Source organism: Brevibacillus sp. IT-7CA2 (genome assembly GCF_949767855.1).
Classification (GTDB): Bacteria; Bacillota; Bacilli; order Brevibacillales; family Brevibacillaceae; genus Brevibacillus.
In genome coordinates, this window is record NZ_CATKQT010000009.1 from 1 (window position 1) to 56,447 (window position 56,447).

57 protein-coding genes and 7 tRNA genes (1 of these 64 running past the window's edge) are annotated in these 56,447 nt (G+C 47.4%); 40 read left to right on the forward strand and 24 right to left on the reverse strand.

Annotation, left to right across the window (positions count from 1 at the left end; genetic code table 11):
- The first annotated feature begins 69 nt into the window (after nt 1-69).
- The 8 genes from ACM6JA_RS05580 to ACM6JA_RS05615 all read left to right on the forward strand — a co-directional run bounded on the left by ACM6JA_RS05580 (nt 70) and on the right by ACM6JA_RS05615 (nt 3,741).
- Nucleotides 70-157 (forward strand) — tRNA-Ser (locus ACM6JA_RS05580).
- 13 nt (nt 158-170) lie between these two features.
- A tRNA-Met gene (locus ACM6JA_RS05585) sits at nt 171-247 on the forward strand.
- A 17-nt stretch (nt 248-264) separates the two neighbouring features.
- Nucleotides 265-340: transfer RNA gene (locus ACM6JA_RS05590), tRNA-His, on the forward strand.
- 9 nt (nt 341-349) lie between these two features.
- Nucleotides 350-423: transfer RNA gene (locus tag ACM6JA_RS05595), tRNA-Cys, on the forward strand.
- A gap of 5 nt (nt 424-428) precedes the next feature.
- Nucleotides 429-505 (forward strand) — tRNA-Arg (locus tag ACM6JA_RS05600).
- A gap of 472 nt (nt 506-977) precedes the next feature.
- Nucleotides 978-1,062: transfer RNA gene (locus tag ACM6JA_RS05605), tRNA-Leu, on the forward strand.
- 298 nt (nt 1,063-1,360) lie between these two features.
- A complete protein-coding gene (locus ACM6JA_RS05610) occupies nt 1,361-2,599 on the forward strand; it encodes a glycosyltransferase family 2 protein (RefSeq protein WP_007724131.1) in 1,239 nt (412 codons plus the stop codon).
- Between the two features lie 173 nt (nt 2,600-2,772).
- Nucleotides 2,773-3,741, forward strand: coding sequence for a TIGR01212 family radical SAM protein (locus ACM6JA_RS05615; RefSeq protein ID WP_414851518.1), 969 nt, complete (start codon nt 2,773-2,775; stop codon nt 3,739-3,741).
- A gap of 40 nt (nt 3,742-3,781) precedes the next feature.
- Here the strand turns inward: ACM6JA_RS05615 and ACM6JA_RS05620 are convergent, their stop codons facing one another.
- Both ACM6JA_RS05620 and yjcZ read right to left on the reverse strand, forming a co-directional pair.
- Complete coding sequence (locus ACM6JA_RS05620; RefSeq protein WP_414851519.1) at nt 3,782-4,510, reverse strand: glycerophosphodiester phosphodiesterase; 729 nt, start codon at nt 4,508-4,510, stop codon at nt 3,782-3,784.
- A 95-nt stretch (nt 4,511-4,605) separates the two neighbouring features.
- Nucleotides 4,606-4,920: a sporulation protein YjcZ gene (yjcZ, locus tag ACM6JA_RS05625; protein ID WP_414851520.1), complete on the reverse strand. Its 315-nt coding sequence runs from the start codon at nt 4,918-4,920 to the stop codon at nt 4,606-4,608.
- Between yjcZ and ablB the strand changes: the two genes are divergently transcribed.
- The gene (ablB, locus tag ACM6JA_RS05630; protein ID WP_414851521.1) at nt 4,868-5,722 is read left to right on the forward strand and encodes a putative beta-lysine N-acetyltransferase; all 855 of its coding nucleotides are present in this window, start codon (nt 4,868-4,870) and stop codon (nt 5,720-5,722) included. The genes yjcZ and ablB overlap by 53 nt on opposite strands.
- A gap of 4 nt (nt 5,723-5,726) precedes the next feature.
- Here the strand turns inward: ablB and ACM6JA_RS05635 are convergent, their stop codons facing one another.
- Entirely contained in the window at nt 5,727-7,271 is a 1,545-nt protein-coding gene (locus ACM6JA_RS05635; RefSeq protein WP_414851522.1) for a PucR family transcriptional regulator, read from the reverse strand.
- A 156-nt stretch (nt 7,272-7,427) separates the two neighbouring features.
- Between ACM6JA_RS05635 and ACM6JA_RS05640 the strand changes: the two genes are divergently transcribed.
- The 7 genes from ACM6JA_RS05640 (at nt 7,428) to ACM6JA_RS05670 (ending at nt 14,857) form a co-directional block, all read left to right on the forward strand.
- Entirely contained in the window at nt 7,428-8,780 is a 1,353-nt protein-coding gene (locus ACM6JA_RS05640; RefSeq protein ID WP_414851523.1) for an aspartate aminotransferase family protein, read from the forward strand.
- Between the two features lie 16 nt (nt 8,781-8,796).
- On the forward strand, nt 8,797-9,489 hold the full coding sequence (locus tag ACM6JA_RS05645) for a 3-oxoacid CoA-transferase subunit A (RefSeq protein ID WP_414851524.1): 693 nt from the start codon (nt 8,797-8,799) through the stop codon (nt 9,487-9,489).
- Complete coding sequence (locus ACM6JA_RS05650; RefSeq protein ID WP_414851525.1) at nt 9,471-10,148, forward strand: 3-oxoacid CoA-transferase subunit B; 678 nt, start codon at nt 9,471-9,473, stop codon at nt 10,146-10,148. Before ACM6JA_RS05645 ends, ACM6JA_RS05650 begins: the two co-directional genes overlap by 19 nt.
- Nucleotides 10,149-10,181: 33 nt before the next feature.
- Nucleotides 10,182-11,462 carry a peptidase gene (locus ACM6JA_RS05655; protein ID WP_414851526.1) on the forward strand — a complete coding sequence of 427 codons (1,281 nt, stop codon included), beginning with the start codon at nt 10,182-10,184 and terminating at the stop codon, nt 11,460-11,462.
- Nucleotides 11,463-11,561: 99 nt separating this feature from the next.
- Nucleotides 11,562-12,980, forward strand: a complete 1,419-nt coding sequence (locus ACM6JA_RS05660) for an aldehyde dehydrogenase family protein (RefSeq protein ID WP_414851527.1) — start codon at nt 11,562-11,564, stop codon at nt 12,978-12,980.
- A gap of 66 nt (nt 12,981-13,046) precedes the next feature.
- Nucleotides 13,047-13,135: transfer RNA gene (locus ACM6JA_RS05665), tRNA-Ser, on the forward strand.
- A 156-nt stretch (nt 13,136-13,291) separates the two neighbouring features.
- Nucleotides 13,292-14,857, forward strand: a complete 1,566-nt coding sequence (locus ACM6JA_RS05670) for an acyl-CoA synthetase (RefSeq protein ID WP_414851528.1) — start codon at nt 13,292-13,294, stop codon at nt 14,855-14,857.
- 66 nt (nt 14,858-14,923) lie between these two features.
- Here the strand turns inward: ACM6JA_RS05670 and ACM6JA_RS05675 are convergent, their stop codons facing one another.
- Nucleotides 14,924-16,963, reverse strand: a complete 2,040-nt coding sequence (locus ACM6JA_RS05675) for an exo-beta-N-acetylmuramidase NamZ domain-containing protein (RefSeq protein ID WP_414851529.1) — start codon at nt 16,961-16,963, stop codon at nt 14,924-14,926.
- 223 nt (nt 16,964-17,186) lie between these two features.
- Between ACM6JA_RS05675 and ACM6JA_RS05680 the strand changes: the two genes are divergently transcribed.
- From ACM6JA_RS05680 to ACM6JA_RS05710, 7 genes are all read left to right on the forward strand, one after another.
- Entirely contained in the window at nt 17,187-18,005 is an 819-nt protein-coding gene (locus ACM6JA_RS05680; protein WP_414851530.1) for a copper amine oxidase N-terminal domain-containing protein, read from the forward strand.
- Nucleotides 18,006-18,080: 75 nt separating this feature from the next.
- Nucleotides 18,081-18,695 carry a sporulation protein gene (locus ACM6JA_RS05685; RefSeq protein ID WP_414851596.1) on the forward strand — a complete coding sequence of 205 codons (615 nt, stop codon included), beginning with the start codon at nt 18,081-18,083 and terminating at the stop codon, nt 18,693-18,695.
- A 122-nt stretch (nt 18,696-18,817) separates the two neighbouring features.
- Nucleotides 18,818-22,024, forward strand: a complete 3,207-nt coding sequence (locus ACM6JA_RS05690; protein ID WP_414851531.1) for a BTAD domain-containing putative transcriptional regulator — start codon at nt 18,818-18,820, stop codon at nt 22,022-22,024.
- A gap of 129 nt (nt 22,025-22,153) precedes the next feature.
- Nucleotides 22,154-22,732 (forward strand): TetR/AcrR family transcriptional regulator, encoded by a 579-nt coding sequence (locus ACM6JA_RS05695; protein WP_173620890.1) that lies wholly within the window; start codon nt 22,154-22,156, stop codon nt 22,730-22,732.
- A 35-nt stretch (nt 22,733-22,767) separates the two neighbouring features.
- A complete protein-coding gene (locus ACM6JA_RS05700; RefSeq protein ID WP_414851532.1) occupies nt 22,768-23,958 on the forward strand; it encodes an HlyD family secretion protein in 1,191 nt (396 codons plus the stop codon).
- The gene (locus tag ACM6JA_RS05705; RefSeq protein ID WP_414851533.1) at nt 23,948-25,126 is read left to right on the forward strand and encodes an ABC transporter permease; all 1,179 of its coding nucleotides are present in this window, start codon (nt 23,948-23,950) and stop codon (nt 25,124-25,126) included. Before ACM6JA_RS05700 ends, ACM6JA_RS05705 begins: the two co-directional genes overlap by 11 nt.
- 185 nt (nt 25,127-25,311) lie before the next feature.
- A complete protein-coding gene (locus tag ACM6JA_RS05710) occupies nt 25,312-25,824 on the forward strand; it encodes a YpuI family protein (protein ID WP_414851534.1) in 513 nt (170 codons plus the stop codon).
- 123 nt (nt 25,825-25,947) lie between these two features.
- Here ACM6JA_RS05710 and ACM6JA_RS05715 read toward each other — a convergent pair whose 3' ends face one another.
- The 5 genes from ACM6JA_RS05715 to ACM6JA_RS05735 all read right to left on the reverse strand — a co-directional run bounded on the left by ACM6JA_RS05715 (nt 25,948) and on the right by ACM6JA_RS05735 (nt 31,490).
- Nucleotides 25,948-27,348, reverse strand: coding sequence for a S8 family peptidase (locus tag ACM6JA_RS05715; protein WP_414851535.1), 1,401 nt, complete (start codon nt 27,346-27,348; stop codon nt 25,948-25,950).
- A gap of 85 nt (nt 27,349-27,433) precedes the next feature.
- Nucleotides 27,434-28,204: a Cof-type HAD-IIB family hydrolase gene (locus tag ACM6JA_RS05720; RefSeq protein ID WP_414851536.1), complete on the reverse strand. Its 771-nt coding sequence runs from the start codon at nt 28,202-28,204 to the stop codon at nt 27,434-27,436.
- Nucleotides 28,205-28,312: 108 nt separating this feature from the next.
- Nucleotides 28,313-29,428 (reverse strand): ABC transporter ATP-binding protein, encoded by a 1,116-nt coding sequence (locus ACM6JA_RS05725; RefSeq protein WP_414851537.1) that lies wholly within the window; start codon nt 29,426-29,428, stop codon nt 28,313-28,315.
- 112 nt (nt 29,429-29,540) lie between these two features.
- Entirely contained in the window at nt 29,541-30,548 is a 1,008-nt protein-coding gene (locus ACM6JA_RS05730; protein WP_414851538.1) for a PucR family transcriptional regulator, read from the reverse strand.
- Between the two features lie 42 nt (nt 30,549-30,590).
- Nucleotides 30,591-31,490 (reverse strand): metallophosphoesterase, encoded by a 900-nt coding sequence (locus tag ACM6JA_RS05735; RefSeq protein WP_414851597.1) that lies wholly within the window; start codon nt 31,488-31,490, stop codon nt 30,591-30,593.
- A 163-nt stretch (nt 31,491-31,653) separates the two neighbouring features.
- On the opposite strand from ACM6JA_RS05735, the gene acsA reads away from it, so the two are divergent.
- Nucleotides 31,654-33,369 (forward strand): acetate--CoA ligase, encoded by a 1,716-nt coding sequence (gene acsA / locus ACM6JA_RS05740; RefSeq protein ID WP_007724191.1) that lies wholly within the window; start codon nt 31,654-31,656, stop codon nt 33,367-33,369.
- Between the two features lie 47 nt (nt 33,370-33,416).
- On the opposite strand, the gene ACM6JA_RS05745 is transcribed toward acsA, so the two are convergent.
- The 3 genes from ACM6JA_RS05745 to ACM6JA_RS05755 form a co-directional block, all read right to left on the reverse strand.
- Nucleotides 33,417-34,418, reverse strand: coding sequence for a cation diffusion facilitator family transporter (locus ACM6JA_RS05745; protein WP_414851539.1), 1,002 nt, complete (start codon nt 34,416-34,418; stop codon nt 33,417-33,419).
- A 29-nt stretch (nt 34,419-34,447) separates the two neighbouring features.
- Nucleotides 34,448-35,488 (reverse strand): flavin-containing monooxygenase, encoded by a 1,041-nt coding sequence (locus ACM6JA_RS05750; RefSeq protein ID WP_414851540.1) that lies wholly within the window; start codon nt 35,486-35,488, stop codon nt 34,448-34,450.
- A 141-nt stretch (nt 35,489-35,629) separates the two neighbouring features.
- The gene (locus ACM6JA_RS05755; RefSeq protein WP_047069462.1) at nt 35,630-36,019 is read right to left on the reverse strand and encodes an ArsR/SmtB family transcription factor; all 390 of its coding nucleotides are present in this window, start codon (nt 36,017-36,019) and stop codon (nt 35,630-35,632) included.
- A gap of 175 nt (nt 36,020-36,194) precedes the next feature.
- Between ACM6JA_RS05755 and ACM6JA_RS05760 the strand changes: the two genes are divergently transcribed.
- The 3 genes from ACM6JA_RS05760 to ACM6JA_RS05770 are packed head-to-tail and all read left to right on the forward strand — an operon-like array spanning nt 36,195 to nt 38,674.
- A complete protein-coding gene (locus ACM6JA_RS05760; protein ID WP_414851541.1) occupies nt 36,195-37,199 on the forward strand; it encodes a permease in 1,005 nt (334 codons plus the stop codon).
- Between the two features lie 10 nt (nt 37,200-37,209).
- Nucleotides 37,210-38,202 (forward strand): TIGR03943 family putative permease subunit, encoded by a 993-nt coding sequence (locus ACM6JA_RS05765; RefSeq protein ID WP_414851542.1) that lies wholly within the window; start codon nt 37,210-37,212, stop codon nt 38,200-38,202.
- 16 nt (nt 38,203-38,218) lie between these two features.
- A complete protein-coding gene (locus ACM6JA_RS05770; RefSeq protein ID WP_414851543.1) occupies nt 38,219-38,674 on the forward strand; it encodes a GNAT family N-acetyltransferase in 456 nt (151 codons plus the stop codon).
- A 114-nt stretch (nt 38,675-38,788) separates the two neighbouring features.
- Here the strand turns inward: ACM6JA_RS05770 and ACM6JA_RS05775 are convergent, their stop codons facing one another.
- From ACM6JA_RS05775 to ACM6JA_RS05785, 3 genes are all read right to left on the reverse strand, one after another.
- Nucleotides 38,789-39,193, reverse strand: coding sequence for an SET domain-containing protein (locus ACM6JA_RS05775; RefSeq protein WP_414851544.1), 405 nt, complete (start codon nt 39,191-39,193; stop codon nt 38,789-38,791).
- 81 nt (nt 39,194-39,274) lie between these two features.
- The gene (locus ACM6JA_RS05780; RefSeq protein ID WP_414851545.1) at nt 39,275-39,922 is read right to left on the reverse strand and encodes a response regulator; all 648 of its coding nucleotides are present in this window, start codon (nt 39,920-39,922) and stop codon (nt 39,275-39,277) included.
- On the reverse strand, nt 39,919-40,725 hold the full coding sequence (locus ACM6JA_RS05785) for a sensor histidine kinase (RefSeq protein ID WP_414851546.1): 807 nt from the start codon (nt 40,723-40,725) through the stop codon (nt 39,919-39,921). Before ACM6JA_RS05785 ends, ACM6JA_RS05780 begins: the two co-directional genes overlap by 4 nt.
- Before the next feature lie 108 nt (nt 40,726-40,833).
- On the opposite strand from ACM6JA_RS05785, the gene thiD reads away from it, so the two are divergent.
- Complete coding sequence (thiD, locus tag ACM6JA_RS05790; RefSeq protein WP_414851547.1) at nt 40,834-41,628, forward strand: bifunctional hydroxymethylpyrimidine kinase/phosphomethylpyrimidine kinase; 795 nt, start codon at nt 40,834-40,836, stop codon at nt 41,626-41,628.
- Between the two features lie 62 nt (nt 41,629-41,690).
- On the opposite strand, the gene ACM6JA_RS05795 is transcribed toward thiD, so the two are convergent.
- Nucleotides 41,691-43,025 (reverse strand): DUF4179 domain-containing protein, encoded by a 1,335-nt coding sequence (locus ACM6JA_RS05795; RefSeq protein WP_414851548.1) that lies wholly within the window; start codon nt 43,023-43,025, stop codon nt 41,691-41,693.
- A gap of 5 nt (nt 43,026-43,030) precedes the next feature.
- A complete protein-coding gene (locus tag ACM6JA_RS05800) occupies nt 43,031-43,576 on the reverse strand; it encodes a sigma-70 family RNA polymerase sigma factor (protein ID WP_414851549.1) in 546 nt (181 codons plus the stop codon).
- 109 nt (nt 43,577-43,685) lie between these two features.
- Between ACM6JA_RS05800 and ACM6JA_RS05805 the strand changes: the two genes are divergently transcribed.
- The 4 genes from ACM6JA_RS05805 (at nt 43,686) to ACM6JA_RS05820 (ending at nt 46,589) form a co-directional block, all read left to right on the forward strand.
- The gene (locus ACM6JA_RS05805; RefSeq protein WP_039960949.1) at nt 43,686-43,913 is read left to right on the forward strand and encodes a hypothetical protein; all 228 of its coding nucleotides are present in this window, start codon (nt 43,686-43,688) and stop codon (nt 43,911-43,913) included.
- 71 nt (nt 43,914-43,984) lie between these two features.
- On the forward strand, nt 43,985-45,058 hold the full coding sequence (gene splB, locus ACM6JA_RS05810) for a spore photoproduct lyase (RefSeq protein ID WP_414851550.1): 1,074 nt from the start codon (nt 43,985-43,987) through the stop codon (nt 45,056-45,058).
- 154 nt (nt 45,059-45,212) lie between these two features.
- Nucleotides 45,213-45,854 carry a deoxynucleoside kinase gene (locus ACM6JA_RS05815; RefSeq protein ID WP_414851551.1) on the forward strand — a complete coding sequence of 214 codons (642 nt, stop codon included), beginning with the start codon at nt 45,213-45,215 and terminating at the stop codon, nt 45,852-45,854.
- Nucleotides 45,855-45,896: 42 nt separating this feature from the next.
- A complete protein-coding gene (locus ACM6JA_RS05820) occupies nt 45,897-46,589 on the forward strand; it encodes a deoxynucleoside kinase (protein WP_007724243.1) in 693 nt (230 codons plus the stop codon).
- Nucleotides 46,590-46,659: 70 nt separating this feature from the next.
- On the opposite strand, the gene ACM6JA_RS05825 is transcribed toward ACM6JA_RS05820, so the two are convergent.
- Entirely contained in the window at nt 46,660-47,250 is a 591-nt protein-coding gene (locus ACM6JA_RS05825; protein WP_414851552.1) for a TetR/AcrR family transcriptional regulator, read from the reverse strand.
- A 33-nt stretch (nt 47,251-47,283) separates the two neighbouring features.
- On the reverse strand, nt 47,284-47,709 hold the full coding sequence (locus ACM6JA_RS05830) for a VOC family protein (protein WP_414851553.1): 426 nt from the start codon (nt 47,707-47,709) through the stop codon (nt 47,284-47,286).
- A 176-nt stretch (nt 47,710-47,885) separates the two neighbouring features.
- Here ACM6JA_RS05830 and ACM6JA_RS05835 point away from each other — a divergent pair, with 176 nt between their 5' ends.
- The 7 genes from ACM6JA_RS05835 to ACM6JA_RS05865 all read left to right on the forward strand — a co-directional run bounded on the left by ACM6JA_RS05835 (nt 47,886) and on the right by ACM6JA_RS05865 (nt 52,050).
- Nucleotides 47,886-48,623: a class I SAM-dependent methyltransferase gene (locus tag ACM6JA_RS05835; RefSeq protein ID WP_414851554.1), complete on the forward strand. Its 738-nt coding sequence runs from the start codon at nt 47,886-47,888 to the stop codon at nt 48,621-48,623.
- A 75-nt stretch (nt 48,624-48,698) separates the two neighbouring features.
- Nucleotides 48,699-48,983 (forward strand): 4a-hydroxytetrahydrobiopterin dehydratase, encoded by a 285-nt coding sequence (locus ACM6JA_RS05840; protein ID WP_007724250.1) that lies wholly within the window; start codon nt 48,699-48,701, stop codon nt 48,981-48,983.
- A 111-nt stretch (nt 48,984-49,094) separates the two neighbouring features.
- Nucleotides 49,095-49,415, forward strand: coding sequence for a hypothetical protein (locus ACM6JA_RS05845; RefSeq protein WP_414851555.1), 321 nt, complete (start codon nt 49,095-49,097; stop codon nt 49,413-49,415).
- Nucleotides 49,412-50,176, forward strand: a complete 765-nt coding sequence (locus ACM6JA_RS05850) for a DUF3109 family protein (RefSeq protein ID WP_414851556.1) — start codon at nt 49,412-49,414, stop codon at nt 50,174-50,176. The genes ACM6JA_RS05845 and ACM6JA_RS05850 overlap by 4 nt, the downstream gene beginning before the upstream one ends.
- A 56-nt stretch (nt 50,177-50,232) precedes the next feature.
- Complete coding sequence (locus tag ACM6JA_RS05855; protein WP_414851557.1) at nt 50,233-50,742, forward strand: acyl-CoA thioesterase; 510 nt, start codon at nt 50,233-50,235, stop codon at nt 50,740-50,742.
- A 76-nt stretch (nt 50,743-50,818) separates the two neighbouring features.
- On the forward strand, nt 50,819-51,739 hold the full coding sequence (locus ACM6JA_RS05860; RefSeq protein ID WP_414851558.1) for an aldo/keto reductase: 921 nt from the start codon (nt 50,819-50,821) through the stop codon (nt 51,737-51,739).
- A 14-nt stretch (nt 51,740-51,753) separates the two neighbouring features.
- Entirely contained in the window at nt 51,754-52,050 is a 297-nt protein-coding gene (locus ACM6JA_RS05865) for an RNA polymerase alpha subunit C-terminal domain-containing protein (RefSeq protein ID WP_414851559.1), read from the forward strand.
- A gap of 60 nt (nt 52,051-52,110) precedes the next feature.
- On the opposite strand, the gene ACM6JA_RS05870 is transcribed toward ACM6JA_RS05865, so the two are convergent.
- The 4 genes from ACM6JA_RS05870 to ACM6JA_RS05885 all read right to left on the reverse strand — a co-directional run bounded on the left by ACM6JA_RS05870 (nt 52,111) and on the right by ACM6JA_RS05885 (nt 55,197).
- Nucleotides 52,111-52,551, reverse strand: coding sequence for a thiol-disulfide oxidoreductase DCC family protein (locus tag ACM6JA_RS05870; protein ID WP_414851560.1), 441 nt, complete (start codon nt 52,549-52,551; stop codon nt 52,111-52,113).
- A 79-nt stretch (nt 52,552-52,630) separates the two neighbouring features.
- Nucleotides 52,631-54,145: a histidine ammonia-lyase gene (gene hutH, locus ACM6JA_RS05875; RefSeq protein ID WP_414851561.1), complete on the reverse strand. Its 1,515-nt coding sequence runs from the start codon at nt 54,143-54,145 to the stop codon at nt 52,631-52,633.
- A 329-nt stretch (nt 54,146-54,474) separates the two neighbouring features.
- Complete coding sequence (locus ACM6JA_RS05880; protein WP_414851562.1) at nt 54,475-54,648, reverse strand: hypothetical protein; 174 nt, start codon at nt 54,646-54,648, stop codon at nt 54,475-54,477.
- Nucleotides 54,649-54,672: 24 nt separating this feature from the next.
- On the reverse strand, nt 54,673-55,197 hold the full coding sequence (locus ACM6JA_RS05885) for a hypothetical protein (protein ID WP_414851563.1): 525 nt from the start codon (nt 55,195-55,197) through the stop codon (nt 54,673-54,675).
- Nucleotides 55,198-55,280: 83 nt separating this feature from the next.
- Here ACM6JA_RS05885 and ACM6JA_RS05890 point away from each other — a divergent pair, with 83 nt between their 5' ends.
- Nucleotides 55,281-55,598, forward strand: a complete 318-nt coding sequence (locus tag ACM6JA_RS05890; protein WP_414851564.1) for a hypothetical protein — start codon at nt 55,281-55,283, stop codon at nt 55,596-55,598.
- Here the strand turns inward: ACM6JA_RS05890 and uvsE are convergent.
- Nucleotides 55,557-56,447, reverse strand: partial view of a UV DNA damage repair endonuclease UvsE gene (uvsE, locus tag ACM6JA_RS05895; protein WP_414851565.1) — the 3' portion only. The gene runs 36 nt beyond the window's last position; 891 of the gene's 927 nt are visible here — the last part of the coding sequence; its start codon lies off the right edge, out of view; the stop codon is at nt 55,557-55,559. The two genes, ACM6JA_RS05890 and uvsE, sit on opposite strands and share 42 nt — an antisense overlap.

Consider the following 56,447-nt stretch of genomic DNA (forward strand, 5'->3'; position numbering starts at 1 on the left):
TCGGTCGAGGACTTATCCACAAATCCTTAGCAATCATGCATATCTAGTTTTGAAGGTGCATATAATCACGGAGAGTTACCCAAGAGGCCGAAGGGGACGGTTTGCTAAACCGTTAGTATGCGCAAGCGTAGCGAGGGTTCGAATCCCTCACTCTCCGCCTTTTTTATTTTGGCGGCGTAGCTCAGCTGGTTAGAGCGTTCGGTTCATACCCGAAAGGTCGGGGGTTCGATTCCCTCCACCGCTACCAAACTACAAAAAAATATGGCGGTCGTGGCGAAGGGGTTAACGCACCGGATTGTGGCTCCGGCACTCGTGGGTTCAAGTCCCATCGATCGCCCCATAACAACATGGGAGTATAGCCAAGTGGTAAGGCACGGGTCTGCAAAACCCTTATCCCCGGTTCAAATCCGGGTACTCCCTCCATTTTAGTCCCAGTAGCTCAGCAGGATAGAGCAACGGCCTTCTAAGCCGTCGGTCGGGAGTTCGAATCTCTCCTGGGACGCCACGCCTTTTCAAAAGATAGCCTCCCTAAGACGTTGTGGCGTCCGCAGGAGGTTTTTTTCGTAGAAGATAACGCGTCTTTCAGGATGCAAACAGAAGCAAGTGATAAGTCATATGGCCTATTTCAAAAAAATAGTAAAAAAACTTTCATCCACAACTGGAAATATTTTGTCTGATTTGTCATAAATTATGTAAAAAAATCACAGAATATGGCTCCCTTTCTATTCGGAAAATGTGACGAAACGATGATATTTTTGTAGAGAGGCGTTTGCATTCTTTCGAAGTTTTTGCGACATGTAACTTTCTTTTTCGACAAACGTATCTAATAGAAGACTGGACAAAAAAACGATAGTTTGACAGGAAAAATATGGGCTCGATTCAGTCGAAAACGATATTGACTTGCGAAAATTGATTGTGTATACTCAAAAACGTACGTCGTGTCAACAGAAAAACACGAGTAAAATCAGCGTTTATAGGCGGTCGTGGTGGAATTGGCAGACACACCATCTTGAGGGGGTGGCGGGGCGACCCGTGCGAGTTCGAGTCTCGCCGACCGCACCAATCCCGGAAACAATCAGGAAGAAATGGAAACGAGTGTTTGTATTTTTCTAAATAAATGGAGCCTTTTTCGACAAGGGCTTTTTTTTCTGCCAACTGCGAAGCACTGTCGAATAGAAAGAGAAAAAGGTGGGAAAGGTGATAGCAGTGCCTTATTTTTTCCCACTTTTGGGTCATTGCTTATGAATCGCATTTGATGTAAACTGCCAATTGAGAGAAAAACAATAGAGAAATGTTGGAAAAACAACACTACCTAAATTCAGATCAGACCCAATCTGGTTTAGGTCGAGGAGAAGAACCCATGAGTGTAATTAGAGAGATCATTGAGGGATTATTCATCGGATTTACTTCTGCGGTGGGTGTAATCGGCACATACCAAACACTGGTTTCTTGTGCAGGCCTGTTCCGCAAAAAAGAGCAAGTAACAACTGAGCCGCAAAAGACGTTTGCTGTGCTCGTGGCAGCTCACAATGAGAGCGCCGTAATTGCTCCGCTTATTGAAAACCTGAAGAAACTCGACTATCCACGTGAAATGTACGACATCTTCGTCATTTGCGACAACTGTACAGATAACACGGCAGAAATTAGTCGGGCGCATGGTGCAATCGCATGTGAGCGTTTTGACACATCCAAGCGTGGGAAAGGCTACGGCATCGAATGGATGCTGGAGAACCTCTGGGCAAGACCTAAGCAGTATGACGCTGTCGTCATGTTTGATGCTGACAACTTGGTTGAGAAAAACTTCCTGAAAGTAATGAATGACCGTCTCAGCAAAGGGGCGCGTGTGATTCAAGGTTACCTCGACTCCAAGAACCCGTTTGATTCCTGGATTACGTTGTCCTATGCGGTTACCTACTGGTTTACAAACCGTATGTGGCAGCTGGCTCGTCACAATTTGGGACTGCCGAATACTTTGGGCGGAACTGGCTTGTGCATTGAGAGCAACCTGCTCAAAGAAATGGGCTGGGGAGCAACCAGTCTCACGGAAGACCTGGAATTTGCAACACGTTGTATTGAACGCGGTATTTACCCGACTTGGGCACATGACACCAAGGTCTGGGATGAAAAACCGATTGATTTAAAATCGTCGATGCGCCAGCGTTTGCGTTGGATGCAAGGGCATTACGATGTGGCAGGACGCTACATTCGAGCTGTATTGTTTAATGGATTGAAGTCAAGAAAGCTGGGAATGCTTGATGCAGCCTTCTACCTCTTCCAACCGATGTATGTGCTGATGGTGACGATGATGTCGGTATTGTTCTTGGCAAGATTTTTTGATATCGGTACGCTGACAACAGTATCCACGATCTTGCCTACATGGCTGGTATACGGTTCTACTGCCGTGTTCTACCTGTTGCCGATCTTGGCCCTCTATTTGGATAAAGTTCCGTGGAAGGGGTATTTCGGGCTCCTCTTGCTACCATTCTTTTTCCTGACTTGGCTTCCGATTATGTTTTACGCGTTCTTTACGAAGAAAAACCAAGAGTGGAGTCATACCTCTCACACACGCGCGATTCGTATCGAGGAGATCCAGCAATAGTGACGTAAAGCAAAAACCACAGGGGGAATTTTCACCTGTGGTTTTCCTATTATCTTAAAGTAGCGAGACCGTTGCCGAATTTGGTATAATGACGTGATCAAGCAAGTAGCGTTCGCCAACGGGATTAAGGCACCAGCGCCAGACGTAGCGGTGCCCATAGGAGGAAAACAGCAATGAAGCTCGCGACAGATATTCACAGCAACGACGTCCCATTGTTGTGGGGCGATAAGCGATACCATACATGGAATTATCATTTAAGAGGGACTTTTCACGAAAAGATTTTCAAGGTTCCATTGGATGGCGGTTTTAGTTGTCCGAATCGGGATGGGAAAGTAGCGACAGGCGGCTGCACGTTCTGCAGCGCGAGAGGATCTGGAGATTTTGCTGGTGACCGCAGAATGGACCTGGAAAGACAGTTTCATGATGTGAAAAACCGCATGCACGAGAAATGGCCGCAAGCCAAGTATTTGGGCTTCTTCCAAGCGTACACGAATACGTATGCACCAGTGGAGGAGCTACGGGAGATGTACGAAGTCATCCTCCAACAAGAAGGTGTAGTCGGACTCTCCATTGCCACACGTCCTGACTGCCTGCCTGACGATGTTGTGGAGTATTTGGCTGAATTGAATGAGCGCACATATTTGTGGGTGGAGCTCGGTCTACAGACAGTACATGAGCACACAGCCCAGTTAATTAATCGGGCGCACGATTATCAATGCTACGTGGATGCTGTAGAGCGTTTGCGCAAGCACAACATCCGTGTATGCTCTCATATCATCTACGGATTGCCAGGAGAGAGCCACGAAGAGATGATGCAGACGGCAGATGCTGTGGCACATCTGGATGTGCAGGGGATCAAGATACACCTGTTGCACCTACTGCGCAAAACGCCGATGGTGAAGCAATACGACGCAGGTTTGTTGGAATTCCTGTCACAGGAAGAGTACACGAAGCTCGTTGTGGATACATTGGAAATTTTACCTCCAGAGATGATCGTCCATCGAATCACAGGGGACGGACCACCCGATCTCTTGATTGGACCGATGTGGAGTCGCAAAAAGTGGGAAGTTCTAAATGGCATTGATGCAGAACTGAAAGCGCGGAATAGCTGGCAAGGAAAGTTTTTCGTGCCACGTACGTAATGATGCAGCAACAAAGGGAGCCTTTTCTGGGCTCCTTTTTTTATAGATTGCGAATCAGATTTCTCGCACGCTTCGGGTAATTGGTGATCAGACCATCTACACCACAGTCAATGGCTCGCTGGATTTGCCGACCAGTATTTACGGTCCAGCTCAAAACTTCAAAATGATGATCCTTTGCTTGTTTGACCAAGTCTTCCGTCAATTGATCATAAGGGACGTGCAATTGATCAGCTCGATAGCTGCGTGCTACTTCCCAAGGCTTGGCGAGTGGTCCAATATATAAAAGTCCCGTCGTTTGCGTGGCATCCAATTGCTTGATTCGTAAAAGGCTGTCGAAGTTAAACGTTGAAATAATGGTTCGCTCCGTTAGCTGATATCGCCTGATTTGTTCGATGACGAGCTCCTCTAAGTGGGGTTGATCCAGGAAAAAATTTTTCATCTCGATGATGAAGCGCAGTGGTGTGTCGACAAACGTCTGGAATACCTCCTGCAGGGTTGGAATGTGGGCTTTAGGTACTCGCATAGACGAGTCTTTATCCGCACGTAGCTGACGCAGTTCACGCAATGTGTAATTTCGCACCAATCCAGAACCATTGGTCGTGCGCTCCAGGTTGTGGTCATGAATGACAGCCAGCTTATTATCACTGCTGAGCTGGACGTCCAATTCGATCCCATTGGCTCTTCTGCGGACGGCTGCTTGAAACGATTCCATCGTATTTTCCGGATATAGGCCGGAAGCGCCACGATGGGCATAGATAAGTGGGGGCACGAGGGCTTCCTCCCTTCTCGAGCATGTGTCACCTACTACCATGATATGTAAAAGGCCCCTCGATACGACCTGACATGAGAGGCATCTCCAGGAGTCTATCCGATTACAACGAGTACGATGACCAAAAGGACAAAGAGGACAAGGATCAGGGCAAAATTGTTATTGCAGCTCACAAAAAACACCCTCCTTCTTGCACATGAAGCATCTACTTTCATGGTATGAAGAACAAGTGAATATGACCCAACAATATGCCCACCTTGTGTTTTTTTGTGCATGAAGAACGCTTTTTTATACAGATTGGCAGATGACGGTCTTACTTGTTTTGCTACAATGAGAGGAGGAGTACTGTAGGGGAGGATGAAGACCGTGATAAATGTTGTAGGCGCACAGGACGCTGGCGACCTGATCATTGATCGACAAAATCGTCGGGTAAAGCTGCAGGTATATGAACCATCACAAATCGAGCAGTGGGATCGGGTCATGAAGGAGCTGGCCGAAGAGTCAGAGGCAACAAAAGTCATTGTGTACGGGAAGAAACAAGATATTCCGCAATGGAAATCCCTGGGTTACGAGCTGGAGGGAACCATCGATGGTTTTTTTCAAGGGGAAAACGCACAGATGCTCACCCGCTATCTGACGAAAGAGCGGGCTACCTCTGGTGCAGAAAAACTTGCCGAGGAAATTCTTACGCTAAGCCTGTCAAAAGCGGGGAGTACGATAGAGAAATCATTACCCGATGGATACCACCTGCGTGAAGCAACGGAGGCAGATACGAAGGAATTGGCGTGTCTGTATGGACTGGTATTCGCGACGTATCCTACACCGATGAACGATCCGTCCTACATTCGCAAAACCATGCAAGAAGGCACCATCTACTATGTCGTTGAATTTGAAGGCAAGATTGCATGTGCTGCGTCAGCTGAAGTATCGGAACGATTTGGTTCAGCGGAAATGACGGATTGCGCGACCCATCCAGACCATGCGGGGAAAGGTCTCCTCCAACCGCTGTTTATCGCGCTGGAACAAAGGATGGAGGAGGCGGGGATTTACTTTTTGTACACCTTGACCCGGGCACAATCTGCAGGAATGAATGTGACGGCTGCCAAAATGGGCTATGCATACCGCGGACGGCTAATTAACAATTGTACGATCTTTTCAGGTTATGAAGACATGAATATATGGGTAAGGCCACTTCGCCCGACGAGGGAATAACAGGCTACCTGTTTGTAGGATACAACTGCTGTTGCAGACGACGGGCCATCAGGGCCAACTGAAGCTGCCAGCGTTGATGAGCATCCTCCAGGCGGTAGCCTGTTTTTTCTTCAATTTGAGTCAACCGGTACTTGAGCGTATGTCGATGGATATACAAGGCTTGCGAGGTCTGTAGACCGTTTCCATTCTGGGCCAAATACACTTCAAGTGTTTCGAGAAGCTGTTGATTGTATTTCGTATCATAGCGAATTAATGGTTCCAGCAATGGGTTCCACAGGCGGAGCAAGCTTTCTTTTTCACGATGGTACGGAAATAAAAACTGATAGCCCTGCATATCCCGGTATCGCAAAATTTGCGGGGATTGGGCCAACAGCGGGTACGCTTGTAGAGCAAACATCGCTTCTTCGGAGGCACTGACGACGTTTGGCAATTGCTCACAGGGATTGCTCAATGCGATTTGTAGGTCAAGAGAAGGGTGCAGCCCTCTCCAGCGGGAAGTGAGTTGTTCCAGCAAGCGCAGGCTCGTCTGATCATCCGGCAAAATAAACAAGAGGCAATGTGGCCGCTCGCGCAGTAAATAAGAGCGCTGATGACGATCGCTAAGCCTCCGCATCAACGTAATGACACTTTGATGCATGTCTCCGAGCATCGTCTGATCGGCTACCTCTACGCGAACAGCGACACAGAGATGATGTCCAGCAAGCGGGTACCCCAGCATGCGACAACGGCTCTCCAGCTCTGTATGGGTCATCTGTTGTCCGTTCAGCAGTTCCTCCACAAAATCCCCTTTTAACCGCCATTCCGTTGCGGCTACTGCCCTTTCCTTTACATATTCGAGTGCACATAAGGTAGCGGCATGCTGTAGAGCGACGTCATCGAGTTCTTTCCAGGCGTGCTCGGACTTCGCTAATGTCAACGTGCCAAAATGCTCACGATTGGCGCGAATCGGTACACGATGCGCGATTTCCTGGGACTGATCAGGCGGCAGTGCTTCCGAACTGCCATGCTGTGTGACTTCAAAGCCTAATGCATCGATAAGCGACACGACGCCTCCCGTAAGTGCAGCGAGCTCGCCGGCGATGGCGGGAAGGCCCCCTTTGGACAGGGCAGCGTCAATCATTCGATTATGAATCGCCGAGGAATAGGCCAGCGTCTCAAATTGCCGATTCATGATCGGCTGCAAGATGGCTTTGGTTATGGTTGAAAAGTTTATCTCCGTGGGAATTTCAATCAATGGAAGTTGATAGTGATCCGCCAAAGTCAAAAACGTCTCAGGAATTTCCCGTAAATAAAAGCCCGTATGAATCGCAACGCCACTCAGTTTTTGCTTCGCCAACGAAGGAATAAAAGAAGCGAGCTTTTCCGTATGTTCAGTCAGCCCAAAGCCGGTTGTAATCAAAAACTCGCCTTCCTGCAAGCGACTCGTATCCTCCAGCACCTCGACAATTGTCACCCAACGAATCGGATTGTCCAGTCCGCCTGCTCCTGCGATCAGCTTGGTGTGAACCATGTCCGGCAGTTGCAGCGCTTCTCTTATCGTGATGGTCATCAGGTATCTCCTCCAAAAGCCTCGGTAAAGGTTCTCTTATACAAAATGTACAAAAGATTTCGTCTCTTTTCCATGTTTTTTTGCCAGCACGTAGGATGGCTCTTGCGTGCTGGTCAGCTAGGATAGAGGTAGAGAATAAGCGAGGTGGCGACGAAAATGACAAAAAGCTATGTAATCAAGCCTGAATTGGGCAAAGAGTATCCGGTTATTTCTCACGGAAAAGGCATCTATCTTTACGATAAAGAGGGGAATCGTTACATCGACGGTTCCAGTGGAGCGGTGACGGCAAGCATTGGTCACGGTGTAGAAGAAGTGGCTGAGGCGATGTATGCACAAGCCAAGGAGGTTTCCTTCGTATACCGCTCGCATTTTAGCAGCGATGCTGTGGAGAAGCTGGCTTCAAAGCTGGCTGAGTGGGCACCAGGCTCACTGAACTGGACGTTTTTTGTCAGCAGCGGTTCGGAAGCAACAGAGACTGCACAAAAAATCGCGATTCAATACTGGCAGGAAAAAGGAAGACCAACGAAAAACCGGATTATCTCCCGCTGGATGAGCTATCACGGGATTACAATGGGTGCACTTTCGATGTCTGGACACGTCTTGCGCAGAAAGCGATTCACCTCATTATTGGCTGACTATCCGGCGATCACAGGACCATATCTGTATCGCAAGCCAGAAGATATGTCCCTCGAATCGTATGCGCTTGCGTGTGCAAACGAGCTGGAGACCGCGATTTTGCGCGTCGGACCTGAGCAGGTAGCGGCATTCATCGCAGAGCCTGTCATCGGGGCTTCTGGTGGAGCGGTCGTGCCACCAGATGGTTACTTCCAACGCATTCGCGAGATTTGCGACAAGTATGAGGTTCTGTTTATCGCAGACGAAGTGATGACAGGAGTAGGTCGCACAGGGAAAGCGTTTGGAATCGACCATTGGGGAGTTATACCTGACTTGATGGCATTGGGCAAAGGCATGAGTGCCGGTTACACGCCTATGGCTGCTACGATTGTCTCGGACGAAATTATTGAGACCATTACAAAAGGCAGCGGCTCGATTATGGCAGGACATACGTATAGCGCCAATCCACAATCTGCTGCTGTTTCTCTGGCTGTCCTCGACTATGTGGAGAAGCATCAGCTCGTCGACAAAGCAGCAGAACAAGGAGCTTATTTGCTTGAACGCCTAAAAGAACTGGCTAACGAGCTACCGTTGATCGGAGATGCACGTGGTCTTGGCATGCTGTGCGCGTTAGAGTTTGTGAAAAACAAGCAGACAAAAGAGCCGTTTGCGCTTTCGCAAGGAGTAGGCGTGAAGGTCATTGAAAAAGCATTTGAAAAAGGCTTACTTATTTATCCTGCAATGGGCGGAATCGAAGGGGTGGCAGGAGACGCTGTCATCATCTCACCTCCACTGACCATTACTACGGAGCAAATCGATGAGCTGATATCTCTGCTGAAAGAAGCGGTGATTGCTGTTCAGCAAGAGCTCCAAGACAAGGCACTGATCGGATAGAGAAGGAGGAACGAGGATGACAAACCGATTTGAAAAGGTCGTCTCCCTGTCCGAAGCGCTCACCCATTTTCGCGATGGGATGACGCTGTTGGCAGGGGGCTTCGGTGGGGTAGGCAACCCGCCTACTTTGATTCAGGGGATTTTGGATAGGGGCGTGCGTGATATGACGCTGATCAGTAACGATACTGCTTTCCCGCATATCGGAATCGGCAAGTTGGTGACCGAAAAGCGCGTCAAAAAAGTGATAGCTTCTCATATTGGCTCAAATCCGAACGCAGGGGCCCAAATGACGGCTGGAGAGCTGGAAGTAGAGTTCTGCCCGCAGGGGATACTTGCAGAGCGTGTACGGGCAGGTGGAGTCGGTCTGGGAGGCATTCTATCGGATGTCGGCATCGGGACGATCGCGGAAAAAGGGAAGCAGAAGGTCGTTCTGGATGGAAAGGAATATCTATTGGAGACACCGCTCACTGCCGAAGTGGCTATCGTACATGCGAAAAAAGCGGATCGCTTTGGTAATTTGGTGTTTGATACAAGTGCACGTAATTTCAATCCGTTAGTGGCGATGGCGGGAGACATTACTATCGTGGAAGCGGATGAGATTGTCGAGGTAGGCATGATCGACCCGGAAGAAATCGTCACCCCGGGCGTTTTCGTGAACTTTATCGTCCAAAGTGAAGGGGTGAACTGGCAATGGGCATGGGAGAAGTAAATGAAACAGAGAGCTATCGTGAGCGTATTGCCCGCCGCGCAGCATTGGAAATAGAAGACGGAATGATTATTAATCTGGGAATCGGCATTCCAACGTTGGTTGCGGATTTTATACCAGCTGACAAACGGGTCATGTTTCACGCGGAGAACGGCATTCTCGGTACAGGACCAAGTCCTGCGAAAGGCGAGGAGAACGCCATGCTTTGCAATGCGGGCGGTTTTCCTGTCACGCTCGCCACAGGGGCATCCTTTTTTGACAGTGCGACTGCTTTTGCCATCATCCGCCGTGGGCTATTGGACATGACGATTTTAGGAGTCCTGGAAGTAAGCCAAAATGGTGACATTGCTAACTGGATCGTTCCAGGGAAACGTGTCCCAGGCATGGGAGGAGCTATGGAGCTGGCACAAAAGGCCAAGAAGGTCATGGTTGTGACCACGCATCTGGATAAAAACGGACGTTCGAAAATCGTTCGGGAATGCTCATTGCCGTTAACCGCGACAAAAGCGGCGGATTTGATCATCACAGACATGGCAGTGATGGAGGTCATGCCAGATGGGTTGTATCTGCGAGAAGTCATGTATCCATACAGTGTCGCTGACGTGATTGGAGCAACGGAAGCCGAGCTCAAGATGGCCGGAGAGGTTGGCGTTTTCCGCTAAGCAAAGACAAAAACCATGGAACGGGGGAAAAACATGGCAAACTGGCAGGTGCTTATTCGGGAGCAATTGGTAAAAGATCGCGAGGCTGCTGTTCAACTGCTGCAGCAATGGGTAAAAAGCCCGAGCGTACAAGGAGAAGAGCAATCCATCCAGCAAAGCATTGCTGAGCTTTTGGGGCAGATGGGGCTGGACGTAGACTTATGGGTCATGGAAGGCGAAGAGCTGGTGTCACATCCGTATTTTGTCTCTCCGCGTACGACGTTTGAAGGCAGCCCAAATGTCGTCGGTGTGTGGAAGGGACAAGGAGATGGGCGTTCCATCATTCTAAACGGACACGTGGATGTAGTACCCGCGGGCGATCTGGCACAGTGGAGCGATGATCCGTTTAGCGGGAAGGTTGAGGACGGCAAGCTTTACGGACGTGGAGCAACAGACATGAAGGGTGGAAACTTATCTTCACTGTTGGCGATCCAGGTTCTACAGAAGTTGGGTGTGAAACTGAAAGGTGACGTCATTTTTCAGAGCGTCGTAGAAGAAGAAAGCGGCGGTGCAGGCACACTGGCGACAATCATTCGCGGGTACAAGGCGGATGCTGCCCTGATTCCAGAGCCGACCAATATGAAAATTTTCCCGAAGCAGCAAGGCTCCATGTGGTTCAGATTAACTGTCAAAGGGCGTTCTGCTCACGGAGGGACCCGCTACGAGGGAGTCAGTGCCATCGAAAAGAGCATGCTCGTCGTTCAAGCAATTGGTCAATTGGAAAAAGAGCGTAACGATCGACTCGATGATCCGCTTTACGCCAAGCTGCCCATTCCGATCCCGATTAATCTGGGGGTGATTGAGGGTGGCAAGTGGCCTTCGTCTGTAGCTGACCTCGTCAAGCTGGAAGGAAGGATGGGAGTTGCCCCAGGAGAGCAGATGGACGATGCCAAAGCAGAAATGGCAGCAGCACTCAAAAAGCTGGCAGAGGTCGACCCGTGGTTTGCAGAACAGCCCGTCGAGCTGGAATGGTTTGGCGCTCGCTGGGTCCCGGGAGCAGTGGAGCTAGATCATCCGTTGATGGATATTCTGCATGCGCAGTTTGAAGCTGTAACTGGAGATCGTGCCACTGTGGAAGCATCGCCTTGGGGAACAGATGGCGGTTTGTTGACTGCTTTGGCCAATACCCCAGCGATTGTTGTCGGACCTGGAGTCACGCAGGTTGCACACTATCCGAATGAATACATCGTTTTGGATGAGGTATTCCGTTGCGCTGAGATCTTTGCGCTTACGTTACTCGAATGGTGCGGTGTGGCTGAAAGTGTGAAAGAGTAAAAAGATATCCAAATATTTCAAAATCAAGACAGGAAGGCACGCGTATGAGGGAGAATGATTGGAAGGTGAACTCCAATCAATGAGAGTGGGGATATGCCGATGAAAAAAACGTGCTTTATCGGGGGAGAGTGGGTGCCAGCCACTGCTCATGCACCGCTACTCTCTCCATGTACGGGTCAAGAGATTGCACAAATTTCGCAAGCAGACTCATCATTGGTTGAAAAAGCAATTGCTGCGGCCCACGAAGCGACAACCGTCATGCGGCGCCTTCCTGCCTATCAACGCGCCTTTCTGCTTGAAAAAATCTCGATTTTGATGAATGAACGTTTGGAGGAAGCGGCGCGGATCATCGCACTAGAAGCGGGGAAACCAATCAAAACAGCCCGCGGTGAAGTGATTCGAACCATTCAGACGTATAAGTTTGCGGCAGAGGAAGCCAAACGCCTCCACGGAGAAACCGTACCACTCGATGCAGCTATCGGTGGAGAGGGACGCTTGGCTTATACCGTGCGTGAACCACTGGGAGTCATCGGGGCAATTACACCCTTTAATTTTCCGATGAATCTCGTCGCCCATAAGGTCGGACCTGCTCTCGCTGCTGGCAATACTGTTGTTCTCAAGCCAGCATCGCAGACACCGCTTAGCGCATTGTTTCTGGCAGAGCTCGCAGAGCAAGCTGGTGTGCCTGCTGGCGCCCTCAATGTGATCACGGGCAGTGGGGCGAGCGTTGGCGATAAAATCGTGTCTGACCCGCGAGTCAGGGCGGTGACGTTTACAGGGAGCCCGAGTGTTGGGCTGGATATACGCAATCGAGCGGGTATGAAAAGAGTAACGCTCGAGCTGGGATCGAATTCGGCAGTGATCGTTGATCGTGATGTGCAGCTGAATGAAGTGATTCCTCGATGCGTTTTTGGCGCATTCGCCTACTCTGGGCAGGTATGTATCTCTGTGCAAAGAATTTATGTGGTCAAAGAGATCTATCAAGATTTCGTCCAACGTTTTGTTGAACAAACACGAGCACTTCGTGGTGGTGATTCGCTCTCTGAGGACGCGGACTATTCCGCCATGATCAATCCGCGCGAAACAGAACGTGCGATGGAGTGGATTCATGAGGCGCTCCAGCATGGGGCACGTTTGGAGTGTGGGGGACAGATCGTGGATCGGATGCTCCAACCTACGGTGTTGACCGGTGTTCCGGCAGATGCAAAAGTATCTTGTCAGGAAGTATTCGGCCCTGTCGTTCTAATTAATCCAGTGGAGTCCGTCCGGCAAGGTATTACATTGGTCAATGATTCACGCTATGGATTACAGGCTGGTGTCTATACCAACAATCTATCGTTGGCTCTGGAAGCGGCAGAAGAGCTGCGCGTGGGCGGTGTGATGGTGAATGATATTCCGACATTTCGCGTGGATCATATGCCCTACGGTGGCGTAAAGGAGAGCGGACTTGGTCGGGAAGGGGTCAAATACGCGATAGAAGAAATGACGGAATTGAAACTCGTTGCCATCAAGCGATAAAGGAAACGAATACGGGCTCTTGCAAAAAATAGTAGAGCTGTGATATAGTATGTATTGTTGAAATACGGAGGGATACCGAAGTGGTCATAACGGGGCGGTCTTGAAAACCGTTAGAGTGCAAGCTCACGCGGGTTCGAATCCTGCTCCCTCCGCCATAAATACAAATGAACCGACTCCAGTTGAGAAGCTGGGGTCTTTTTTATGGTCGAGCGCTTTGAGAGAAGTAGATGTTTCTTTTTTATGAAAATATCAGAAAATAAAGAAAACTATTATATAATGGAGATGAGACTATAAGTGATGGGGGAATTTGCATGCTCGAAGCGCAAAGGGTTCGTAGAAATGCACTTGGCGATATTTTGCGAAGAAGTCGTTGGCGAAATCCTGATAAGCCTGCCCTGTACTTTGAGGAAGAAGTATTGACTTACACACAGCTTGATCAGCTTGCAAATAAGACGGCTCATACGCTTCTTTCAAAAGGTTTGCAAAAAGGGGAGCGGGTAGCAGTACTGTCACGCAACTCGATGGATTTTGCGATTCTGAACTTTGGGCTCGCGAAAGCAGGAGTCATCATGGTGCCAATCAACTTCATGTTGAATAAGGAAGATGTCGCCTATATTTTGGGGCATTCGAAAGTGAGTGCGTGCTTCGTAGCTCCCGAATTCCTGCAACTCGCTCAGGACGGACTCCAATTAGCTGGAATTTCCCCCAAGCTGCTTTCCCTCATGTCCAAACCAGCAGTACAAGCAGGAGAATGGTTGCCTTTTCGCACGCTGATTGAAGCGGCAGACGACCATGAGCCTGAATTAGACATAGCAGACGAAGATGTTGTGCAAATTTTGTATACCAGCGGAACGGAATCAAAGCCAAAGGGCGTTATGCTCACTCATAAAAGCATCATCTCTGAATATGTCAGCGCGATTATCGAAGGCGGGATGACGCAGGATGATGTGGCTGTTCACGCGCTTCCTTTGTTCCATAGTGCGCAGCTTCATTGCTTTTTGGGACCGTACGTTTACCTAGGTGGGAGCGGAATTATTTTGGAACAGGCAACTCCTGCGTTGATACTGGAGACGGTAGAGGCGTATAAGGCTACTCAGTTGTTTTGCCCGCCAACCGTGTGGATTGCTTTATTGCGTTCTCCCGATTTTGCCGCGCGTAATTTGAGTTCTTTGCAAAAGTGCTACTATGGTGCTGCGATCATGCCCGTAGAAGTGTTAAAAGAGCTGGGTCTACGCCTCCCGAACGCCCAGTTTTACAATTTTTACGGACAGACGGAAGTGGCGCCATTAGCAACTGTTTTACAACCGAAGGATCAGATGAGAAAAGCAGGCTCTGCAGGCAAGCCAGCGTTAAATGTGGAAACAAAAATCGTCGATGATGATGGAAATGAAGTCCTTCGTGGAAGTGTTGGTGAAATAGTTCACAGGACCAGCCATGCGATGCTGGGTTATTTCCGTGATGAGGAGAAGACACAGGCTGCCTTCCAGGGAGGGTGGTTTCACAGCGGGGATTTGGGCATCATGGATGACGAAGGCTATATCACCGTGGTTGATCGGAAAAAGGATATGATTAAATCGGGGGGAGAGAACGTAGCAAGCAGAGAGGTTGAGGAGCTTATTTATCAACATCCGAAAGTGTCCGAGGTCGCAGTGATCGGTGTTCCCCATCCGTACTGGATCGAAGCAGTGACGGCCGTCGTTGTACCAAAAGCAGGTGAGTTACTGACTGCTGACGAGATGCTTGTTTTTTGCAAAGATCGTCTTTCCTCCTTCAAAGCACCCAAATATGTAGTGATTGCTGACAATCTTCCAAGAAACCCTAGCGGCAAAATTTTGAAAAGAGAGCTGCGCCTCCTATACGAAACGCTGACGACTTAGCCACTCGCAGGGTCTAAAGCACAGAAAAACCCGCTATGTGACGGAGCGGGCTTTTTGCTGCTGTGATTATTTTACGTTGGAAACTGTCGGACGATCGGCTTGAATGACTTCAAAGCGATAGCCTTTTGCTTTCAAGTACGAAATGATTTCGGGAAGAGCTTCAGCCGTTGGCGACTTGGTGCTGGAATCATGCATCAAGACGACGATCTCTTTTTGTGACTTTACTTGCTGCTTTATATTTGCCAGTGTTTGAGCGGCTGTGTATTTATTGCTTCTTGCATCGCCGTTTGTTACATTCCAATCGATAAACGCATAGCCAAGTTGTTTCGCCTCTGCTTTGATCGCCTGCATGACTGTATGCTGCTTACTATAACGTTTGGGATCTTGATATTTCAAACTGACGGTATTCGTGCTGCCACCAGGATAGCGGAATATTGTTGGTTTTACGCCGGTTGCTTTTTCAATCATTTGACTGCCTTTTTCCACGTCTGCAAAAAAGCTCTCCATGTTTTTGTAAACAAGCTGATAATTATGGGAATACGAATGTCCTCCCACCGCATGTCCTTCGGCTACAATCCTTTTGAGAATGGCTTCATGACCAGCTACCTCACGGCCTACAATAAAGAAGGTGGCTTTGACCTGATGCGTTTTCAGCGTATCCAAAACGCGTGGAGTTACAGAAGAAGGTCCATCGTCAAAGGTTAGATAAGCGATCTTCTCAGAAGACTTCGGTGTCTGAGGGATCGGTTTTGTAGCTGGTTCAGGCTTCTTCGTTTGATTGGTCGTTCCATTATGATTGCCAGGCTGCGGTGGAGTCGGTGTTTCTGGCTTTTCTGGTTTGGATGGTTTCGGTTGTTCTGGTTGCTTTGGTTGTTTTGAGTGTTTCTGTTGAAGCGGCTGCATCGAGATAAACGGTTCATCGCCATAGATCAAATATTTTTGCCGCAGCTCTACAAATTTCTTAAGATCCGTTTCATAGGAAGAAACAATCTCCTGTGGGGATTTGCCTTGTTCGAGAAGCAGACCGATTTTGTTGGTACCCATCACTTTGTCGAACATGGAGATTTGCATACTCGTACTTTTTGGCATAGGGAATGGCCGCAATTGCTTGGCATAAGCCAGCGCGTAAATACCTGTTTTTACCGGATTAAATTGATGTAGATCGTTGATTTGAAGGCGTACGCCCCCAGCAGTTCCTTTATTCTCAGGAATAAAGATGACGCCTGGTAGAAGACTTCCATTTAACAGATCGGCGTACTTGTGCGAATCTAGACCCTCTGCCCCGATCCAAGTGAAATGGTCGCCTTGACGAATGGGGGTACCCTCACCCAAACCAGTTGCCATATACCCGAAAACCGAGGTCAAGTTAGGGATGTGCGGAGAACTCGGAATCCAGGCTAAACCTGTCTGTTGATAAATCATGTTGCGTGAATACCCTTGCATAGGAACGACGGTAAGATCTACACCAATGGTACGGTTGAAAAACAATGCCAGCTCTCCGATGGTCATGCCATGTGCAAGCGGGAGGGTATCCACTCCGATAAAGGAGCGGTAAGGCAGTTCAACGACAGGACCCTCGACAATTGCTCCGCCGAGAGGATTCGGTCGATCCAGTACCATTACTTCTTTTCCTTGTTCCTTTGCAGCTATCATGGCATATTGCAAGGTGGATATGTAAGTGTAGGTTCTCGATCCGATATCCTGCAAATCGACGAGTAGAATATCAATGTCTTTCAGCATTTCTGGTGTCGGCTTGCGTGTTGAGCCAGACAAGCCGTAGACTGGTATAGCGTAGACGGGATGAACAAAGCTCGTTACTTGTTTTCCTGCGACCGTTTTTCCGTCGAGGCCATGTTCAGGTGCATACAGAGTGGTTAAATGGACGGAGCGATCACGTCGTAACATGTCGATCGTGCTAACCATTTGACTATTGAGACCTGTTTGATTCGTAATCAACCCAACTTTTTTGCCTTCAATGAGATGGTGGAACTGATTGAACAGTACATCACTTCCCAATTGGATAGCAGTCGTATTGGCGGAGCTTCCTACTGGAGGAATTAAAGTTAAGATAAGTGCCAGGATGAGGAAAGGGAGAAATTTGTTCATCATTCATTGCCTCTTTCAAGATAAAATACTGTCGCTTCTTGTCTATTGTAACGGTTTTGGAAAGCAAGATGGTTGCATTTTTGTAACAATTTGAAATTAGGTCAAAAGGAGGAGGAAAAAGTAACGTGAAAGAGGAGCGTTCCTAGGAAAGAATGATCTTTTGAAAGGGAGACTACAGGAAAATCTTGAAACAGCCTTCATCCTATAGTAGATTAAGAATCGTATGAACCTTTTTGGAAATGGAGTGAATGTTTTGCTAAAAAAAGTAACCTCATTACTGCTAGCGATCGCCCTGGTACCGATGGCAGCATTTTCTGCAGCGGCAGCGCCTGTAGCACCTAAAACCGTACAGAATGCTGTTAAAGTGGAGTACAATAAAAAACAAATTGCGTTTCCTGACCAAGCACCTATTATTAGCCAGGGGCGTACACTGGTTCCGATTCGTCCGATTGCAGAGAGTCTTGGTTTTGAAGTGCAGTGGAACGAAGCTACTCGTACCGTAACGATTAATAAAGGGAAAGATAACATCAGACTGGTCGTTACACAAAAAATTGCCAAGAAAAATGGACAAACGATCAACTTGGACGTGCCTGCACAGATTGTGAACAAGCGTACTGTAGTACCTGTTCGTTTTATTGCGGAAGCGCTGAGTTACAAAGTAGATTGGGATCCAAAAACTCAAACCGTTTTGATTGCAGATAATGTGAACCCTAATCAAGTCGGACAACAGGAAAAACCAAAAGATCCGACGAAACCAGACGAGAAAAAGCCTGAGCAGGTTGCATTTATTGACAAGGAAAGTGTTGAAGGTAAGACCTTTTCTTTAGCTAATTTGGGAGTTTACCAAATCGTCGGTAAAGTAGAACCTGGAACAGAGGTTACCGTAACGTTGGAAGACAAAACATACGAAGTTGAAGTAACTGCTGAAGGTACTTTTGAGTTTTACCAATCCACGAATGATGGAATCAGAGGCTACACTCTCAATGCTGAAAAAGACGGCAAAAAGGATACATTTGAAGGTGACTTCAATAAGACGAATTAAGGTAGCTACTTCCTGAGTAAGAACACCTCCTGCACATCACACTAAGTGCAAGGAGGTGTTTTTGTTGTGAGACGAATGAGTGGGAGTATCATTGCTGTGCTCCTGTTTGCCGGCTTGCTGACAGGGTGTTCGCCTAACAAAGAACAGGGCACCGAAGATCAGAACGGAAATAAGGCCAAATTTGAATCTCTCGGGATTAACATCCAGAACGATAACGTCGCTAGGGACAAAGGACCGGCAGCCATGATTAGCCAAAAGATGGTTCATCAGCGAGAGCCGCAGCTAGTGACTCACTTGGAAGGGCATGCGGAAAAGCTGCCCGGAGTAACCGATATTAAGGTGTTAGCGTACAAGGATAACTTGATTGTAGGTGTGCTGCCAGTCGATACACCGAAGCCTGACGAAGTCAATCCGCGGACGTCGATCCCGTATACGCCTGGGAAAATTGTGCGGGTCGATAATGGACATCCAGATTCGCTGCATAAACGTGTTGTGGATCGGATGAGATCACGCTTGCAGGCAGAAACACGCTTCAACATCTTGTACGTGTCTACCAATCGCGCAGTTTATGACCGAATCGCAAATTTGCATTCACGAATTACGAACGGAGAGCACATCAGTAACGAAGAATTCCAAGTCCTGTTAAATGATATTGGACATACTGTTACCGGATATAACTTAGTGGATTGAAAGAGCACCACCTGGACTCCCGGGTGGGCTTTTTGTCGGTTAAGGGCAAAATGGCAGGAGAATAGTTAGAAATGGGGAAATAGTCAAAGAAGAGCAGGAGAACGGCAAGGAGTGCACATATTATGATTCCAATCCACATCCCTATATCCAAAATAACTCCTCCAGGACAGAAGCCATACGTCTTACGGCGACCTGCATTGGCGAAAAAATTACGCCTGTTGAAATATACGCAGCTTTGTCTCATTCATGCAGCGACAGGCTATGGCAAAACAACTTCTCTGGCTACATTTCTACATGACGAAGCACTGGCTGCGTCCTGGTATATCATTCAGGATGGAGACGATGCTCTTCTTGCGTTTGGCATCTGTCTCGTCGAAAGTGTTCGGAAGGTTCATCCTGATTTTGGACAGGTATTGCGAGAGCAGCTCATACGTATCACAGAGCAAAGTCCGGTGCACTCCATAGATAGTAAGGTACTTGTCGACTGGTTCGTCGGGGAATGTGTACAGCTCCAGTCGGACCACATACTTGTTTTGGACCATTACGAACGAATTGATGATGGTAGTGACGTTGATCGATTTATTCAACGGTTAGCCGAGGCTCTTCCGCAAAAGGTCAAGCTGGTCATCTTAACGCGCTCTCGACCGAAATGGTCCAATCTCGACTTGTTGTCCGCAAGAGGAGAGTGTCTGGAACTTACAACAAATGACCTTTCTTTTACGCTGGAGGAGAGTGAAGCCTTCTATTCTGATCAATACGACATCACGTTGTCCGAAGACGATTGGGGCCGAGTGGAAGAAGTGGCACAAGGCTGGGTGATGGCGCTTCGCACTTTTGGTGAAATGGTAACGAGGGGGCAGACGGTTTCTGACAGTCTGCGTGAGTTATCGCGATTGCTGCATTTGCTGGAAGTGGAAGTCTGGACACAGCTGGATGCAGATATGCAGCGCTTCTTGATGGAGGCAGCGGTTCTCGAACAATTCGACATGGAGGACTGTAAGCAAATACTCGGGGAAGGATGCATCGAGCACCTATTGGAAGCACAGCGTTGTAATCTTTTTCTGCATGTCCAAGCAGGATCTCATTATTTCTTTCATCCACTTTTCCAGCGTCTCCTCTCTAGCAAGCTGGCTGCGAATCAAACGACGTACGTGCATGTCAATCACAAGGCCGCAGGATGGTACAGACGTAAAGGGGACGAGGCAAAAGCTTTTGGGCGGTTGCGTCTCGTGGAGCAGTGGGAGGTGCTGGGAGAATGGCTGTGCCAAGCATCGGAAAGATTGCTGCAAGAAGGGAAGCTGGACTTTTTATATGAGTGGATAACACTGTTACCAGAGCACATCAAGTGCGAACAGCATTGGCTGTTGTTTTATCAGGGCGAAGTAGAACGCTATCGCTGTCTATATGCGAAAGCATTTTCTTCTTATGAGCAATTTTTGAAACAATGTGAAGATAAGCAAGATCAAATCGGATTGTGCCGAGGGCTGGAAGGGCAAGCACGCGTTCATCTCGACAGCGTACAAGGCGTCCGGGCAGAAGAACTGCTCAAGAGGGCGATTCAACTGTTGCCCCCATTTGAACAAGAGAATGAAATGGCGCCGAGGCTATACCGCTTGCTGGCAGAAATTTATACGAATCGCGGAGATGCCAAACAGGCGGCAGCTTGGTATGAGCGGAGTCAGGAATTAGAGCAGCAGACGGAGGTTGAGCTGGAATCACGCCTGTTGTTCCGGACTGGCCGATTGCAGTCCTCTATTCAGCTATTGGAGAGTAAGTGGCAGGTAGAACAGAGGAAGCATCCTCCGCTGACCAGATCGTATCGGGAAACCTCTTTGCTGCTATCTTTTGTGTATGCATTGAATGGTGAATGGGAGCGAGGGTGGGAATCTGCAGAAACTGCCATACAACTTGGACGTGCAGCGCATTCACCTTTTGTAGAGGCGAATGGCTATGTTCGAAAAGCCCATGCGGCCCTCATCAGTCAAACATTGCCTACGGATGAGATTCGCCAGGTTTATGAAAAGGGTTTGCAAATCATGGAGGAGCTCCAGTCGACACGCGGAAAGTCAGAAACGCTTCTGGGACTAACCCTGCTTTACGCAAGAGAAAAGGCACTCGACCAAGCTCTTCTGTATGGCAACAGGGGGATACAAGAGACAGAGGCAATGCGCGACGACTGGTTAGGCAGCCTAGTACGGATGGCAATTGGGATTGCATACGCCAAATATGGTAAAGAAGAGGAAGCGTGGGCTACCTTTATCGATTGTGCCGACAGACTTAGTCACTGCGGAGATAGCTACAGTGTCGTCATTTGCCAATTGTGGCTGAGCTTCTTGGCTTATCGCAAAAAACAATGGGATTTGTTCGTACCTGCGGTGACGCAAGCTCTGTCCTTGATGAAGTCTGGTGAATATCAATTCCTTCTTCAGAGACCTACTCTGCTTACACCGCATGATGTACAGCAGCTCATGCCAATTTTGATTGAGGCAGAGCGCCGAAAGGTATCGCCGGATTACGTGTCTCAGCTGTTAAATGATTTGGGCTTGCAAAACGTGACGTTCCACCCCGGGTATACCCTTCGTATTCAGACGCTGGGCGCGTTCCGTGTGTGGCTGGGAGAGCGGGAACTGAGTGAAAAGGCATGGCAGCGAGGGACGGCCAAGCTGTTGTTTCAGCTTTTATTGACGAAGAGACATCATTTGTTAGCCCGTGAAGAAATTATGAACCGACTATGGCCAGACAGTATCGAGGAAGCGGCAATCCGCGATTTTAAAGTGTCACTGAATGCGTTGAACAAAGCCCTCGAGCCAGATCGTGCCGCCAGAACAGATACATTCTTCATTCAACGCCATGGCAGCTCTTACGGTTTTAACCTGGCATCGGGTTACCATATGGACGTCGAGGAATTCGAAAAGCTCGTTACATTGGGCTTGGCAGAATCAGATAGGCGTCAGAGCGCCATCCTTTTAGAAAAAGGGCTCGCGTATTACATGGGCGATTACATGCCGGAATGCCGTTATGAGGATTGGTGTGTAGAAGAGCGTGAGAGGGTGCAGGCTCTGTTTTTACGCGGAGCAGAGAGGGTAGCCAAAATCATGCTAGAGGATGGGCAATTGGAAAAAACGATCCGCTGGTGTGAAGCGATTCTGCGGGTGGATGATTGTTGGGAGGAGTCATACCGCTTACTAATGACTGCGTATTATCAGCAAAATAATCGGACACAGGCCATCCGCTGGTACGAAAAATGTGTAGTAAAACTAAGGGAGAACCTCGGTGTCGCGCCAATGCCTGCAACCATGGAGACTTACTTCCAAATTATAGAGAAGTAAAAGATCGCCCACAAAGCGATCTTTTTTTTGTACATAGAAGTAATGGCTGCTTGACAAAACTAGGAAGTATTCGTAATATAATCTTTGTACTGACCAGTCAGTTCAAAAAATCGAAAGGGGACAGGAGTGATGGCACCATCAAAAAAAGATCAAATTGCGAACGGAGCTTTAACCGCATTTGCCCAATTGGGATATAGCGAAACGACCATGGATGCAATCGCGGAAATGGCGCAGGTGGCAAAAGGAACACTCTATTATCACTTTTCCACAAAGGAAGAGCTGTTTTTGTACGTGATAGAAAAAGGCGTGAAGATGCTGATTTACCATGTAGATAATGTGATGCAAAATGAAGAGCTTTCCTTGGAGGATCGCATTCTGAATGTGCTGGATGAGCATCTTCGCTTCTTTTCCGAGAATCAAGATTTGTGTTTCCTGTTGCTGAGTGCCTTCTCAGGAGATGGACAGCGCGACAGGATGGTTGGCAATCTGTTAGGTGGCTATTTCAGTACGATGGAGTCACACATGCTGGAATTGCAACAGCAAGGGTATATCCGGGCAGATATCGAGATTCGTACACTCGCTTCCGCGTTGTTTGGCATGGTTGGTTTTACCGTACTTCGCAAGCAATTTCGCAAAGAGCCAGTGAACAGTGCCGCAGATAAACAGACGCTTCGTTATATGCTTTCAGGAATGTTTCAAACCAAATAACGTCTAGAGAAACGTAAAACAAGAGGAGAAGACAGATGAACAAACGTGCATGGATCGGTGTAGGTAGCTTTGTAGTCGGTATTGCAGTACTTGGAACCGTATTATTTGGTTCAAATGCGAGTAGCATGGCTGGTCAAAATACAACGAAATTAGCAGGTGTAATCGAGGGAACAGAGGTAGACCTCTCTTTTAAAATGGGCGGTTCCATCGAACAGCTCTCACTAAAAGAAGGAGACGAAGTAAAGGCAGGGCAAGTAGTCGCCACGCTAAACAGCGCGGAAATTCTCGCGAAGAAAGAACAGGCGGAAGCTGCTTACAAGCTCTCTCTCGTAAAATTTGATCAGGCGAAAAAAGGAGTATCAGTGACGGATAACTCCAGCAATGCCCAAGTCGACCAAGCGAAAGCAGCAGTCAACGCGGCGCAAGCGCAGCTTGACGCAAACAAAAATGGAGCGCGTTCAGAAGAAATTACGCAGCTCAAAGCGAAATTGCAAGCAGCACAAACTTCGAATCAAATTGCTGCGACGAATTTGGAACGAATGAAAAAATTAATGGCGGAAGGTGCCGTTCCACAAGTGAAAGTGGAAGAGGCGCAGATGCAAGCAGATAAGGCGCAAGCGGAGTTTAAAGCAGCAGAAGAGCAGTTGAAAATGGCTCAAACTGGATCGCGCAAAGAGCAGGTCGATGCCGCACAAGCACAGCTGGATCAAGCAAAAGCTGCATACAACCAAGCTGTAGCAGGGAGAGGGCAAGTTGGCTTGAAGGAGCTAGATGTTAAATCCGCAGAAGCGAACGTCATGCAGGCAAAAGGTGCGCTAGCAGAAATGGAAGCCTATGTGAACAACACCAAGCTGACAGCTCCACTAGACGGTATTGTAAAATCAGTTGCCGTTCAAAAGGGAGAGCTAGTTTCCCAAGGCTTCACTGTTTTGACGATCCAAACGAAAGCAGACAACTATGTCAAATTTTATGTAAATGAATACATGCTCGCGAATGTGAAAACAGGCAATCAAGTAAAATTGTTTGTCCCTGCCCTGAGCAGAGAAGTAGACGCCAAAGTGGTTACTGTAGCTCCTGCTGCTGACTTTGCCGTAAAAAAAGCGACACAAGAACTCGGTGATCGTGATATTCGTTCCTTCCAAGTGAAGCTGCTGGTGTCCGATCCGGAATTGCGTCCAGGCCTGACGGTTGAGTGGCAACTTGAAGGAGCTGGTAATGGTGAATAGTTTCTCTCACCTGTTCTGGAGCGAATGGAAAAATCTTTTTGCAAACAAAACCATTCGTAATATTCTCTTCCTCGTTCCGCTGATTTATTTGACGATGTTCGGCTTTTTGTACAGTGAGAAAAAAGTGATGGAGATTCCTACTGTGATGGTGGATGCCGATCAAACCGAATTGAGTCGTGAGCTCTATCGTGCCTTTGAGGTCGATCATACATTTCGGCTCACGTCTATTGTAGGAACAGAAGAAGAAGCAATGAAATTGGTTGACAAGGGCGAAGCAAATATCGCCCTGATCATTCCTGCTGGATTAGAAAAGGATGTGAAGGCTGGGAGAGAGGCAGAGGTACTGACTGTTATCGACGGCAGTAACATCATGATTTCGAATACGGCCGTTCGAGCAGCGAATACAGCGATTAAGTCTGTTTCAGCAGGAACCACACTGAAGAAGATGGAAGCACTTGGCGGCTGGGGAGAAAAAGGGAAAAACATGTTTACGGGTATCGACTATCGATACAGAGTGTTGTATAACCCGACCTTCAGTTATCTGTCCTTCATGGTATTCGGACTTGCAGGTACAGTGCTTCAGCAAGTGCTGTTCCTTGGAATTGTATTGTCGGTTGCCCAACAAAAAGAAGAGGGTACCTGGAGGGATACACTCTCTCGCCATAGCTTCTTCGCGATCACCGCAAGCAAATTGTTGCCGTACTTTCTGGCAGGAACCCTCAATATGTTCCTGGCGTTTACACTGATGTTAAAAGGTTTTGATATCCCTTATTACGGAAGCACGTTCGATCTGATGCTACTAGCTACCATGTTTAACTTGGCGGTATTGGCTATTGGTTATGCCATCTCCTTTGTGTCCAGCAGCCAACTTCAAGCTACTCAGATCGGGATGATGATTGCAGTACCTTCGTTCATGTTATCTGGCTATACTTGGCCACTCATGTCGATGCCAACCGGAATTGTCGCGATTGCAAAATCTTTGCCGCTGACGTATTTCTTGAATGGTGTCAGAGAAATCTTGACGAAGGGACATGGTCTGTCAGCTGTCATGAATGACTTTATCGTTCTCGGCTTCATGACAATCATCGGGTTGTTCGCAGCCTATCTCATTTATTTGTTGCAGATAAGGAAAATTAAGGGAAAAGTAAGTGAGCAAACAGCGGTATAAATTGCAATTGCATAGGATGAATTGGCTACGCTACAGCTTTGGCGTAGCCTTATTTGTGCTTATATGATGCTCCTCATCATCTTCCGAAGCAGTCTGCTTGTATAAAAATAACCCTTGTGTAATAAATAATCTTTCCTTTATACTTATTATAAAAAAGGCAGATTCTTCAACATTAGGGGGACTTTATGTCAGCGACTCATCTAAAGCAATTGTGCGAGGAGACGTACACCAAGTTGAAAAAGGTCAGCATGGAAGTGGAACGTTTTTTAAATCAGGTTACCCTAGCTGGTCTTGTATCCGCGTCAGGTGATCCTGAAGAATTTGAAACGTATTACCGTAACTATCTTTCCGACTTGCGCCACCTTTTGGTTTACTGCGAAAATGCATACGAAAGGCTGGGAGTATCGCTCCGACGCGCACGATTTCATGAGGAGTTTGCCGAGGAAGTATTGTATCAGGTATACCATACCTGTATAAATAACTTCTACTACCCCAAAGGTGAGGTTTACGAAGAAGATGGGCGGTTGGCCTATACGGGTCAGGACTGTATCATTTTTCGCAAGCAGGTGGTCCCTGAGTTACAGCAGTTGACCTTGTCCTTATCGAGAGTATTCGAACCGATGCGTAATGATCTTCAATATTACGAGACAGACTATATTGTGAAAAAACAAATGCAACAAGAAAAAGCACGGGCTTAAAAGATTCGTGCCTTCATAATAAAGTGAAAAAAAGGTGGAATCGACCACCTTTTTTATTTTGGACTTTTTTCTCGGTTAGCATACGAACTCTGGATCAGTTCGTATGCTTTTTTGTTCGCTAAACTATTGCCCACTAAAGCGCAGACGTTGAAAGAACTTATTAAGCAAGCCGCCGATTGTTTTTGGAGGTTGTTCTGTTTTGACTCGCTCGGCCGGCTGGGCTTGGCGAAGAGCCTGGTTCACATTGATCATACCGTACCCATATAACTTATCGTGCCCAGGAGCACCGAGGTCAGTCGAGGATTGTCTAATGAGATTCATCACGTCTTGGGTATTCATATTGGGATGAACGGAACGGATGAGCGAAGCGAGTGCAGCGACATGAGGGCACGCCATCGAGGTACCTGATAGCGAGGCATAGTCGCTAGAAATGTACGTGCTCGGAATATCGACCCCAGGAGCAGATACATCCACATAATCACCAAAGTTGGAAAAATCGGCGCGTTCTTTACGATGATCGACAGCGGCAACGGCAAGGACTTCGTCATAGGCAGCAGGAAAGCTAGGCTGATCGCTCGCATCGTTTCCGGAAGCAGCGACTAACACGACATTTTTATCAAAGGCATAGCGACATGCTTCCCGCAGAGCAGCAGAAGAGGTGTAGTTACCTACACTCAAGTTGATGACATCCGCTCCGTTATCTGTCGCCCAATAAATGCCTTGTGCGATGTCCACGGCTGATCCCGAACCGTCTGCGCCAATGGCTTTGATCGGCATGAGCTTGCTATTCCAGGACATCCCGGCAATGCCATCTCCGTTATTCGTTTTCGCTGCTATGACACCTGATACGTGGGTTCCGTGACCATTATCATCTTCAGGTTTGTTACTGCCATCCAAAACGTTGTAGCCTTTGACCAGCTTACCAGCAAATTCCGGATGCTTCATATCCACACCTGTATCGACGACTGCAACGATGACATCACTGCTGCCTTCGCTGACGTCCCAACTTTGCTCCATGCCGATCAGCGGAAGATTCCACTGGTATTCCTTGTAATACGTATCGTTTGGTTTCACGTTCGGGAGTAAGAGGTAATTTGGCTCAGCAAATACGGAGTCAGGATGTTCAGCCAGTTTTTTCATGAGCTGCTTGGTAGTCATACTCTTTGATTTGATAATGAGAAATTTGTCAAAATCACGTTTGATCTTGGCATCCAAAGAAGAAACGAGCTGATCAATTTTTTCTTGCTTGGGGCGTGGTGAAAAGCGCACGACGACTTCATTTTCTACATAATGACTGCGGTCACGCTGGTTATGATGAAGCGTTTGAATATGGCTTTTTTTCTCCAGGTCACGACGAATGTCTTTCACCTGTTCAATGTAGTTAATGCGGGGAATTCTCGCCTGAACCGATGTCACGCGGGGATGAGGTTCGCGCATTTCCTGTTCTGCATTCTGATTCATCCGAAACGGGACAACTACGAGGCCGACCAAGGCAACAGCGGCAACAATAGGCCAAACGCGCAAAAAAACTCACTCCCTCCAGTGCTGTTGTCTATAGCGTGCACATGAAGGGAGCGATTATGAAGGAAATAGCTTACAGTTAGTGTGACTAGATTAAACCAAGCTTTGCTAAGCCATGTTGGATTCCACTGTCGTTTACGTGACGCGTAATCATATTGGCGAACGGCTTCAACTCTTCATGAGCATTTCCCATCGCTACCCCCATGCCAACATAGGAGAGCATCTCTTTGTCGTTCAATCCGTCTCCAAAGGCAACAGCATCCGCAGGAGTTAGTCCAAAATGTTTTAACACGGCTTCAATTCCTTTTGCCTTGGAGCCGTTTGGGGGCAAAATATCCATGCAGTGTTCATGCCAACGAATGTAAGAGACGTCATGGAATTCACCCGTGTATCTCGATTCATCAGCGCCACAGTAGAGAAATGCTTGATAAATCGACGTTTCCCCCCAGTAGCGATGGCGATACGCTGGGGATTCCAGTCGCAACCAATCAAACGACTCGATAATATGAGGGTGGTCCATGGCATTGGCATAGCAGTGATCTGCGCTCAAAAATACCATGGGATGGGAATGACCCTCCGCCATTTGTTCGAGCTTTGCCAATGTATCTGTAGCAATTGGCGTGTGATGAATGATCTTCCCTTCGCTCTTCACATATGACCCGTTAAAGCCCACGAATGTCTCAATGCCTAATTGCTCAGCGATTGGCATCAAATGATAAGGAGCTCGACCGGTTGCGATCGCGACATGGACACCGTTTTGTTTTAATGTTTGTACGGCGTCCACCGTTGTTTGTGGAATGATGTGATCGGTGTTCAGTAAGGTTCCGTCAATGTCAAAAAAGACGATTTGATAAGCCACTTCTTATCCGCTCCTCTCCACGCTATCTCTAGTTGTCCTCTCTATATAGGTTTTGCACAAAAAAATAGGAAAAGGAATGCCGATGGGACACTCCTTCTCACTTCGCTATTAGAATACAGCTACTTCTGTCTCGCTGTCAAATACATGACATTTGGCAAGATCCATCGCTAGTTTTACCTTCATCTTTGGTTTTAGCGCTTCACGAGAATCCACGCGCGCTACCATCTGGGTATCCCCGATATTGTGGAAATAGACGTACAATTCGGAACCCATGTTTTCTACGACTTCAACTTCTGCTTCCAGTAAGCTCTCAAATGGATTTGCTTCCATAAAAGAGGCGTCGCTGTAAATGTCCTCAGGGCGAATACCAAAAATAACTTGCTTATTTACATAACCTTTTTCCCGTAAAGTCTTGGCTTTATCTTCTGGGAAGCGTACATGAATATTTTGCGCATCAAAATAGAGTGCTCCGTCTTTCTCGGAAAGATTCCCTTTCACAAAGTTCATCGCAGGCGAGCCGATGAAGCTCGCTACAAACAGATTGACTGGATGATTGTAGATTTCAGTGGGGGTTGCCACTTGTTGGATAAGGCCGTCCTTCATGACGACGATCCGGTCTCCCATGGTCATGGCTTCCGTCTGATCGTGTGTCACATAAATAATCGTGGTATTCAAGCGTTGATGCAGTTTCAAAATTTCCGTGCGCATTTGTACACGCAGCTTCGCATCGAGGTTGGACAACGGTTCATCCATCAAAAATACTTGCGGCTCACGCACGATCGCACGACCCAATGCGACACGCTGTCTTTGTCCCCCGGACAGCGCTTTTGGCTTGCGGTCTAGTAAATGGGAAATATCGAGGATTCGAGCTGCATCTTGAATTCGCTTATCAATATCGGATTTGGAGAATTTGCGCAATTTCAGGCCGAAAGCCATATTTTCGTATACATTCATATGCGGATAGAGTGCATAGCTTTGAAAAACCATGGCGATGTCGCGATCTTTGGGAGCCACATCGTTGACTCGACGATCGCCTATGTATAGATCACCTTCCGAAATTTCTTCCAGACCTGCAATCATGCGCAGCGTGGTAGATTTTCCACAACCAGATGGTCCGACTAGAACGAGGAATTCGCGATCTTGAATTTCCAAGTGAAAATCGTCAACTGCCGTTACGTTGTTTCCATATCGTTTATAAATGTGGGAAAGACTTACCTTTGCCATGAAAAAGGCACCTCCTCGGGTTTGTGAAGAGAGCAAAATCTTGGATGACTGTAAGGGTAGGGTACCAATTCACTAGCAAGAAGGATATGGACAGTATATACAAAATGTTTCGTTAATTTTGACGAAAGAGAAGGTATAGCTGCAGCATGACGGCATCAGGAAACAATCGCGGGTCTAAACCGGTTTGTTCCGTCAGCTTGTCCAATCGATACAACAGTGTATTCCGGTGAAGGAAAAGCTGCCGTGCTGTATCGCTTACATTCAATTGTCTGGCGAACAACGTATCTAATGTTTCCAGTTGTTCATCTGTCATGTGCGGAACGGTTATGACAGCAGCTAGCTCGTTGGCGATTGCGGCTGCTATTTCTTTGGGGAGAGAAGCTGCCCATCGTTCTAACGGATACGACCAGTCCCCAGCAACCATCATTTGCGGACGATAGGATTGAAGGGCATGGGCAAGTGATACTTGTCGTAAAAGAGTGTCGCCCAATGCAAGTGGACTCGTCATTGGCGATCCGACAACAAGGCGAACGGGTTCCATCCATTCCATCGAAATCAGATCATGTAAGCCAGATGCCCACTCCAAAAGCTCTGAAGCTGTTTTTTGATGATCGAGCATGGAGACAGGGACGATGAGAAGAGCATGTGTTTGCGTCAACGGAATGAAATCGGGTACTCCTTCAAAAAAATCATGCAACAAGGGCTGCAAAGAATCCCATTCTCCCTTGCGATCTGGTCTGCATCGCTCTAATAAAAAGGAGACGCGGGCTTCTTTCCACGGCCATTTCGCTTCCAGCTGAGAAGGGATCGCTACAGGGGAGCCGGAGACAATGCCCGAAAGCCAATGGGATATCTGTTTTGGGAGGGGAAGCGTTGTTGGATCATCCACATGAGGAAAAATCAGATCCAACAACGCTCGGGCTGAAGTATGCCAAGATGCCGTTTCGACAAGGATCAATGTCATTACACCGTTGCTCGAATGGATGGCAACTTGCTCCCAGCCTTTTTGTACCCAATCCTGCTGGGCTAGTGCTGCATCTGTTTGTGAGACTTGTACATATTCGATAGGTAAATTTGTCGCTTGTCGGATGTGCTCGACATCTCTCTTCCATTTTTCCACAAGGTGACCCCCATCTCGACACGAAAGTAAGGCTATTATACCTTAGTCGAGAGCGAGCGTGGCAGCTGTTTCTTGTAGAGCCAAAGCTGGAGCGGCCATCTCGTTGAATGGAGCATCACTGCCCAGAACATGCAAGGTTATCTCGGGACGGGAACGCAGACGGATGTTTACCCCTGTTTGCCCCAGGCCCTCACTGATGTAAAAGGGTCGACCATCCATCTCGTGCAGACCTTTAACGATATTCAGCTTAGGCAGCTTCCCCATCGTTGCGAGATGAAAGGGGCGAGGCCAATGGATCTGTCCACCGTGAAAATGCCCTGACAACAAATAATCGTAAGCATACTCTTTCATGTGCAAAACTATATTAGGATCATGAGTTAAGACGAGCCTTGCTCCTGTCTCGGGTACACCGTAGAAAGACTTGGCCAGGTTGCTATGGCGCGTGCTGAAATCATCCACACCTATAATGTGCAGGGGTTGCCCCTTGTGATAGATGGTTTCATTTTCGTTGATAAGAACACGGCAGCCAACACGCTCTAACTCTGATTTCAACTGTGCGAGCTTGAAAGGGGTAAGAACGTAGTCGTGATTGCCAAAAACCACATAAGTTCCGAGTGCTGGCTGTAATTGCTGGAGACACTGCACAAAAGCAACTGCCTTCGGAATGTTTTTTTCGCGGTCGAGCAAGTCGCCGGTAATCGCAATCAGGTCTACCTGACGCTGCGAAAAGTCATCGACAATACTCTGGGGCAGTACAGATAAGTTTTCCATGTGCAAATCAGACAAATGTAAGATCGAAACCGGCTCAAACTCATGCGGTTGTTGAAGGTGCCGGGATTTTTGCAAGGGTATCGCTACTTCTTTTATTTGAACATCAAATGTATTGCGATAGGCTCGAAAAAGCAACAAGGCGATAGCGCCAAGTAAAATAAACCAGATCATCATGGTCGGCCATCTCCTTCGTAGTAAGAGTACCGTCATTATACAAGAAAAAGTTCGCGATCGAATAAGTAGGTTCTGGCAGGAGGAATTACGCAAAAAATGTAGAAATATTATGAATGTTGCGTAGTGAGAAAAACGATATGTAGAGTGGGAGAGTGAAGACATGAACGTCGAGAAAATTCCAGCAACGGAAGGCTCTTATAATCTGGAAAATTATGATGAAGCATATGCGAATTTTGATTGGGCGGATGTGGAGAAGCAATTCTCTTGGTCTGAGACCGGGAAAGTGAACATGGTGTACGAAGCCATTGATCGACATCTCGCTACTGATCGGAAAGACAAAATCGCTTTGATGTACAGCAATGCGACGAGAGACGAGACTTATACTTTCGCGCAATTAAGTGAATTATCCAATAAATTCGGAAATGTTTTGCGGAATTTGGGCATTGTGAAAGGGGACCGCGTATTCGTCTTTATGCCGCGTTCACCGGAGCTTTATGTAAGCGTTTTAGGCACGATTAAGATTGGCGCAATCGTAGGACCGCTGTTCGAAGCGTTCATGGAAGCGGCTGTGCGTGATCGCTTGGAAAATAGCGAAGCCGTTGCGATCGTTACGACACCTGCACTCTTGCCACGCATTCCGGTAAGTGACCTGCCTGCATTAAAACACGTGATTGTTGTAGGTGCAGAAGAGGAGCTAAAAGAAGGTCACATCCGTTTTGAAAAAGCGATGGAAGAAGCCTCCACCGAGCTGGAAATCGAATGGGTTGATCGTGAGGATGGCATGATCCTCCATTACACCTCAGGCTCAACGGGCAAGCCAAAGGGTGTTCTGCATGTCCACAATGCCATGATCCAGCACTACCAAACTGGGAAATGGATTCTCGACTTGCAAGAGGATGATATTTATTGGTGCACAGCAGACCCAGGCTGGGTAACGGGTACTTCTTACGGCATTTTTTCACCTTGGTTGAATGGAGCAACGATTGTCGTACGTGGCGGACGTTTCACTCCCGAAGACTGGTATAAAGTCATTGAGAAAAACAAAGTATCGATATGGTTCAGTGCTCCGACTACGTTCCGCATGTTCATGGGTGCAGGGGATGAACTCGTCAAACAATTTGACTTATCCAGTCTGCGTCACGTCCTGAGCGTTGGCGAACCACTCAATCCTGAAGTCGTTCACTGGGGTATGCGCGTGTTCAATCAACGCATTCACGACAATTGGTGGATGACGGAAACAGGTGCTCAGCTGATTTCTAACTATCGCTGTATGGCGATCAAGCCTGGATCCATGGGTAAGCCGTTCCCAGGTATTTATGCAGCGATTATTGACGACCGTGGAAATGAGTTGCCGCCGAATCGAATGGGGAATCTGGCAATCCGTACAGGTTGGCCAGCCATGATGAGACAAATCTGGAACAACCCAGCGAAGTACGAAGAATACTTCAGCATCCCAGGCTGGTACGTGTCCGGGGATTCTGCTTACAAGGATGAAGAAGGCTACTTCTGGTTCCAAGGCCGTATTGATGATGTGATCAATACTTCTGGTGAGCGTGTCGGTCCGTTTGAAGTGGAGAGCAAGCTCGTGGAGCATCCAGCAGTAGCGGAAGCGGGTGTCATCGGCAAACCAGATCCGGTTCGTGGTGAAATTATCAAAGCGTTCATCTCGCTGCGAGCTGGCTATGAGCCAAGTGAAGCGTTGATGGATGAAATTCGCAAGTTTGTGAAAGAAGGACTGGCTGCACATGCTGCTCCTCGTGAAATCGAATTCCGCGACAAGTTGCCAAAAACGCGATCCGGAAAAATCATGCGCCGTGTCTTGAAAGCATGGGAATTAGGTCTACCGACGGGTGACCTGTCTACCATGGAAGATTAATCACAAGAAAAACCATCTCTCGAAAATGTCGGGAGATGGTTTTTTTGTTAGGAATGGCTATGTTGTTGATGATCATGCGCATGGTCGTGGTTGTGATCATGATCGTGATCGTGAGAATCGGCTGTTGCCTGGCAATGTAAGCCACCGTGTGTAGTAGACGAGTTCTCAATCTGGATGGTAGCGTGTGTAATGCCGAATTCTTTTTCCAAAAGGGCCAGTGCATCATTTAACACAGGGTAGCTAGGTAAGTCGTCCTCAACAACCAGATGGCATGTCAGGGAATCGAATCCGGAAGTAACCGTCCAAATATGGAGGTCATGCACTTTGATAACTCCAGGTAGCTGACTAAGTCGTTCTTCTACTTTTGTTGTATCCAGCCGAGAAGGAGCGCCTTCCAGCAAAATATTGACGGATTCTTTCGTTACGCGCCATGCGCTCAGCATGATCAGGACAGCCACGACGATACTGATGATCGGGTCGGCAATGTACCAGCCAAAAGCCCACATCAGGATACCACCAATGATTGCACCGACAGAACCGAGAAGATCACCAAGAACATGGAGATATGCACTACGTACATTCACGTTGTTCTTGGTATCGCCACGCATGAGTACAATGGCTGCAGCAATATTTGCCAAGAGTCCAACTGTGGCGATGATGATCATGGAGCCGCTGGCAACCTCAGGCGGATTCCACATGCGTTGGAACCCTTCCCAGAAAATGAACAAGGAAATCAGCACGAGTGTTACACCATTGGTCAGTGCAGCTAAGATTTCAAAACGTTTCAGCCCGAAGGTTCTCTTGGCAGAAGGTGGTCGTGCAGCGAAATGAACAGCGATTAAGCTCAACAGAAGCGCCAATGCATCGCTTAACATATGCCCAGCATCAGAGAGCAACGCCAAACTATTGGTGAGGAAGCCCCCGATGGTTTCTACAACCAAAAATACAGCAATGATCAGGAAAGAAATGAGAAGAGCTCGTTTACTGGCTCCTTTTCCATGGTGATGGTGATCGTGACCATCTCCATGATCGTGATGATGAAAGCCCATGATTGTGTCCTCCTTATAAAACGAATGATTTATAGATGCTCTGCTAAATAAAGCGCGTCATTCCCTACACCGCCCATTAGCGCTGATCCTCGCGTATGCTGCCAGGGCAGCCCGAGAAAGGATAGCCCAGGAACTTTTGTTATTCCTCGATGATGAATCGGTCGGCCATGGGAATCGAGCACATTGGGAACATTTAGCCAATCGTAGTTCGGTCGAAAACCGGTAGCCCACAAGATGTTGTTGAACGTTGCTTGTGTTCCATCTGCAAAAGTAGCGGTATTTCCGTTCACCTGTACTGCTCGGGAAACCAATCGCAATGCTCCGATTCTGGACAGTTCTTGGACCTGCTTTTTGTAACCGAATATCGGATCAGGTGATTGACTCCATTTTTGTCCAAGCCAGGTGGAGCGGGGGACATCAAGTAAACCGAATGCCTTCATGTAATCAAATATAGGTTTTCCAAAAATGAATAGCGGCAAGTAAGAACGTGATTCTCCTTGTGAAAAAACAACGGGTCGATGAGCGGCAAGCTCTACTGCAATTTGTGCGCCAGAGTTGCCACTGCCCACGACGAGGACAGGACCGTCAATGAGCTGGCTTTCATTTTTGTACTGCGCGGTGTGCCATTGACGAATGGTCGGGTCTAAGCTGTTTGCGATAGCCGGGATATAGGGTGTATGGAAGGGTCCCGTAGCAATCACTACCTGGTTCGCGAAGAGCAAGCTGTCTGGTGTCCGAACCTGAAATCTAGATCCGGCATGGCTTAGTTCCAAAACGGTTGTTCCTAGCATGACTGGCAATTCGAAATGTTTCGCGTACATTTCCAGATAGTCTGCGGCATCGTCTTTGTTTGGGAGGTTATGCGGCTTTCCTGGGAAAGCGAGACCAGGTAGATGATTAAATTTTCGTGGCGTAAAAAGCACGAGTGAATCGTACCGCTGCCGCCAACTATCACCGATCCGTTTGTTTTGCTCCAAGATGACAAAACGGCGATTCTTAAGCTTGAGTGCATATCCGAGAGCAAGTCCTGCCTGCCCTCCGCCAATTACGATGACATCATAGTCGTTCATGATCCGGGCCTTCTTTCGGTAAGAATTAACTAAATCATACCATATTCATTATTATATTCAAGTAATTGTTTGAATGTTTTTTGAGCATCAGCAAAAAAAGGCCGCCACTCATAGTGACGGACCTGTATGTAGCCAGTGGATTTACGGTTTTGATTGCTTCAATTCGGCAGCATGCTCAATACCACACATGATTAAATGACGGACATGATCATCATCGAGCGAGTAATAGACGAGCTTGCCGTTTTTGCGGTACCGGGCGAGACCCATATTTTTTAGCAAACGCAGATGGTGAGAGGTATTGGGGATCGAGCTATTAATGGTTGCTGCGACATCACAAACGCATAGCTCTCCTTCAAGTGCCAGCGCGTAAATGATTTTTGCTCGTGTATCGTCTGCGAGAGCCTTGAAGAGAGGGGCGACACCTTCCGTCTCCATCATTCTGGGCCGAAGCCTGTTTACTTTTTCTTCATCAATCGTCTGTACTTCACAAACCTCTAGATCAGTGGGAATGCGCTGAATGTCTTCGCTCACTTCATTCACCCCGAACCGTACCATTTTTCACCATTATAAGACGGATACAGGGGGAAGGGAAGGCTGTACAACCTGTTCATCTTGTAAAAAAATAAAAGGACAAGAAGGAAATATTGATGTCTTTATATAAATAAGAATGATACCTATTTACAAATGGAGAGGAGAGAACTCCCACTTGATTCTGAAGATTCGCCAATTCCTGTTTGAAATAATCGGGGCGCTCCTGCTTGGACTAAGTGTCGTTTGGTTAACAATGGGCAGAGACAGCAGTTTGTTTTCCGGTTGGAGCATAGAGTGGTCCCCTTTGTGGCTTGATGTGAAAACCTTTTTCCTTAGTATTTGGTTGGAAGCAATTCCGTTTGTCCTCTTGGGTGTATTCTTTTCTGCATTTATCCAGACGTTTGTGACAGAAGAGCAGGTGAGGCGCTGGACACCGAAGCATCCTCTCGTGGCCCTGCCGTTTGCCGGGTTACTGGGGTTTTTATTCCCTGTATGTGAATGTGCCATTATCCCTGTGGTTCGTCGCTTGATCCAAAAAGGGATGCCGCTGTCAGTCGGGATTGTTTTCTTATTGGCGGGACCGATTGTGAATCCCGTTGTTTTGTCATCGACCTATGTCGCATTCGCCCGTAAGCCGGAAATGGCTCTCTACCGGGGCATTGCGGGATTTACTGTTGCCCTCATTGTGGGCATGCTTGTCTTCCTGTTTGTCAAAAAGAATCCGATACGGCTCGGCATGGAATCGCAAATCCGTCATGAAGCCGACCATGTAAAAGCGACGGGTGGAAAGCTTTCCTCGACATTTGCCCACGCGGTGGACGAATTTTTTGATATGGGAAAATATTTGTTGTTTGGTGCGTTTATCAGCGCGCTTCTACAGGTGTACATCAGCCGGGATACGCTCATGGACATCGGTCAAACACCACTTACCTCTAATTTGGTCATGATGGGGATGGCGTATTTGTTTTCGCTTTGTTCAGAGGCAGATGCGTTTATCGCTGCTTCCTTTGCTAATACGTTCTCAAGCAGCTCGTTGCTTGCATTTCTGGTTTTCGGTCCCATGCTCGATTTAAAAACGACGTTGATGCTATTTGGAACGTTTCGCTTTGGTTTTGTTGTCAAGCTGGTCGTAGCTATTACGCTTTTGGTAATTTGCGTCACCATGCTTATACCGATGTAAGGAGGAAAATATGGATCAGAACAAATTGAAGCGTCATCATGTCATGCGCAGTTTGATATTGGCGGGCATTACAGCGTTGTTGGCCTATTTGATCCTGTCGGAAACGCTCAGCCACTATCTCGCACCGCGATTACACATGTTCAGCTATGTCACGCTCGTCATCCTGGCCCTGTTGACAGTTGTCAGCATACGGCAAATTTTTGTAGGCAGTAGTGTTTACGATTGCGATTGTGAGGAGCAGCACAAAGTTCCGCGTACATCCATCGGCTCCCTTTTGGTTTATGGCTTGTTTGTGCTCCCCATTGTGATGGGATTTGTCATGCCGGATAAAATTCTTGGCAGTGATGTAGCGGAGAAGCGGGGAATCACGCTTCTCAGCAATGATGTACGAAAGCTGGCGGATGTTACGGCGAACGCGAATGCGAGTGCAACAGAGAATGTGAAGCAGACAGCAGAGGTAAAGGAAGATGCCGAGCCAAGAGTAGAATCACAGCCAGAGGCTAACAATCAAGTAGCAACACCCCCGGTACAAGCGACAAACGACGAACAATTGCGGCAGCGATTCTCGAACGGGGGATTTGGTGACTTTTACGCGGATATCGCCGTCTTTTTACATAAACAGCCAGTGATTGAACTGAATGACAAAGTGTTCCTAGACGGACTTACCACGATGGAGCTATATGCAAAAGAATTTGCTGGAAAAGAGCTTGAGACGATGGGATTTGTTTATCGGCAGTCTGATTTTACGAAGCAGCAGTTTGTCGTAGCGCGTTTTTCCGTCACCTGCTGTACAGCAGATTCCAGTGTTTATGGCGTTCTGGTGGAAAAGGAGGACGCGAATAAATGGGCAAAAGATAGCTGGGTAAAAGTTCGCGGAAAGCTCGAGCTGCGTCAGGTAGACGGATACGACATGCTTGTTCTCAAAGCATCTCAGGTAGAAGCCGTTTCCGCACCGAAAGATCCTTATGTGTACTATAGCTTTGAAGCAGCACCAGACAGTTAAAAGCGGGGGAAACGAAATGATCGTGCGACTAGATTTACAGGATGAACAAACGGTACAAAAACTTTGGAACATGCAGCAAAGAGCGTATCGTGTAGAGGCAGAATTAATTGGAACGGAAGATATTCCACCCCTGCGAGAATCAGTAGAACAACTGAGGACATGTGGAGAAACGTTTTATGGTTACATAGAGGAAGGCGAGCTGGCAGGGGCGGTTTCTTTTTTGATCGAGGGAGAAACGTTGGATATTCATCGAATGATTGTGGATCCTGTTCATTTTCGCAAGGGAATCGCGAGTCAATTGCTTGCCTCAGTCCACGAGCATGGCTATAGCAAGATCGTCGTTGCGACTGGTTCCTTAAATGAACCGGCTGTTCGATTGTATGAAAGACATGGATTTACCTTGACGGATCAAAAAGAAGTGAAGCCCGGCCTGAGGCTGTCTTTTTTCGAGAAAACGATTTATCCATCTTAAAGCGAAAGCCCGCCCAAATAGCTGAGGAGGGATAGAGTTGCACAAAATAACCCGGAGGACGGGCACTTTTTCAAGTGTCTGTTTCCGGGTTTTCATTCTTATGAAAGCATATTCTTACTTGGTATCATCTGTTTCTTTCTGTTGGTCTTCATAAAACCAGAGAGGATCATCGGAATCCTCATCACCATTGTAATTGATTAAGATTTCTTCACCCGCTTGAATGTCCGTATACGCATAAAAGTCAAACGTGTGGTTGTCGAAGTTAATCTCATACGTGGCATTTGGTGTGTAGGAGTGATTAAATAGCATGCCATACCCTAACAAGAAGGCTGTGTGATTGGCACCGTACTCAAATGCATAATCCGCGAGTAAGGTTTTCTCGATATGCTCATGCTCTTCGTTCAAATAGGGCAGCACGGGCGCTTCATGAATCAGGTCGCCTTTTCGGATATCTTGCGTTGCAAATACGCCTCTATTTAATTCTCCATTGCTTAGTTTGGAGGTTTTGATTTCGATCATGCGGATCACCTGCATTTCTTATGTCTGTGGAAAACGTATCTTACTAAGGATGACAGTTGATCGAGCAGAAAGCAATGTTTTTTATTTGATGACCAAATGATGGCGAACGGCATAAGCAGCGAGCTGTACGCGATTAGCCAATTGCAGCTTTTCAAGAATGTTTTTTAGGTGGTTTTTCACCGTGTTTTCTGCGATGATCAGCGCTTCGCTTATTTCCCGATTCGTTTTTCCGGCTCCCACATACATGACAATCTCTCGCTCTCGCGGGGTCAGAACATCTGGTACCATTTCATCTGTAGCCTCTTCTTGACGGAAGCGGTACATGAGCCGGGTTGCCATTTCGCGACTCAATTCACTGTCCTCGCCGAGCAAGGCATGCAAGTAGTTAATCCAGTCGTCAGGCTCTAAATTTTTCAGCAAGTACCCTTGGGCGCCGAACTGAATGGCCGTGATCAGGTCAGCAACGTCATCGGAGACGCTGAGAATGACGACCTTGATGTGCGGGTATGCTTTTTTGACCTCGCGGGTCGCTTCGAGACCGCTCCATTTCGGCATGTTGATGTCCATGAGCACAAGGTCCGGTTGTATTTGTCCGCATAAGAGAAAAGCTTCCTCGCCATTTTGCGCTTCTCCGATGACTTCAAAAGAGGGATCGGGATCAAGCAGGCTGCGAATGGCCATACGAGCCATCGGGTGGTCGTCGGCGATCAATACACGGTAAGCGTTCATAGGGTTTTTCCTCCTGAATAAGAAGATAAGCGGATGATCGTACCGCCTGCCGGTCGTAATTGAATGTCGATGGATGCGTTCAACTGGCGTGCTCGCTCGCGCATCATGGACAAACCGTATTTTTTCGTATCGGGAGAAGGGTTGGAAATCCCAATGCCATCGTCCTCAACGGCGAGAACCCAGCCAGTTGTTTCATCCGTCGTGAGGTGAATCCACGAATGCTTGGCCTGAGAATGCTTGCGAATATTGGCAAAAGCTTCTTGGATAATCCCGAACAGTTGTACTTCTGAGGTGGGAGTAAAAAAGCCATCTTTGACATGCAATTCGCTGACAACGTCGATTCCAGATAAAGCGCTCCATTGCGCCAGCCATTTCTCAAGGCGTTGATCCAGACTGCCTTCTTCTGGCAATGAGCGCAAGTTAAAAATGGCTTGGCGTACATGATTGTCGATGGCAGAAACAGCGACCCGTGCATCGTCCAAGTGTCCCTGCTTCAGCTTTACGTTGAGGAAGAACAGAGACTGCGCAATCCCGTCGTGTAATTCGCGGGCAAGGCGTTCACGTTCTTCATAAACAGCGCGACGAGCTTGTTCCTCGACAATTCGTGCATTCATTTGTTTAAGCGTGTGAAACATCCAGGTAGCGAATAAAAAAGAGAGAAAGAGCGTCAAGAGGGTAATGTAGACATTCCCGGCTTCCATAGACATATAGGGCAGCAGAAAGTCGTGACGGATGAATTCAAAACCCCCGATGATGATGGTTGGAATCAAAAAGGTCAACCAATAAAAGATCCGATAGGACATGCAGATGCCTCCTTGCATGACTGCTGGCAAACATTCCTTTAGTATACCGAATGGGACGAGCGGATGGTATACTCAGGTGAGAAAAGGTGGAAAGCAGGAGGGAATATCATGAGCACGATTGCGAAAGCATTGACGATAGCGGGTTCAGATAGCGGTGGGGGAGCTGGGATTCAGGCAGATCTGAAAACCTTTCATCAACTCGGTGTGTACGGAATGAGTGCGATCACAGCAATCACTGCACAAAATACATTGGGCGTAGCAGGCGTTTATCCGTTGCCGACAGAGGCAGTTGCACAGCAAATGCATGAGGTGCTACGTGATCTAGGCGCTGATGCGGCGAAAACGGGAATGCTGTTTAACGCTGAGATCATTCGTGCTGTTGCGGAAGAGGTCAAAGCATTTGGCCTGAAAAAGCTGGTGGTAGACCCGGTGATGATTGCCAAGGGAGGGTCAAAACTGCTGCTGGATGAGGCAATCGTTGCATTGAAAATAGAGTTGTTGCCTCTCGCAGAAGTTGTCACACCTAACTTGCCGGAAGCAGAATGCTTGACTGGCATGAGAATCGAGACGACAGACGAGATGCGCGAAGGGGCAAAAGCAATACATGCGTTAGGCGCCCGCAATGTCCTAATGAAGGGTGGACATATGCAAGGGGACGTTGTCGTGGACATTTTGTTCGACGGAACGGCATTCCATGAATTGTCCCATGAGCGTATCCATACACGACATACACACGGCACAGGTTGTACGTTCTCAGCGGCTCTTACAGCAGAGTTAGCAAAAAATACACCGCTCATCACTGCGGTTGAAAAAGCAAATCGCTTTATCTTCGAAGCAATTAAGACAGCACCGCAATTGGGTGGCGGGCATGGGCCGACCAATCACTGGGCGGTTGTAGACTAAGGTTATCAAATTAAGAATGCCCCACAGCGATGCCGTACAAGCAATCACTGATGGGGCATTTTTTATTTGATTTCTACTGAGAACGTACCTTGAAGCCGCTCCGGATAGCTGTTCAAAGGAAAAGAATAGTAAGCTGGCGCGCCTTTGTTTGTTTTTCGTTTGAACAGTATGGAGTAGTTTTGAATGGATTCGTCCTTCGTTGCCGATGAAGAGCTCCCTTGCACATATTCATATTCATTTCCCAGGTCGTCTGTTATGTCATACCCAAGAGAGATATGAGAGTGATTATCTTGTGGCGGTACCTTCAAAGAGAAGTCCATACCCACCACATCATCGACTTGACGCAGCGCTGTTAGTTTCAGGCGATCATTCGGGACTTTTGTGAGTGTTTTTGTCTTCGCATCAATCACGATTTGCAATTGATCTTTGTCCAAAGCACGGATGCCATCTGTTTTCAGGTAGAGCTTTTCGGGTTCCACAAAATAAATGCTCTCTAGATGGTATATCCTTCCGTTTTCGCCGTTGTCACGAACAGGAACGCCATTCCCCCAAAAAGCAAACGTTTGCCCTTTTTCATCCTCAAGTCTTAGCTTATCGAAGTCAAAGACATGTTTTTTATTGGCTGGGTCAAATCGGATACTCACTTCTGTCTGTGTAGGAAATACTGCAATTTGTTCAATCGTAAACCGTTGTCCGTCAACTGTTACTTCCTTCATCACCGGATACACTTTTTTCTCATGAGTCTTGTACTTGCTTTTGTCGACCGCAAAGTCAATCGATAGAGGAGTCTCTTGTTTGATATGATCGATTTCCAGCGTTACTTTTGCTGTCATTGCATTCGGTATTACGGTTGCTTCGTTGATGATAATATCAATGCGGTTTCGGATCACAGGGTCTTCGCTGCCCATGCTTGACCAAGAAACACCATACTCCCATTCCTTTCCTGTTTGGTCTAAAAACTCGATCTCGTGCAAGGTTACTTTTTTATCGATAAAAGGATGCTTTAGTGTATAGAAGAGGACCATCCGTTTTTCGTCGGCCAAAACTTGATCGATGGTAAACGTCACATCTTCTACTGAAGCACTGGCGCCAATATTTTGAACGAGGTTGTGTTCCGCGGCCAATTTTAAGCCTTTATCATCCCGAAGAAATTCAACGATCTTCTCCATTCCTGGAATCGAGCTGACATAAGCGGCAACAGCGGGTGAAAGGCGAACGGAATAAATAAACACGAAAATGAATAAACAAGCTACCAGACTAGAACCAACGCGTATCCACCGATTGCGGTTCCGATTTTGACGCCGCTCTTTTGCTTGTTCCATCCCTCTTCGAATGTATTGATCAATCTCAGCGGGAACCATGAATGGACTCGCATTCTTTTTTTCATTTTCACGCATGGAACTCACCAGCCTTTTCCGAGATCTTTTCGAAGTGCTCCTAGAGCCTTGTGCAGCCATGTCTTGATGGTGCCTTCCGGATGACCGAGTACCTCTGCAATATCGCGTATCGTCCGATCTTCAAAATATTTCAACATAATGATGTGGCGATAATTCGGACTGAGACGAGCGAGAGCCTCTTCGATTTGAATACGCTCGACATTTTGGTCGTCTAAAGGAATACTTTCACGACTTTCGATGTCATCCTCCATGAGATCCAAGATGATCCGTTTTCGGCGCTTTTGCTCATCCAGACAAATATGAATAAGGATGCGAGTCAGCCATGTACGAAAATACGCAGGCTGTTTCAATCGTGCCAGCTTGAGATAGGAACGGCACGTCGCTTCCTGAATGGCTTCCAATGCATCTGTCTCGTTACGAAGAAAGGCGTAGGCGACTTTATATAATTGTTCTTTATGAAGGATGACGAGTTGAAAAAAGGCATCATCATCCCCATCTTTTGCACGCGAAACGAGCTGTTCCAGATTCACTTTTTCCCCCTCCTCTAGCATTAGACGGCGCAGGTGCCAAAACGGTTTTCATAAATTGTCAGCCAAGCTGTTTTTTTTTTGAACCAATCGCCTGTCCACTGCTTACTGTAAAAGAAAGAAGTGTGTAAGGATGGGGTGCAGGTGCATGTGGATCAAATGGGTTACGATTCATGAATCGTATGGCCTCCCGCGGATTGCTCAGGAATGTAGGCGTTATTTAGAAATGAAAGGAATTAGAGTCAGGCTTTTGTCCAGACAGACCAAAAAAGCAGGACATGTCTATACACTGCAAGTACCGCTAGCTCAACAGGAGCAAGCAAAGGCGCTACTACATGATTTTAAGAACACCCTGAAATAAGGTACAGCCATACTTCCCCTTACGTCCAGTCAAATGGCACGGGCATACTAGGTGAAGGGGGGATGATGGCTATGGGAACGACCCTATTGGAAAGACCTGAAAAGACGGAGCAGAAAGGCAGCAAGCTGTTTGTTCCGGATTATATTTTCGTCGAGCCAAATGCACTGAATTATCCACTTGGTCAAGAGCTCTATCGCCGTTTTCAAACGGAAGGGATTCCAATACAGATGACTACCAGTCATAATCAGGTCCGTGGGATCCCTGGAGAAACAGAAGTGGAGAAATATCGCAATGCGAAGCGGACTTTGGTCATTGGTGTACGCAAAACATTGAAGTTCGAGACCTCCAAGCCTTCCGCAGAATATGCCATTCCACTGGCAACGGGATGTGCTGCCCACTGTCACTATTGCTATTTGAACACAAATATCGGGACAAAGCCGTATGTTCGGGTGTATGTCAATACAGATGAGATTCTTGCTCAGGCCGAGAAGTATATCCAAGAACGTCCGGGTGAGATTACTCGTTTTGAGGCAGCCTGTACATCTGACCCTGTTAGCATTGAGCATCTTACGGGCAATCTGAAACGAGCGATTGAGTTTATGGGCCAACAGGAGTTTGGGCGGTTGCGGTTCGTGACCAAGTTTCATCACGTGGATTCCTTGCTGGATGCCAAGCACAACAAGCATACCCGATTTCGCTTCAGCATGAATGCCGACTATGTCATCAAAAATTTTGAGCCAGGCACCTCGAGCTTTCATCAGCGACTGGAGGCCGCAGGGAAGGTAGCCAAGGCCGGTTATCCGCTCGGCTTTATTTTAGCGCCGTTATATTGGTTTGACGGATGGGAAGCGGGGTATACCGATTTGCTGGAAAGATTGCGTTCGCAGTTGGTTCCCGAAGCGATGGAGGATTTGACGTTCGAGCTGATCCAACACCGTTTTACCAAGATCGCTAAAAGCTTGATCCTCCAGCGCTATCCGAAAACGAAGTTGGAGATGAAGGAAGAAGAGCGCAAGTACAAATGGGGGAAATACGGGAAAGGGAAGTATGTCTATCCCGACATCCAAGCAAAGGCGTTGCAGGCCCATTTGGAAAGTGAAATTGCCCGACTGTTTCCGCAGGCACGCGTTGAATATTTTACGTAAGAACCAGACTGCTCTTGGTGAAGAGCAGTTTTTCTTTTAGAAAAATGAGTACCAAATGATACCAAACGACACGATGTGAATGTTTTCGACAAACGCTTACATACGTGCTAGAATATGGAGTGCTCTCATTTTCTTGAAAGGAATCGAAGCATACATGAAGTCCATATTGATTACCGTTGAGGGACCTATTGGTATTGGGAAAACCTCTTTATCGCGGGAACTAAGCCGCGCATGCAACTTGCAGCTACTGGAAGAGATCGTCTACGAAAATCCGTTCCTGGGTAAATTTTATGAAAATATTGCCGAATGGAGCTTTCAACTCGAGATGTTTTTCCTCTGCAACCGTTACAAGCAGTTGCAGGATATTCATTCTCAGTTCCTGAATCAAGGTATTTCCGTTGTTTCTGATTACAATATTTTCAAAAATACGATTTTTGCCAAACGGACGTTACAAGGAGATAACCTGCCAAAGTACCTCAAAATTTATGATATCCTAACAGAGGATTTGCCTCAGGCCCATTTGGTGATCTACATGACAGCTTCGATTGAGACCGTGATGAAGCGAATTGCGATGCGCGATCGCGAAATGGAGCGCAGCATGGATGTCACCTATATGGAGAACCTGATTGCTGATTATAACGAGTTTATGGAAGCGTTTGAAAAGCATCATCCGGATACGCCTGTCATCAAATTCGATTGTGACGATTTGGATTTCGTACATAGACCAGAAGATTTGAAGGTTGTACTGGATCGAATTGCCCCACGGGTTCAAGAGTTGATGGCACAAGAAGGCTAGGGAACAAAGGAAAAGTAAGCATGGGGATAAGGAGTTGCGTACATGTCTAGGTTTCAAAACAGCACGCTTCGTGAAAAATACGGGATACCGAACAACGCAGTGATTACGATCGGGGGGACAGTAGGGGTAGGAAAATCCACCTTTACACATGCCTTGGCAGATCAGCTAGGATTTCGTGTATCTGTAGAGAAGGTTGACAATAACCCGTATTTGGGCCGTTACTATAACGATTTATCGCGTTGGGGTTTCCATTTGCAAATTTTCTTTTTGGCAGAACGCTTTAAGGAACAAAAACGGATGTTTGATTATGGCGGCGGTTTTGTCCAAGATCGCTCCATCTATGAGGATACCGGGATTTTTGCCCGTATGCTGTACGAGCAAGGCAACATGACAGAAGAAGATTACCGCACTTATACAGAACTTTTTGAAGCGATGGTCATGACGCCTTACTTCCCACATCCGGATATTTTGATCTATTTAGAGGGAAGCTTCGATGATATTATTGACCGCGTAAAAGAGCGCGGGCGTCCGATGGAGCAACAAACTCCGGTGGATTACTGGCAGGATTTGTTTGGCCGCTATGATAGCTGGATTGCTTCCTTTACTTCCTGTCCGATTTTGCGGGTTAATATCAACGAATACGATGTTGTGGATGACCCATCTTCGGTAGAGAGCATTATTGCTCGGGCTGCTGAAAAAATTCGGCTTGGACGAGCTACCCGCTTTTCATCATAAAAAACCCTTTATAATAACAGAGCACCCCTGCATTTTGCCGGTAAGAGGCGGAAGCAGGGGTGCTTTTCTTTTATTTTGTGCGATATCCTTCCAAGAGAAGGGTCATTGCTGCTGAAATTTCCGCAAGGGACTTTTCATGATCAGACGTCTCCGAAATCCAGAGCACGGCTTCGTTCATCGCACCAGACAGCAAATGCGTCAGAGCATCGATGGAAACGGGACGAAGGTATCCTTGCTCCTGCATCGTTTGAAGCTGCTCCCTGAGATGCCGCATGGAGTTTTCCTCGTCCATCCGGCGCCACGTTTCCCACCCGATGACAGAAGGGCCATCGATAAGTAAAATCCGCTTGTTGCGATGTTCGACGGCCGAGGAGACAAAGGCCAAGCAACCCAAGATCAATTGTTGCCAAGGATCCTCACTTTTCGCAGCTTCAGCTTCTACGCGCTCTCCGATTTCTTGTTGGACAGAAGCCAGTACTGCCTCAAATAATCCTTCTTTGCTTCCAAAGTTATGGTACAGTGCGCCACGGGTCACCCCGGCTTGCTTTACGATGTCTTCCATGGCGGCATCCGCGTAGCCTTGCCTGGAGAACATCTCTCTTGCTACTTCGATCAGTTTTTGCATCGTTTGTTGTTTTTGCTCTGCTTTGGACATCTTCATGCGATATGATCTCCTTACTTATTTCATGCCAGATTATACAGGGTCAACATAACTTTCAGCAAATGCTTCAGAAGGCGGGATAACTTTTATGATATCGAGTAAAATGCCGTTCGGATCAGATGTAATAAAATGCCGTTGACCGAACTCCTCGTCTCTAATGTCGAGATGGAGAGGAAGACCTGCTTTCACAATAAGTCTCTCGTATTCAGCATCAACATCATCGACTTCGAAATTAAGGATAAGACCACCATCTACTGGCTTTCGGAATCCTTGTGGAATTGTGTTGTGAGAAGGATCCAAGATGGCTAGCTCAAATGCGGGAGTGCTGCTCTGATTTTGCAGGCTCACATACCAGTCTGCTTCGAAAACAACATGAAATCCAAAGTGTTCACGATAAAACTTCGAGCTAGCCTCAACTTGTTCTGTCAAAATGACAGGATAAAAACTGTTCACTTTCATTACGGATCTCTCCCTCACGATTGGATGAGGTTAATTTTACATACATACAGTATGTATGTAAAGTGATTTCTATATTTTTCAACAAAGCTTTCGTACACTTTGCCACATGCAAATCGGCTACGGATAAACCCCGCTGTGGTATAATAAGAACATCTTGGAATTAAAGGGGCTCAGACATGGCAGAAGAATGGTTTGAACGCAGCTTTCGCGAAGATTATGTGCTTGTGTATCGTCATAGGGACGATTCGGCAGCAGATGGAGAGATCGCTAATCTGTTGGAAAGATTGCCGGTAAAGGACACAGGACGCGTACTTGATCTTTGCTGCGGGAGCGGGCGTCATTCGCGTGCGCTGGCTCGCCGGGGGTATGAAGTAGTTGGTGTGGATTTGTCGCCTGTTCTCTTACAGTTGGCTGAGGAACAAAACACCTATCCACAGCTAAGTTTTACCCGCTGTGACATGCGCGACATTCCGTTTCACGAAGAATTTGATATCGTGGTGAATTTGTTTACCAGCTTTGGGTATTTCTCCACAGATGAAGAAAATGCTAACGTTATTCGTAACATGGCACAAGCACTCAAAACAAAAGGTGAAGTGGTCATCGATTTCTTAAATGCAGCGTACGTCATGGATAATCTCGTGCCGCACTCTACGAAGGAAGTCAGTGGAATGTTGATTAAAGAAGAACGCTGGATTCAGGATGGATTTGTGAAAAAGCGGATACTGATTTCCGACGAGTCTTCGAATGAACCGCGTGAGTATATGGAGCAGGTTCGCTTGTTTTCTGCCCAGCAAATGATTGCGATGCTGACAGAGGCGGGATTCGAAAAAATTCAAGTATTTGGAAATTATCGATTTGACGAATATGTGGCGCATGAATCACCTCGTATGATTTTTTATGCCGTGAAGCAATAGGGAGCGGATAACCTGTACGTCTCGTGAATATGATGGTGTAACAACCATTCATCGGGTAAAGGGGGCATTGCGAAAATGAGCAAGCTGTCTTTGGAACAGGTCAAATTGTATCTGAGCAAGGTACCTGGCTGGAAGCTGGTAGAAGACCGAATGGCGCTATCACGCACGTACCACTGTCGTGACTTTTCCACTGCGATCAGTTTCGTCAACCGTGTAGCAGAAATGCTTGAGCATGACAATCAGCATGTGGAAATTCATCTGGCAGGGGGAACGGTCACGTTTACGTTAGCCACCCGCGAGGCAAAAGGTTTAACCGGCAAAGATTTTGCGTTAGCCCAGACCATTAGCAAAGTAAGCTAACAGGCAGAAGAGAAATAGCCGCTTCCCACAGCGAAGCGGTATTTCTTTTTGGCTTTTTAAGAGCTACTTTGTTATGATGGGCAGTATGAACCATTTCGGAGGGATTACAAGATGGACATTCAACAACACGAGCAATTGATTCAACTGTTGGCGGAGTATAAAAATCAAAAGGTTTCCGTGACTTTTACCCAATGGGATACCGATAGCGAAGAAGAGGAAGAGGTAACACAATTTCAAGCTCAGCTCCTCGAAACCAAGCTGACTGACAATGAATTTGAAGAAAAAGATCTCCTGCTCGTGTTTACGACAGTAGAGGGCGAAGAAATGGAAATCCTGATGGAAATTCCGGGTGATGAAGTAGATTTGGCTAGCTATGAGGAAGGTCATTTGCGTATTTTTGGAACAGAAGCGGAGATTGTTTTGCAAAAATGAAAACGAAGCGAGCTTTTCGTTATGTAGGCACGCCCGATCCCATGTCTGATAAAGAGGCGTACCACTGCGAAAAATATATAAAGAAAAACAAGCATTCCTTGGTGAGAGCGGGACAATATTTGATTGATGTAACAGCCCTCCAGGCTTTGTTTCATTTGGACTGTTGGAATTGCAGGACGGTTCATCGTGAGACGTGCTGTGAGGGTGGACAACCTTACGCCGTAGAAGAATGGCAGATTCCAATCATGGAGGGGGAAATCCCCTCTATCTCTGCTGGACTCCAGGATGAGTCTGAACGCAATCATTGGCTTCTTCATGGGGTTTGGGATCGCAATGAACCTCCAGGAACCATTCGCATGCGGCATGGCAATTGTCTTTTTTATCAAGAAAACAATGGGCGTTACGGCTGTGCGATCCATGCTTATGCCGAGCAGGCTGGTCGTGAAGTTGAGCCTCTCAAGCCATTTAGCTGTCAACTGTATCCAATCGATTTGATTGAGACAGGGGAAGGGATCCTGCTAACGGCGGTTACCAACGAAACGTCTTCCTTTTCCAGATGGGGTACGGATTATTTGGAGCAGTTTTACTGTGCCAGTCCTGCCCGCCGAAAGCTTGCCACTCATATAGACGACAAGCTGTTTGCTTTAGACGGCTATCGCCCAGCCTATGAGTGGAATCTCCCTTTGTTACGTTACATTTTGCAAGATGATGCAGAGAGAATAGAAGGCATGCTTGCGAGCAGCTATCAATTGGAACGTTGAATGCCTTGTGATATGATGATGTATGCATCAAGTAGATTGATAAAGGAGCAACAGCGATGAACGTCAAGACAACTCAAGAATCTCGTACAATTCAGGCATCACTGGTTCAGCCATCTGATACGAATTACCATGGTACTATTTTTGGTGGTACGATGATGGCTTATATAGATGAGGTAGCTGCAATCGCTGCGATGCGACATTCGCGTCGCCCTGTTGTGACAGCATCGATTGACTCGATTGATTTTCTTGCTCCCGTCAAAATGGGACATTCCATCTGCTTGGAAGCTTTTGTTTCGTCAACAGGCAGAACGTCTATGGAGATTTTCGTAAAAGTCATCTCGGAAAATCTCCAGACCGGTAAGCGCATTTTGACCGCGACATCTTTTCTCACCTTTGTTGCCCTAGATGAGGAAGGGAATCCGACTGATGTGCCAGCTATTGCCCCTGAAACAGAGGAAGAAGAGAGATTGATGGCAACTGCGGATGAGCGCAAGAAAATGCGCAAGGAACGAAAAGGGAATCTGCAAGATTTTGTGAGCTTATTGAACATCGAGAAAAGCATATAATTTTTTTTAGTATACACCCTGAGCGAACATTCGTTCAGGGGATTCTCGTTTATCCATGATGAGGAGGAATCGGGCAATGAAGTACCGCAGATTAGGAAAAACCGACCTGAACGTATCCGTAATCGGTGTAGGTACCTGGCAATTTGGCGGGGAGTGGGGAATGGATTTCTCGCAAGAAGCTGTTGACCAGATTCTCGACAAGGCAAAAGATCTCGGCATCAACTTGATTGATACAGCGGAATGCTACGGAGATCATCTGTCTGAACAGCTTATCGGAGGATATTTGAAAAAAAACCGCCGGGAAGACTGGATCGTGGCGACGAAATTCGGACATCATTTTCACGACAAATTTTCTCGAACCAATCATTACGGAGCAGCTGAAGTTCAGCAACAATTGGAAAAATCGCTGCAAGCCTTGCAGACCGACTATATTGACTTGTACCAATTCCACTCGGGACCTGACGAGGCTTTTGACAATGATGATTTGTGGACCTACCTCGACAAACAGGTGAAGGCAGGAACGATCCGTCATCTTGGCCTCTCGATTGCGAAAAATGACAACATGCATCAAACATCCGCCGCTACTTCGGTGAATGCAAAGGCCATCCAAGTGGTGTACAATCGTCTGGATCAAAAGCCGGAAGAAGGTGTTTTTGCTTCTTGCCAGCAGCAAGACCTAGGTGTGCTGGCTCGCGTTCCGTTGGCGAGTGGTTATTTGAGCGGAAAGTATAAGCCGGGTTCTGTATTCGGTGGAAACGATGTGCGACACCGACACGATCAGGAGCATGTCAACAAGCTGCTGCTCCAAGTAGAAGAAATCAAGAAGAATGAAGTCCCAGAAGGTATGGATATGGCGCAGTGGGCATTGGCGTGGTGCCTCAAGCATCCGGCTGTTACGACTGTGATCCCAGGCAGCAAGAGCCCAGCGCAGGTAGAGGCAAATGCCAAAGCGGCTAACTATGTGAGCGATGAGCATCCACAAGCGACGTCGAAATAAAAAGGATACGTGCCATGACAACTTCCAAAAAAACGGTAAGAACTTGCGCGAATGGTCACCCATACATGAAAAGCAGCGATTGTCCGACTTGTCCAATCTGTGAGCAAGAACGCAAACCGGACGCGGGATTTCTTTCTCTGCTCTCCGCACCAGCAAGAAGGGCATTGGAGCACAATGGGATCACTTCCTTGGAACAGCTCGCAACCTACAGCGAAAAAGAGATCCTGAAATTTCATGGGATGGGGCCAGCATCTATGCCGAAACTTCGGACTGCATTGAAGGAAAAGGGATTGTCATTCAAGAGCGAATGATTGGGCACAGCGAATAAAAAAGGAGGAGCCGCGATAGGACAACGGCTTCTCCTTTTTCTTTTAATCCAAAAAGCGGGATCTGATCTGCGGGGTAGGAAGCATGCATTGTTCAGCTTTGCCCATCCACCGATAGCGATTTCTCGCGACCCAATCATAAATCGGATTGCGGACAGGTCTAGGGATGAGCCCAGCTACGTTTGACAACAGAGGCCATCCACCTTGAAGCTTGCGACCAACATGCAAGATCGCATCCGATTTTGTATATAGCTGTCCGTTGGCGATAAAGACCACCGATGACATGTCTTTTTCCTGATAGTTGTAATGAGACAAAATTTCCTGTGCTCTCTCTGACTGTAAGGATGCAAAGTGAATGTGCCCATGCGGATCACGTTTCAAAATAAACTGCACAGCACCGTGGCACAGATGACAAACCCCATCAAACAGTAACAGGTACGCAGGATGGTCCAGTTCTCTGCCTGCTTTCATGAGACAGCCCTCCATACTTCAAGTGGTTTGCTCTAAATGCTTATCCTTAGCTCCATCATAACAGAGAAAGACAATGGTTCCTATACACGAACGATTATTCCGTCACTAACGCGAGTGTCCCTTGCTGGATCAGCTCTTCTGCCTTTACGAGATCAGGATGCATTTCGCGGTCTTCATGCAGGCGGGGAATCACCCGGCGCAACTGCTCATAGGCTCGCGCTGTACCTGTCCCGAGATCACCCGAGCCAAAATCGATAGCTTGTGCTGCTGCCAAATATTCAACGGCAAGCACCTTGGTGACATTCGATACGATCGTGCGAAGCTTGCGGGCAGAAGTCGTTCCCATGCTGACATGGTCCTCCTGATTGGCAGATGATGGAATCGAATCGACCGACGCGGGATGGCAGAGCACTTTGTTTTCAGAAACAATGGAAGCGGCTACATATTGCGTGATCATAAATCCAGAATGGAGTCCGCCATTTTCGGTTAAGAATCCGGGTAGACCACTTAGCTGTGGGTTGACGAGACGTTCTGTGCGTCTTTCGGAAATATTTGCTAGCTCAGCTATGGCAATGGCAAGAAAATCAGCTGCGAATGCCATTGGCTGACCATGGAAATTCCCGCCGGAGATGACGTCGCCTGTTTCTGTAAAAAGAATAGGGTTATCGGTGACGCTATTGCATTCGCGTGTAACCGTAGTCCATACATACTCCAGCGTATCACGAGTTGCACCGTGCACTTGCGGGAGGCAACGAAGGCTGTATGGATCTTGGACGCGTAGCTCACCCTGCGCAGTTGTACGTTTGCTGCCGGATAAGTGCTGGAGCAAGCGATTCGCTGATTCCTGCTGTCCTGGATGCGGGCGGACAAGATGGAGCTGGGGATCAAACGCTTTTGGAATTCCACGCAGGGCTTCAATCGTCATCGCGGCAATCAATTCAGCGCTTTCAAGCAGAACTCGCGAATCATACAAGGCGAGGCAAAGCTGTGCAGTCATCGCTTGTGTACCGTTAATCAGAGCCAGACCTTCTTTTGCCTCCAGTCGAATAGGGGAAAGACCCACTTCACTCAGTGCTTCTTTGCCGGATAGCCGCTTGCCATTGACGAGCGCTTCACCTTTGCCGAGCATGACCAATACCATATGAGCGAGAGGGGCCAGGTCGCCGCTTGCACCAAGGGAGCCTTGTTGAGGAATAATTGGATGAACCCCACGATTACATAGTTCTACAAGCTGAAGCAATGTTTCTTCTCGAATTCCAGAATACCCCTTTGCCAACGCATTGATGCGCAATGCCATCATCGCACGGACAACTTCAACAGCATAAGGGTCGCCCATCCCGCAAGCATGACTCATAATCAAATTTTCTTGTAGCTTGCTTACGTCCTCGTCGTGGATCATGACATCGGAGAATTTTCCGAAGCCAGTGGTGATTCCGTATACGACTTCCTGCTGCGATACCATTCTCTCCACCATGGCACGTGAAGCACGAACACGATGCAATGCTTCTTCGGTCAATTGGATGTGGGTGACGCTTCTTGCAATGGAAACAACATCTTCGATACGCAATTGATCCCCATCTACTTTTACAACGTTTGCTTGCTGATTCATCTGTAATTTCCTCCTTTAGCAGAGCAGAGAACGAAAAGAGCGAGGGGTTAGGACATCATATCCTAACCCCTCGCTCGAGAGCATGTATGTGATTGGATGAAAACGTGTAAGCCTGCATTTGTCGCGGCATACGTTCTTCCTCACTTTCGTTCATGTGCAACTGTCTGATTATTTTAGCTATTTTTATCATTGTATCAAATGCCTACGTGCAGTCAAGAGGATCTTGTCACGGCGGCTTCCCTAGAGAGCAAAAAACGGGCTTAGTCCTTTTTTTTAAACTGGGCGAGAGTCGTCTCTTGAGTTGGATAAATGTCATACCATGTACTGTGTTATTTCATCCGAAAGGACGTGTAGAATTCCGTGGAAAAGCGACGTAAGATGCCGCCTATGCCTACCGCAATCCCAAGGCGTCCTAAAGAAATGCCGAAACCGCCTTCTTCAGCGATGCCATTGCCGTCTCCATCGATGCCGTCACCTATGATGCCTTCTCCTGAAAAGCCCAAGTCGGAAAGTCCGATGAATCCGAATCATTCTATTCCTGCTCGCCCAATGCCGCAAAAACCAATCATGCCTGCTCCCAATCTAGCTAACCCGAACGTGCCAAACGTAATGCCGCCAAATCGGATGCCAGCGAATCCCATGCCACCAAATCCGATGCCACCAAATCCGATGCCACCAAACCTCAAACCGTCGAATCCAATGCCAATGCCACCGAACCGGATGCCCGCAAACCCTATGCCTAACACTTCACCGAATGTAAGGCCAAATGTCAGACCCAATGTTAGACCAAACGTGCGACCAAATGAGAGTCCAAACATGAGACCAAATGTCAGACCGAACGTAAGGCCAAACGAAAGTCCAAACATGAGGCCAAATGTAGGACCAAATGTAAGGCCGAATGTAAGACCAAATGTGCGGCCAAATGAAAGTCCAAACATGATGCCAAATCTAAGACCGAATATCAGACCGAATATCAGACCGAATATCAGACCAAATATTAGACCAAATATTAGACCGAATGTCAGGCCGAATGCGCGACCGAATGAGAACATAGGAAGGGACCTGGAGCTGTACCTGTTCAAATTCCAGTTCCATATGGACCGGATGCAGTACTTCCGCCACAAATGCGAGGAGCATGGTGAAAATCGCCGCAAATACATGGAGTACCGCAGACATTACAAGCACCATGAACGGAGAATGCATCATTATCATGACCGTTGCCAATTATGGAATGACGGTAGCAGTTCCTTTGGTCGGGGCTCATCATCTTCATCTTCGGGTGGCAGTAGCTCCTCGGCCGGATGCAATTGCGGACATAGACGGGGTCATAGACGAGGGCGTGGCTGCGGATGTTCATTTTAAAGCGCATAAGGAAGGACGCCAGCTAATTAAGCGGCGTCCTTTTCCATACTCAATTCGTAAAGGCTTCAACTGCGACTCCTTTTTTCTTTAACTCGCGCCTTAAAGTAAGTAAGGCATCATCTTTGTTTTTGCATTCCAATATGATGTCCACATTGTAATCAGCTAGCGCACTGACAAATGTAAGGAACGCGTCTGGGTCAATATCGTCTGCATGAGCGCGAAAGTTATTTGCTGACTTAGGCGAGGACATGTGCATCTTCGGTGTGCGTTCTCCCCAGGTTTGAATAATGCGTGGAAGGTATTCCGTCCAATCTTCGCCATCAGAATGGCAGTTGTGATGGTGAATATCAAGTACCATCGGCACATCGATCCGTTCGCACAGCTCCAATACCTCGCGCATGGTAAAAGAGATGTCGTCGTTTTCCACGACTAAACGACGTTTGACGTTTTCAGGAAGCTGCTCGAAGTTGGATGCAAAACGATCGAGAGAAGAGGCCTTGTCTTCGTATACTCCTCCCACGTGCGTCACCAAGACGGAATTATCGTCGAGCCCAAGTAAATCAAACACTTTTGCATGGTAGGAAAAATCGGCAATCGTCGATTCCAGCACAGAAGGCTTGTCACTGTTCAATATGCTGTAATGTCCGGGATGAGCTGTCAAACGAATGCCATGATTGCGGATATAATTCCCTGCCTTTTGGAAGTCCCATGCGAATTCTTTTGCCCAATCCCATTCAGCTGCTACTGGATGAGTAGCCAGTGGAACAAATTCAGAAGGAAGTCGATACACAAAGATTTGATTTTCTACATTATAAGCAAGCAAATTCATTAAATTGAAAAAGTTTGCCTGCATAACTTGCCGCAGCTTTTTTAACCGAGCTTGGGGATCTAATTTATTTACTTGGGCAACTGTCGTTTTTTTGTTTGGATTGTTTTTCGT

Bases quoted from the DNA above. Each gene is read 5' to 3' on its own strand.
- ACM6JA_RS05610 (WP_007724131.1), top strand. From the start codon at position 1,361: ATGAGTGTAATTAGAGAGATCATTGAGGGATTATTCATCGGATTTACT.
- ACM6JA_RS05615 (WP_414851518.1), top strand. From the start codon at position 2,773: ATGAAGCTCGCGACAGATATTCACAGCAACGACGTCCCATTGTTGTGG.
- ablB (WP_414851521.1), top strand. From the start codon at position 4,868: ATGAAGACCGTGATAAATGTTGTAGGCGCACAGGACGCTGGCGACCTG.
- yjcZ (WP_414851520.1), bottom strand. From the start codon at position 4,920: ATGATCAGGTCGCCAGCGTCCTGTGCGCCTACAACATTTATCACGGTC.
- ACM6JA_RS05635 (WP_414851522.1), bottom strand. From the start codon at position 7,271: ATGACCATCACGATAAGAGAAGCGCTGCAACTGCCGGACATGGTTCAC.
- ACM6JA_RS05640 (WP_414851523.1), top strand. From the start codon at position 7,428: ATGACAAAAAGCTATGTAATCAAGCCTGAATTGGGCAAAGAGTATCCG.
- ACM6JA_RS05645 (WP_414851524.1), top strand. From the start codon at position 8,797: ATGACAAACCGATTTGAAAAGGTCGTCTCCCTGTCCGAAGCGCTCACC.
- ACM6JA_RS05650 (WP_414851525.1), top strand. From the start codon at position 9,471: ATGGGCATGGGAGAAGTAAATGAAACAGAGAGCTATCGTGAGCGTATT.
- ACM6JA_RS05655 (WP_414851526.1), top strand. From the start codon at position 10,182: ATGGCAAACTGGCAGGTGCTTATTCGGGAGCAATTGGTAAAAGATCGC.
- ACM6JA_RS05660 (WP_414851527.1), top strand. From the start codon at position 11,562: ATGAAAAAAACGTGCTTTATCGGGGGAGAGTGGGTGCCAGCCACTGCT.
- ACM6JA_RS05670 (WP_414851528.1), top strand. From the start codon at position 13,292: ATGCTCGAAGCGCAAAGGGTTCGTAGAAATGCACTTGGCGATATTTTG.
- ACM6JA_RS05675 (WP_414851529.1), bottom strand. From the start codon at position 16,963: ATGAACAAATTTCTCCCTTTCCTCATCCTGGCACTTATCTTAACTTTA.
- ACM6JA_RS05680 (WP_414851530.1), top strand. From the start codon at position 17,187: ATGAACCTTTTTGGAAATGGAGTGAATGTTTTGCTAAAAAAAGTAACC.
- ACM6JA_RS05685 (WP_414851596.1), top strand. From the start codon at position 18,081: ATGAGTGGGAGTATCATTGCTGTGCTCCTGTTTGCCGGCTTGCTGACA.
- ACM6JA_RS05690 (WP_414851531.1), top strand. From the start codon at position 18,818: ATGATTCCAATCCACATCCCTATATCCAAAATAACTCCTCCAGGACAG.
- ACM6JA_RS05695 (WP_173620890.1), top strand. From the start codon at position 22,154: ATGGCACCATCAAAAAAAGATCAAATTGCGAACGGAGCTTTAACCGCA.
- ACM6JA_RS05700 (WP_414851532.1), top strand. From the start codon at position 22,768: ATGAACAAACGTGCATGGATCGGTGTAGGTAGCTTTGTAGTCGGTATT.
- ACM6JA_RS05705 (WP_414851533.1), top strand. From the start codon at position 23,948: ATGGTGAATAGTTTCTCTCACCTGTTCTGGAGCGAATGGAAAAATCTT.
- ACM6JA_RS05710 (WP_414851534.1), top strand. From the start codon at position 25,312: ATGTCAGCGACTCATCTAAAGCAATTGTGCGAGGAGACGTACACCAAG.
- ACM6JA_RS05725 (WP_414851537.1), bottom strand. From the start codon at position 29,428: ATGGCAAAGGTAAGTCTTTCCCACATTTATAAACGATATGGAAACAAC.
- ACM6JA_RS05735 (WP_414851597.1), bottom strand. From the start codon at position 31,490: ATGATCTGGTTTATTTTACTTGGCGCTATCGCCTTGTTGCTTTTTCGA.
- acsA (WP_007724191.1), top strand. From the start codon at position 31,654: ATGAACGTCGAGAAAATTCCAGCAACGGAAGGCTCTTATAATCTGGAA.
- ACM6JA_RS05745 (WP_414851539.1), bottom strand. From the start codon at position 34,418: ATGGGCTTTCATCATCACGATCATGGAGATGGTCACGATCACCATCAC.
- ACM6JA_RS05750 (WP_414851540.1), bottom strand. From the start codon at position 35,488: ATGAACGACTATGATGTCATCGTAATTGGCGGAGGGCAGGCAGGACTT.
- ACM6JA_RS05765 (WP_414851542.1), top strand. From the start codon at position 37,210: ATGGATCAGAACAAATTGAAGCGTCATCATGTCATGCGCAGTTTGATA.
- ACM6JA_RS05770 (WP_414851543.1), top strand. From the start codon at position 38,219: ATGATCGTGCGACTAGATTTACAGGATGAACAAACGGTACAAAAACTT.
- ACM6JA_RS05775 (WP_414851544.1), bottom strand. From the start codon at position 39,193: ATGATCGAAATCAAAACCTCCAAACTAAGCAATGGAGAATTAAATAGA.
- ACM6JA_RS05780 (WP_414851545.1), bottom strand. From the start codon at position 39,922: ATGAACGCTTACCGTGTATTGATCGCCGACGACCACCCGATGGCTCGT.
- ACM6JA_RS05785 (WP_414851546.1), bottom strand. From the start codon at position 40,725: ATGTCCTATCGGATCTTTTATTGGTTGACCTTTTTGATTCCAACCATC.
- thiD (WP_414851547.1), top strand. From the start codon at position 40,834: ATGAGCACGATTGCGAAAGCATTGACGATAGCGGGTTCAGATAGCGGT.
- ACM6JA_RS05795 (WP_414851548.1), bottom strand. From the start codon at position 43,025: ATGCGTGAAAATGAAAAAAAGAATGCGAGTCCATTCATGGTTCCCGCT.
- ACM6JA_RS05800 (WP_414851549.1), bottom strand. From the start codon at position 43,576: ATGCTAGAGGAGGGGGAAAAAGTGAATCTGGAACAGCTCGTTTCGCGT.
- ACM6JA_RS05805 (WP_039960949.1), top strand. From the start codon at position 43,686: ATGGGGTGCAGGTGCATGTGGATCAAATGGGTTACGATTCATGAATCG.
- splB (WP_414851550.1), top strand. From the start codon at position 43,985: ATGGGAACGACCCTATTGGAAAGACCTGAAAAGACGGAGCAGAAAGGC.
- ACM6JA_RS05815 (WP_414851551.1), top strand. From the start codon at position 45,213: ATGAAGTCCATATTGATTACCGTTGAGGGACCTATTGGTATTGGGAAA.
- ACM6JA_RS05820 (WP_007724243.1), top strand. From the start codon at position 45,897: ATGTCTAGGTTTCAAAACAGCACGCTTCGTGAAAAATACGGGATACCG.
- ACM6JA_RS05825 (WP_414851552.1), bottom strand. From the start codon at position 47,250: ATGAAGATGTCCAAAGCAGAGCAAAAACAACAAACGATGCAAAAACTG.
- ACM6JA_RS05830 (WP_414851553.1), bottom strand. From the start codon at position 47,709: ATGAAAGTGAACAGTTTTTATCCTGTCATTTTGACAGAACAAGTTGAG.
- ACM6JA_RS05835 (WP_414851554.1), top strand. From the start codon at position 47,886: ATGGCAGAAGAATGGTTTGAACGCAGCTTTCGCGAAGATTATGTGCTT.
- ACM6JA_RS05840 (WP_007724250.1), top strand. From the start codon at position 48,699: ATGAGCAAGCTGTCTTTGGAACAGGTCAAATTGTATCTGAGCAAGGTA.
- ACM6JA_RS05845 (WP_414851555.1), top strand. From the start codon at position 49,095: ATGGACATTCAACAACACGAGCAATTGATTCAACTGTTGGCGGAGTAT.
- ACM6JA_RS05850 (WP_414851556.1), top strand. From the start codon at position 49,412: ATGAAAACGAAGCGAGCTTTTCGTTATGTAGGCACGCCCGATCCCATG.
- ACM6JA_RS05855 (WP_414851557.1), top strand. From the start codon at position 50,233: ATGAACGTCAAGACAACTCAAGAATCTCGTACAATTCAGGCATCACTG.
- ACM6JA_RS05860 (WP_414851558.1), top strand. From the start codon at position 50,819: ATGAAGTACCGCAGATTAGGAAAAACCGACCTGAACGTATCCGTAATC.
- ACM6JA_RS05865 (WP_414851559.1), top strand. From the start codon at position 51,754: ATGACAACTTCCAAAAAAACGGTAAGAACTTGCGCGAATGGTCACCCA.
- ACM6JA_RS05870 (WP_414851560.1), bottom strand. From the start codon at position 52,551: ATGGAGGGCTGTCTCATGAAAGCAGGCAGAGAACTGGACCATCCTGCG.
- hutH (WP_414851561.1), bottom strand. From the start codon at position 54,145: ATGAATCAGCAAGCAAACGTTGTAAAAGTAGATGGGGATCAATTGCGT.
- ACM6JA_RS05885 (WP_414851563.1), bottom strand. From the start codon at position 55,197: ATGTTCTCATTCGGTCGCGCATTCGGCCTGACATTCGGTCTAATATTT.
- ACM6JA_RS05890 (WP_414851564.1), top strand. From the start codon at position 55,281: ATGGTGAAAATCGCCGCAAATACATGGAGTACCGCAGACATTACAAGC.